Raw genomic sequence first — 55,280 nt, forward strand, 5'->3', positions numbered from 1 at the left:
GTGGCGGGCATCCGGCAGCGCTGGGCAAGGTACGTAAGCGTCCGGGGGCTGCACGTGATGTCAGGCATTGACAGGATTTGCCGCTTTCCAGGCCCACGGCAGGAGGTCGTCGAGGCTGTTGACGGGATGTCCGTCAAGCATGCGCTGAAGTACGTCGGCGAGATAGGCGTAGGGCTCGACGCCGTTGAGCTTGGCGGTCTCGACCAGCGAACAGACGATCGCCCAGCGGCCGCCTCCCCCGTCGCTGCCGGCGAACAGATGGTTCTTGCGGCCAAGAGCCACCGGACGGATCGCTCGCTCGACCGGATTGGTGTCGAGTTCGACGCGGCCGTCATACAGGAAGCGCATCAGCCCCTCCCGGCGCGAGAGCGTGTAACGGATCGCCTCGGCCAGCGTGCTTCGACCGGGGATGCGCGGAAGCTGGGCCTCCAGCCAGGCGCGCAGATCGGTGACAATGGGTTTCGAGCGCTGTCGCCTGGCAATCAACCTATGGGCCGGCGACTGTCCGCGAACCTCCGCTTCAACGGCGTAGATTTCACTGATCCGGCGCAGCGCCTCGTCCGCCACGGGCGATCCGGTCGCTTCCGCGACCTCGTAAAATTTGCGCCGCGTATGCGCCCAGCAGGCGGCGAGAACAATGTCACCCTTGGCCGTGAGTTGTTCGAAGCCGGCATAGCCATCGACATGCAGCACACCTTTGAAGTGCTGAAGATGCGATACCGGGCGCTCGGCCTTTCGGTCGGGTGCGAACAGATAGACAGCCGCCGGCGGCTCGGGTCCGGCCCAGGGCCGCTGCTCGCGCGCATAGACCCACAGCCGCCCCGTCTTGGTGCGCCCGCGGCCCGGATCGAGCACCGGGACCGGTGTGTCGTCGGCGAACAGATGATCCGAAGCGAACACGTTTCTGGCCAGCCGCTCGTGCAGAGCTTCCAGCCACCAGCAGGCGCCGCCGATCCATCCGGCGAGCGTCGAGCGCGCCAGATCGACACCGTGTCGGGCGAAGATCTGCGACTGCCTGTAGAGCGGAGTGTGGTCGCAATATTTGGAGACCAGCACCTGCGCCAGAAGCGCTGGCGTCGCCAGGCCACCGGCGATCAACCGCTCCGGCGCGGGCGCCTGCGTTACCGTCTCGCAAGTCCGGCAGGCGTATTTCGGGCGCACGGTGCGAATGACACGCAGCTGCGCCGGAACCCAATCGAGCATCTCGCTCACGCTCTCGCCGATCACATGGAGTGCGCCACCACAGCACGCGCAAACCGCGTCGCCGATGTCGAGCCGAATATCCTCGCGCGGCAGATGATTGGGCAGCGGCTTGCGGTGGGAGGGTCGCTCGGGCGACAGGTTGCGGACAACTGGCCGGCTCGCCCGGATGCGGGCGATGTCGGCATCAAGGTCTTCCAGTGCGAGCGCCAACTGATCGGGATCGAGGCGTTCGGAACGTCGGCCGAACTGCGCCCGCTGGAGCTTCTTGATGATCGATTGGAGGCGCTCGATCTCACCGTCGCGGCTCTCGACGGCAGCCGCCATATCGCGCAGCAGACGCTGCAAAAATGCTGGATCGGACGGCAGATTGTCGAGGTCGATCAACATGACCGATTCTACTTCAAAACACCTTTTTTCCCAAGCAATAGTGCATTGAATTTCTTGATGTTTGGCGCTTTTTTAACCGGCCAGCGCCGGTCTCCAGACACGCACCGGCGCGCGCCAGTCGATGCCCTCGATCAACATCGCAAGCTGCGCCGGCGTCAGCGTGATCGAGCCGTCATAACCTGCCATACGCGGCCACACGAAGCTGCCCTGGTCGAGCCTTTTGGTGAACAAGCACAGCCCGTTTCCGTCCCAGAACAGGATCTTGAGCAGCGACGCCTTCTTTCCCCGGAAGGCAAACAGATGACCCGAGAACGGGTCCTGCTTCAGCGTTGCCTGGACCAGCATGGCGAGCCCATCCAGCCCCTTCCTCATGTCGGTGGAGCCCAACGCCAGATGCACCTTCACGCCCGCCGGAACGATCATCATGGCACGATCTCCCCGCGCGCGACATGTGCTCGGACAGCGTTGGGATCGCAGTCTGCGGGAGCGAAGACCCGCCGGCCGTCCGGCAGCTCGACTGCCGACATTCCGTCAGGCGGCGGCAAAAGATCATGCAGAACCACGGGGACCGACGAAGCTCCTGCGCCGCTTGCCGGCATCGCGACCGTCGCCAGTTTTACACGTTTCTTCTGCGCGAAGCCGAACCGGACGCGCCAGCGGAACAGCATGCTCGTCACAATGCCATGGCGGCGGCAAACCTCCGCCACCGCGATGCCGGGCTGTTCCGTTTCCAGCACGATGGCGAGCTTCTCCCCGTCGGTGAAGCTGCGCCGGTTGGTGCGTGCGTCGCGCGGCGGATCGGTATTCGGTGTGTCTGTCAATCCGCTTTTCACCGAGCCTTCCTTAGCAGCGCTGCTAGCACCGGTGCTTATTCGCGGGCGGGCGCTCGGATGAAGATGCTCCCGCCAGTCGATTTCCACCTCGCCGTCCTCGAAACGGTCGCGCCATCTGCGCAGCGAATAGGGCGAGAGTTGCAGCGCTGCCGCATACTCACGCACCCCCATGCCGCTCCAATTCATCGCCTCGACATGCATCGCCCAGAACGCCTGGACGGCCTTGCTGCGCACATCGGTGCTCACCGCAAAGTGCCGTCTCTGACGTTTCCTGATCCCCTTCTCGCGCTCCTCCCGGTGCCGCTGGCGGCGCAATTCCGCCTGGTATTCCGCATGCTTACGAGCATCTTCCTTGCTGACGAGATGCTTCATCCAGCGACCGAACGTGGCCTTCGTCAGACAGTGCTGACGACAATATTCCGTCCGGCTCAGACCACTTTGCCGCCACGCCTCGACGTGCAGCGACCAATACGGACTGTGTGCCTTTTCCCAGGAACGACGCGACGCCATCGGAGACCCTCCAATGTACCAAGGAACCGCACATGCCGCGAAAATGCACTACCCCAAGGACGTGTCAGGACCGGACGCTTACNGAACGACGCGACGCCATCGGAGACCCTCCAATGTACCAAGGAACCGCACATGCCGCGAAAATGCACTACCCCAAGGACGTGTCAGGACCGGACGCTTACCAAGGTACGGCGTTAGTGCTGGAGAAACGACAGAGGACGGCGAGATAAAAGCGCCTGCCCGAAACGCGTTAAGCCATTGGCATGGCTTGCGTTTTCCCGGGCATGCGGGTCGGTCGCGGGCATACTGCCCGAATTTTTCCAATGTTTTCAATGCTTCGACATGCACGACCAGCCTCCGGTCACAGTCATGAGCGAGGTTGACCGCGACCTACTCATCAAGCCAGGCCGCATCCGTTCGACGAAGACGCCGAAGGCCAAGAGCTTCGTAAATCAGGTCCTCGCCGCGGCCAAGCGCGCCGGCCACATCTCTGGCAGCGCTCCATCGGGCAAGCCGGGCCGCCGGCCCGGCCACTCCACCTTCGGACGCGGGCGCAATGTCTTCGGACGATCCCGCATCTTCTCCTCGCACCGCCGCGTCGTCATCAAGGCGCGTGTCGCTCGCCATCAGGGGCGGGCATTTCGTTCAGCACCGCTCACCGCCCACGTCTCCTATCTCAAGCGCGAAGGCGTCAGCCGAGATGGCGAGAAGGGCGTGATGTTCGACGCCAACACCGACCGCGCCGACGATCTCGCCTTCGCCGATCGCTGCAAGGACGACCGGCATCATTTCCGCTTCATCATCTCACCGGAGGACGCAGCACAGATGACCGACCTTAAAGGCTTTACCCGAGATCTTGCGCGCCAGATGGAAGCCGATCTTAATACCCGCCTCGACTGGATCGCTGTCGACCACTGGAACACAGACAATCCGCATGTGCATCTGCTCGTGCGCGGCGTCGACGACGTCGGCGCCGACCTCGTCGTCTCTCGCGACTATATCAGCCGCGGTCTACGCTCCCGCGCCGACGATCTCGTTGGCATCGAACTCGGCCCGAAGCCCGAGCACGAAATCCGAAGCGCACTTGAAAAGGAAATCACTGCCGAACGTTGGACGCGGATCGACCAAGAGATCCAGCGCGCCGCCGATGAGACCGGCTATATCGATCTCAGGCCAGACCGATCCGCCCCTGATCCGGCACTTCGCCGCCTCATGGTCGGCCGGCTCCAGCATGTCGAAAAATTGGGGCTCGCCATCCAGGGTAAATCAGGACAATGGGTCGTTGGTCTCGAAGCCGAACCCGCATTGCGCGATCTCGGCATGCGCGGCGATATCATCAAGACAATGCACCGCGCCTTCACGGAGCGCGGCCACGATCGCGGCGTTGGCGATTATGTGGTCGACGGCGGAACCTGTGGCTCGCCGATCATTGGGCGCCTTGTCGATCGCGGCCTTCACAACGAGCTGACCGGCGAGGCCTACGCCGTCATCGACGGGGTCGACGGTCGCGCCCACCATGTCCGCCTCCGGGGCGTCGAAGCCTTCGACCAGGCGCCTGCAAATGGCGGTATCGTCGAAGTCCGTCGCTTTGGAGGTACGGACGACCGCCGCCCGACATTGGTGCTTGCGATGCGATCTGATCACGATCTTCAAGCGCAGGTCACAGCACCTGGTGCTACCTGGATCGATCATCGCCTTGTTGAGCGCGACGCCATGCCGCTGTCGCAGGCCGGGTTTGGTCGAGAGGTGCGCGACGCCATGCAGGCGCGTGGCGAACATCTCGCCGATCAGGGCCTCGCCCGGCGCGACGGCCAGCGCATCATCATGCAACGCGATCTGCTCGCCACCCTTCGACGCCGCGAGCTCGAGGCGGTGGGCGAGAAGCTCTCGGCCGAGACCGGCTTGTCGCATGTGAAGACGCAAGCCGGGCAGCGCGTCGCGGGCGTCGTGCGCCAGCGCCTCGCCCTCTCCTCCGGCCGCTTCGCCATGATTGAAGACGGTCTCGGCTTCCAGCTCGTGCCCTGGTCGCGCGATCTCGACCGCAAGCTCGGCCAGCATGTCGCCGGCGTCGCGAATGTGGCCGGCGGCATCGAACTGTCGGTCGGACGCAAGCGCGACCTCGGCCTCTGACAACGACGGAAAAGGATCACGCATGTCTGCGACCAAAATCCTCTGGGGCCAAATCACGGTGGTCTTCCTGATCGTGATCGTCACCACCTGGGCCGCGACCCAATATGTTGCCTGGCAGCTTGGGTATCAGGCGCAACTCGGCACGCCCTGGTTCAGTCTCGGTGGTGTACCGATCTACTATCCGCCCGCCTTTTTCTGGTGGTGGTACTTCTTCGACGCCTACGCACCCGAGATATTCAACAAGGCCGCTTTCATTGCGGCCTCGGGCGGCTTCATTGCGATCGCTGTTGCCATCGGCATGTCGGTCTGGCGCGCTCGCGAGGCCAAGAACGTCCAGACCTACGGCTCCGCACGATGGGCCGAAAAGAAGGAGGTGGAGGCCGCCGGGCTTCTCGGCTCAGACGGGGTCGTGCTTGGGCGCCTCGATCACGACTATCTGCGCCATGACGGGCCCGAGCATGTACTGTGCTTTGCGCCGACACGTTCGGGCAAAGGCGTCGGCCTTGTGGTGCCTACGCTGCTGACCTGGCCGGGTTCGGCAATCGTTCACGACATCAAGGGCGAAAACTGGCAACTTACGGCCGGCTTCCGCGACAAGCATGGTCGCGTGTTGCTCTTCGATCCGACCAATCCGAAATCAGCCGCCTATAATCCCCTGCTCGAGGTTCGTCGCGGTGATTGGGAGGTGCGCGACGTGCAGAACGTTGCCGATATCCTCGTCGACCCGGAAGGTTCGCTGGACAAGCGCAACCACTGGGAAAAGACCAGCCACTCCCTTCTCGTCGGCGCGATCTTGCATGTCCTCTATGCCGAGGAGGAAAAAACGCTCGCCGGCGTCGCAGCCTTTCTCTCCGATCCGCGCCGGCCGATCGAGGCGACACTCGCCGCGATGATGACGACGAGGCATCTCGGAGACGCCGGCCCGCATCCGGTTGTCGCATCGACGGCACGCGAGCTCCTCAATAAATCCGACAACGAACGATCCGGCGTGCTGTCGACCGCCATGTCGTTCCTCGGCCTTTATCGCGATCCGGTCATCGCGGAAGTGACTGGGCGTTGCGACTGGCGCATCGCCGATCTCACCTCGGACGCAAGGCCGACCACGCTCTATCTGGTCGTACCACCCTCGGACATCTCCCGAACCAAGCCGCTGATCCGTCTCGTCCTCAACCAGATAGGCCGACGGCTCACCGAGGACCTGCACGCAATGGAACTCCGGCACCGCGTCCTCATGATGCTCGACGAGTTCCCGGCTCTCGGCCGCCTCGATTTCTTCGAGTCCGCGCTTGCCTTCATGGCCGGTTACGGCATTAAGAGCTTTCTCATCGCTCAGTCGCTCAACCAGATCGAAAAGGCCTACGGCGCCAACAACTCGATCCTCGACAATTGCCATGTGCGCGTGAGTTTCGCGACCAATGACGAGCGCACCGCCAAACGCGTGTCCGATGCGCTCGGAACGGCCACCGAAATGAAGGCGATGAAGAACTATGCCGGCCACCGGCTCTCGCCATGGCTTGGGCACCTGATGGTCTCGCGTTCAGAAACGGCGCGCGCCCTCCTCACCCCCGGCGAGATCATGCAACTTCCACCGACCGACGAAATCGTGATGATCGCAGGCACTCCGCCGATCCGGGCAAAAAAGGCTCGCTACTACGAGGATGCGCGCTTCCGCGAGCGTGTCATGCAACCGCCGGATCCGGCCAGATTGGGCAGGACCCGTCGCAGCGACAGCTGGTCGACAGTCCTGCCGCGGAAGGCCGATCCAGTACTTTCAGCCGCTGAAGTGCCTGACAGCGCCAATGCCGGCCTGCGTCGCGAACCGGAGCTTCCCGAACATATCGCTATCGCAAAGGAAACCGCTGACCAGAAGCCGGCCGAGGAGTTCGCGCATATCCTCGACGATGAGCCGGAGGACACCGCTCGACAGCGCCAGTCGCTACGCCGCCAGATGAGCGGCATCGCTCGCCAGGTCGCACTCGACCCGAGCGACGGAATGGAGCTCTAAGGCCATGCGCGACCGCCTCAATCTAACCCTGCCGGTGGAACTTATCGGGCGCATCAATGAGCTTGCCGACCGCAAGAAGTTACCCAGGTCGGCCATCGTGGAGGCGGCCGTCAGTTCGTTCCTGTCGCCCGATCACGCCGATGCGCGCGAAGCAGCCTTTGCTCGCCGGCTCGACCGACTGTCCAGGCAAATCCAGCGGATGGAGCGCGATCTTGGCGTCACCGCGGAAACACTCGCCCTTTTTGTGCGCTTCTGGTTGTCGATCACCCCGCCTCTGCCGCCCGAGGCGCAAGCTTCAGCTCAGGCCAAGGGGCGGGAACGTTTCGACGGCTTCGTTGAAACGCTCGGCAAGCGGCTTCAGAAAGGCCAGAGTTTTCTGCGAGAGATCCCCGATGATGTTGAACAGCGTCACACGACGGAATGAATGGCGCGAAGCGCCCCTGAAAGCTGCGTGTACATCCAGACTGCCTTCTTATCCTGTGTCATGAGATCGTCGAAATATGTCGCGTGCACGGCAAAGCTCAGATCGACGATATCGTTCCGTGCACGATCATGTCGTGTCGGCAGTTGGCTTCCCGCGCGTATCCACCAGACCATGTACATCATGATCGCGAGGGAAAACCTGTACAGATAGGTGTCCGACCGCTGCCGAATATCAACGGGAGGTTCGCGTCCATGTAATGCAAACAGCGTCTCGCAAACCTGGTCAGCTGAGCCAAAGATTTTCGCGATCATTTCCTGACTGAATCTGTTTGTAGTCCGAAAGCGGCGCAACTCTTCCGCCGTGTAGGTCTCCTCCATCTCCGGGAGGGATTGAAGAATGTCTACCGCGCCTTCCAGCATTCCCCCCATAAGATCGGCGGCCCTTGACCACTGCATCGTGAATTGTTCGAGGACAGTTGCCTCGCCCCTTCGGGCAAGGTCCAGTGCTTTCATCATCTCACGCAGATCGTTCCCTGTGCCCATCGTAGCAGCCGTCATGCCGAATGCTGGATCAAGCACAGCGATCTCGCCAGATGACTTCAGGACGATGACTTGATCAGGAAAATCGCCAACGACAGAAAGCGTTTCGGCAATCGCCCGGAGCGTTCCAGATTTGTATGTCTCGACCCAGATGACATCCGGCAACACGGCAATGTTCGCGCCTGTTTCCGACAGAAAATCCCGCAAGACTTGAGATCGCATCATGTTGCTGTCGATCACCAAACGCCTGGTCATGGAACATAGCCCTCGCCCTTCTCCTGCAATTGCACGCTACTCTACTACGCCCCCTGAAACCTGTTGAATCTGACTGATTTCTGTCTCTCTTAATCGTCCCCTATCGAGGTCGCGCGGCGCGCCACCCGAACGCGAATGGGGGCGATGTGGCGATTTCTCAACGACATTCCGAAGCATCCTTGCGGGGTGTGCGCATGCTGCGCACCGCATTGGGGCCAGCGATCGCGGGGTTCCTGGAAGATCCGTCCATCGTCGAGGTGATGCTCAATCCCGACGGGCGTCTGTGGATCGACCGCCTCACTGGCGGGCTTGAAGATACCGGTTTCGCAGTCTCTGTCGCCGACGGCGAACGCATCATTCGCCTTGTCGCCCACCATGTCGGCGCCGAAGTACACCCCGGCAATCCACGTGTTTCGGCCGAGCTGCCCGAAACGGGCGAGAGGTTCGAAGGGCTGCTGCCGCCCGTCGTCACAGCACCCGCCTTTGCGATCCGAAAGCCGGCTGTCGCCGTCTTCACTCTCGACGATTACGTCGCTACTGGCGTCATGACGGCGCAGCAGGCAATCACTCTGCGCCAGGCAGTCGCCAAGCGCGCCAACATTCTCGTCGCTGGCGGCACATCGACCGGCAAGACCACGCTCACAAATGCCCTTCTTGCCGAAGTTGCCAAGACTTCGGATCGCGTCGTCCTGATCGAGGACACACGCGAGCTGCAATGCGCCTCGCCCAATCTCGTAGCCCTTCGTACCAAGGAAGGCGTCGTCTCCCTTTCCGATCTCGTTCGCTCGTCGCTTCGCCTGCGCCCCGACCGCATTCCGGTCGGCGAAGTGCGCGGGTCCGAAGCGCTTGACCTCCTCAAAGCCTGGGGCACCGGCCATCCCGGCGGCATCGGCACCATCCATGCCGGCACCGGCATCGGCGCCCTGCGACGCCTCGAACAACTCATCCAGGAAGCCGTCGTCACCGTGCCGCGCGCACTGATCGCAGAGACCATCAATCTCGTCGCCGTGCTTTCGGGACGCGGGTCCGCCCGACGACTGGTTGAACTCGCGCATGTCGAAGGGCTCGGTCCCGGCGGCGACTACCGCATCACACCCAACAACGAAGGGACAACCGCATGACCTCGCCCTTTTTCCGAGCCGGACGCCGCGTCGCGGCATTCTGCCCGGTCACCGTCCTCGCACTGGCGGTAACTCCCGCCGCGCACGCCGCAGGGTCGTCCATGCCGTGGGAACAGCCGCTGCAACAAATCCTGCTGTCGATCGAAGGCCCGGTCGCCAAGATCATCGCCGTGATCATCATCATCGTGACCGGCCTGACGCTTGCTTTCGGCGATACCTCGGGCGGCTTCCGGCGACTGATCCAGATCGTCTTCGGCCTCTCGATCGCCTTCGCCGCATCAAGCTTCTTCCTCAGCTTCTTCAGCTTCGGCGGCGGAGCGCTCATCTGATGGAGGAACCAGTCCCAGGGTTCAGCGCACCTGTTCATCGGGCGCTTACAGAACACATCATGCTCGGCGGCGCCCCCCGCTCGATCGCCATCCTGAACGGCACACTGGCTGCGGCGTTAGGGCTCGGCCTGCGGCTCTGGATCGTCGGCATCGCGCTAGGGCTGATCGGGCACTTGGCCGCCGTCTGGGCGGCCAAGCGCGATCCGATGTTCGCCGACGTTGTGCGCAGGCATCTGCGCATCCCCGGCCATCTCAGAGCGTGAGGCTACCGCCATGATGAACCTTGCCGAATATCGAAACCGAAATGCCCGCCTCTCGGACTTCCTGCCTTGGGCAGCGCTGGTGCGCGAGAGCGTTGTCCTCAACAAGGATGGCAGTCTCCAGCGCAGCGCCCGATTCCGCGGCCCGGATCTCGACAGCTCTGTTGCAGCCGAATTGGTCGCTATCTCCAGCCGTCTCAACAACGCTTTCCGGCGTCTCGGCTCGGGCTGGGCGATCTTCGTCGAAGCCCAGCGTCATGCAGCCGGTGCCTATCCGGAAAGCACATTCGCGGACCCCGCTTCCGCCCTGGTCGATGCCGAACGCAAGGCCGGTTTTGAAGAGACCGGGGCCCACTACGAGTCCAGCTATTTCCTGACCTTCATTTATCTGCCGCCGGCCGAGGACGCCGCCCGGGCGGAAAGCTGGCTCTACGAAGGCAAAGTCGAAAGCGGCGTCGATCCGCACGAGATCGTCACAGGCTTCGTCGACCGGACCGACCGCGTGCTCCAGCTCGTCGAAGGCTTCATGCCCGATTGCGAATGGCTCGACGATGTCGAGACGCTGTCTTACCTCCATGCCTGCGTTTCGACCGAACACCATCGCGTGCGCGTTCCCGAGACGCCGATGTATCTTGATGCGTTGCTCGCGGACCGGCCCCTTGCTGGCGGGCTCGAGCCGCGTCTTGGTGACCAACATCTTCGCGTTCTCACCATTGTCGGCTTTCCGACCGCGACCACGCCTGGAATCCTCGACGAGCTCAATCGCCTCGCATTCCCCTATCGCTGGTCGACCCGCGCCATCCTCCTCGACAAGACTGACGCCACAAGGCTGCTGACCAGGATCAGGCGGCAATGGTTCGCCAAGCGCAAGTCGATCGCTGCGGTCCTGAAGGAGGTGATGACCAACGAGGCAGCCGCTCTTGTCGACACGGATGCAGCCAACAAGGCGGCCGACGCCGATCTCGCGCTTCAGGAACTGGGTGCCGATTATGCCGGACAGGCTTACGTCACCGCGACACTCACCGTCTGGGACGCCGATCCGCGTGTCGCCGACGAGAAGCTGAAGCTAGCCGAAAAGGTCATCCAGGGCCGCGACTTCACATGCATGCCCGAGACCATAAATGCCGTAGACGCCTGGCTCGGTTCTCTACCTGGTCACGTCTACGCCAATGTCCGGCAACCGCCGATCTCCACCGTCAATCTCGCCCACATGATCCCGCTTTCGGCCCTGTGGGCAGGGCCAAAAGAAGATGAGCATTTCGCAGCGCCTCCGCTGCTCTTCGGCAAGACCGAAGGCTCGACCCCGTTCCGCTTTTCGCTTCATGTCGGCGACGTCGGTCACACGCTGATCGTAGGCCCAACAGGTGCGGGCAAATCAGTGCTGCTCGCTCTGATGGCACTGCAGTTCCGCCGCTATCGCCACTCGCAGGTCTTCGCCTTCGATTTCGGCGGCTCGATCCGCGCCGCCACACTCGCCATGGGCGGCGACTGGCATGATCTTGGTGGTGGCCTGAGTGGCGACATTGGCGAGCCGGTCCAGCTCCAGCCACTCGCGCGCATCCATCACGTGCCGGAGCGCGCCTGGGCGGCCGACTGGATCGTCTCGATCCTGGTCCGTGAGAGCGTCCCGATCACTCCGGAGATCAAGGAGCATCTGTGGTCAGCGCTGACCTCTCTCGCCAGTGCTCCGGTCCATGAGCGCACGATCACCGGCCTCAACGTCCTGCTCCAGTCAAATGACCTGAAACAGGCGCTACGCCCCTACTGTGTCGGAGGTCCTTATGGCCGGCTACTCGACGCCGAGTTCGAGCGGATCGGTGAGACATCGGTCCAGGCCTTCGAAACCGAGGGACTGATCGGCACGGCTGCCGCGCCGGCGGTGCTTTCTTATCTCTTTCACCGCATCGAGGACCGGCTGGACGGCTCGCCTACGCTGGTCATCATCGACGAAGGTTGGCTCGCACTCGACGATGACGGCTTCTCCGGCCAGATCCGGGAGTGGCTGAAGACGTTGCGCAAAAAGAACGCCAGCGTCATCTTCGCCACGCAATCGCTGTCGGACATCGACAACTCGACGATCGCGCCCGCCATCATCGAGAGCTGCCAAACCCGGCTCCTGCTGCCGAACGAACGCGCAATCGAGCCACAGATCACCGCAATCTACCGTCGCTTCGGCCTCAACGATCGTCAGATCGAGATTCTAGCGCGCGCTACACCAAAGCGCGACTACTATTGCCAGTCCAGGCGCGGCAACCGGCTCTTTGAACTCGGCCTTTCCGAAGTCGCGCTGGCGCTTTGCGCCGCATCTTCAAAAACCGACCAGACCTTGATCGCGCAGATCCTCAGTGAACATGGCCGCGACGGCTTCCTCGCCGCCTGGCTGCACGCCCGCGGCGTCGATTGGGCGGTCGACCTCATCTCCAATCTCACCAATCTCGTCCCCGAGCCTGAAAAGGAGCCCACGCCATGACCGTCCAACGCTCGCCCCTCCGTGCTGCCTTGATCGCGGCAACGGTTCTTTCCGTGACCGGTGCGGTTTTGCCCGTGCTGACCAGTCAAGCGCATGCCTTCTTCGGCCGCATTGTCTACGATCCGACCAACTACGCGCAAAACGTGCTCACCGCCGCTCGCACACTGGAACAGATCAACAACCAGATCAAAAGCCTCCAGAACGAAGCACAGATGCTCATCAATCAGGCGAGGAACCTGGCGAGCCTGCCATACTCATCGCTCCAGCAGCTTCAGCAGTCGATCCAGAAGACACAGCAGCTTCTCAGGCAGGCGCAAAACATCGCCTTCGACGTGGAGCAGATCGACCAGATGTTCCAGCAGAAATATGGCAGCGCGTCTTTGTCGGCCCCTGATCAGCAACTCATCGCCAACGCGCGCTCACGTTGGCAAAACACAGTAGGCGGCTTGCAAGACGCGATGCGCGTCCAGGCCGGCGTCGTCGAAAACATCGAGACCAATCGTGCCCAGATGTCGGCGCTGATCGGCCAGAGCCAGAATGCTGCCGGCGCTCTTCAGGCAACACAAGCCGGCAACCAGCTACTTGCGCTCCAGGCTCAGCAACTCGCCGACCTCACCGCCGTCATCGCCGCCAATGGCCGGGCGCAGGCGCTGACCGAGGCCGAACGATCCGCCGCTGCCGAACAGGGCCGCGAGCAGCGCCGCCGCTTCCTGATCCCGGGTTCGGGCTATCAGCCCGGCAATGCCCGCATGTTCAACAATGGCAACTGACGGCCACAGGAGAACATCATGGATGGCAAGATGCTGGCGCGCCTCGGCGCAGTCACGTTCGTCGCTGTCGCCATCACGGCGACGGTGATCGAATTGACCCGAAAGGAAGCCGCGCCACCAGCGACGCCGGTGCTGGTTCTGCGTCCCGAGGCCGATCCGTTGCATGAGAGTCAGCGCCGGTGCCAACGGCTTGGGTTGAAGGCGGCTGAAGACGCCGAATGCCTGCGGGTCTGGGCGGAAACCCGCGACCGCTTCCTTGGCCGCACGCCGGCGCCCGCCGCTACACGAATTCAGGAAGGCCGGTGAGCCATGGGCGGTGCCGGCGTAATCGACAACTTCCTCGAAGTCTTCGCCCGTTACATCGACAGCGGATTTGGCCTGCTCGGCGGGGAAGTCGCCTTCATCGCCACAACGCTGATCGTCATTGACGTGACGCTGGCGGCTTTGTTCTGGAGCTGGGGCGCTGACGACGACATCATCGCGCGGCTGGTCAAAAAGACGCTGTTTGTCGGCGTCTTCGCCTATCTCATCTCCAATTGGAACAATCTCGCAAACATCGTCTTCGACAGTTTCGCAGGCCTCGGCCTCAAGGGCTCCGGCACGGGATTTTCGACGGCCGATCTGATGCGCCCCGGCAAGGTGGCACAAACCGGTCTGGATGCCGCCCGGCCGCTGCTCGAGTCCATTTCCGACCTGATGGGATGGGTCGCCTTCTTTGAGAACTTCATCCAGATCGCCTGCCTGCTCTTCGCATGGGCGCTGGTCATCCTTGCCTTCTTCATTCTCGCAATCCAGCTGTTCGTCACGCTGATCGAGTTCAAGCTGACCACACTGGCCGGCTTCGTGCTGATCCCCTTCGGCCTGTTCGGCAAGACCGCCTTCATGGCGGAACGTGTGCTCGGAAACGTTGTCTCCTCCGGCATCAAAGTGCTGGTGCTCGCCGTGATCATCGGCATCGGCTCAACATTGTTCAGCCAGTTCACCCAAGGCTTCGGCGGCCAGACCCCGAGCATCGACGAAGCCATGGCTGTCGTGCTTGCTGCCCTGTCGCTGCTGGGTCTCGGCATCTTCGGTCCCGGCATTGCGTCGGGGCTTGTCAGCGGTGGGCCCCAGCTTGGCGCCGGAGCGGCGGTGGGCACGGGTCTTGCCGCAGGTGGCATGACGCTGGCCGCTGCTGGTGCTGCTGGTCTTGCGGCGAAGGGCGGCGCTGCCGCTTTCTCGACTGGCGCTGCAGCCGTCCGTGGCGGTGCAACCGCTGCCGGAGCGGCGTCTTCTGCCTATTCGCTGGCCTCCCTCGGTCAGTCCGGCGCGGCCGGCAGCGCATCCGGACTCGGGGGCGTCGCACATGCCGCCGGCAGCGCGGTGACATCGCCGCTCCGCATGGCTGCCGCCGGTGTTAAGTCAAGCTTCTCCGACGGCGTCAAGGCTGGCTTCAGCGCGACTGGCGGCTCCTCGACCTCGGTCGGAGGCGCGGCTGAAACTGCGGCCGGTTCCGCCATCCATGCGCCCAGCCCACCGCCCGGCTGGGCGCAGCGTATGAGCCGGTCCGGCCACATGGGCCATGCCGTCCAGACAACCGCGCACGCCGTCCGCTCCGGGGACAGCCATGCATCCGCCTCTTCCGTCAACCTTCAAACAAGTGATCGTTCATGAATCTCTTCTCGCGACCCGCCGCGCATTACGGCAAGACACCTCAACCCGAGACTCCCTATCAAAAGGCCGCGCAGGTCTGGGACGAACGTATCGGCTCAGCCCGCGTCCAGGCCAAGAACTGGCGCTACATGGCATTTGGATCGCTGATCCTTTCAGGCGTGTTCGCTGCAGCACTCGTCTGGCAGTCGGCTCGCGGGACGGTCGTGCCCTGGATCGTGCAAGTCGACAATCTTGGTCAGGCGCAGGCTGTCGTACCAGCAAGCGCCGACTATCGTCCGACCGATCCGCAGATCGCATGGCATCTCGCCCGCTTCATCGAACAGGTCCGCTCGATCCCGGCTGACCCGATCATCGTCCGGCAGAACTGGCTGCGCGCCTATGAATGGACCACGGATCGTGGTGCTGCAGCGCTCAACGACTTCGCTCGCACCAATGACCCATTCACCAAGGTCGGCAAGCAACAGATCGCCGTCGAGGTCTCCTCGGTCATCCGCGCCTCGCCGGACTCGTTCCGCGTCGCCTGGACCGAGCGCCACTACGAGAGCGGGAAGCTCTCCACGACCCAGCGCTGGACTGCGATCCTGACCAATGTAATCCAGCCGCCACGCGATACCGAAAAGCTCCGCGCCAATCCGCTCGGCATCTACGTCAACGCCATCAACTGGTCGCAGGAGATGAGCCAATGAACCGGCCGACGATCCGCAGAGGCGGCAACCTGATCTTCCGGAGATCCGTAGGTCCAGTCCTTTTGCTTTCCGCCACGCTCGCGGGCTGCGCCACCAACAAACCGCCTGTGATCAGCTACGACTCCGACGTGCCACCTCTCCCGGCGATCCCCATGGCTGCGGCAGATAACAGACCGAAGCCTCTCCATGTCCCGCCTGCCTGGCCCCCGGCACGTGGAGGTACCGCCGCGTCGACACCGACGGCGCGTGTCGAGAATGCCAATGCCGCCGCGCGCGTCCAGCCGCGCCGCGAAGGCTATTACAATGCCATCCAGATCTATCCCTGGAGCGAAGGTGCTCTCTATCAGGTCTATGCCGCTCCAGGGCAGATCACCAATATCGCGCTCGAGCTAGGCGAGAACCTGACCGGCGCAGGCCCGATCGCCGCCGGCGACACCGCTCGCTGGATCATCGGAGACACCGAGAGTGGTAGCGGGATCACCCGGCGTATCCATGTGTTAGTAAAACCTACGCGCGCTGACATCTCGACCAACCTCGTCATCACCACCGACCGGCGCACCTACATGATCGAGCTGCGTTCCGGCGAAAAGCCATATATGCCGGCAGTGGCCTGGGCCTATCCAAAGCAGCCAGCCGGACAGCGCCAGGCCATCCCGACAACACCCCTCATTCCGGCTGTCGCGGTGCGTAACTATCGCTACGGTCTCACAGGCGACAGTCCGCCATGGAAGCCGGTCGCTGTCTATGATGACGGCAGGCGCGTCTTTGTCGAGTTTCCACGCGGCATCGTGCAGGGCGAGATGCCGCCACTCCTGGTCATCGGCCCGGACGGCGAAGCCCAGATCGCCAACAGCCGCATTAATCAACACATCCTGATTGTCGATCGCCTGTTCGGCGCAGCCGAGCTGCGTCTTGGCAGCGGCGATCGACAGCAGACCGTCAGGATTGTGCGCACGGATGGAAGGCGATCATCATGAGCGAAAAGGATAGTGCGGCTCCGATGCGCCTTCGCGCCGAACCGCCGCGTATCACCCGTCTGTCGCCCAAGGTCATCGTCGGCGTCGGCATCGTCGCCTCGCTCGGCATCGGCGGGGCACTGATTTATGCGCTTCAGACGCGCGTGCCCGGTGCCAACGACCAAGAGCTTTACTCGATCGCCAATCGGCAACCCGCAGACGGTCTCGCCGGCCTGCCGCGCGACTATACAGGCCCGATCCTCGGGCCGGCGCTGCCCGGCGATCTCGGCCGGCCTATCCTCAATGCACAAAACAGGGTGCAACCGGTCGTGCCGCCCGCGATCACGGCCCCGGCTGTCGACGAGGCGGAACAACGCCGGCGCGCTGAAGAAGATGCCGCACGGACCAGCACCGTCTTTTTCCAGTCACGGGGAGGATCAACCACAACAGTCGGGACGGGAGGAGAACCGGCGTCGGGCTCTGCGGGTCTTGATCTGAGCGGTCACCCTGGCCAGCAAACCGCACAGGATAGGCAACTGTCTTTCCTCAACGCCGCCGCCGACAGGCGCATAGTGGCGCGCGACCGCGTCATGCCGCCGGCATCGCCCTTCGTGCTCCAGGCTGGCGCCGTCATCCCGGCCGCGCTCATCACAGGCATCAGGTCCGATCTGCCCGGACAGATCACCGCGCAGGTAACGGAGAACATTTACGACAGCCCCACCGGACGCGCCCTGCTCGTGCCGCAGGGCACACGGATCATCGGGCAGTACGACAACAACGTCCAATTCGGCCAGCGCCGTCTCCTTCTTGTCTGGAACCGGCTCATTTTTCCGACTGGCCATTCCATAATTCTCGAACGTCAGCCGGGCGCCGATACGCAAGGTTATGCCGGCCTTGAGGATGGGGTCGACTATCACTGGTGGGATCTGGCCAAAGCCGCCGGTCTTTCCACATTGCTTGCGGCCGGTGCGGAGTTGGCGATCGACGACGAGAACCGGCTATTGCGCGCAATCCGCGATGGAGCGCAGGACACGATCAACGATGCCGGCCAGCAGATCATCCGCAGACAGCTTACCGTAGCACCAACGCTGACTATCCGGCCGGGCTTCCCGGTACGGGTCATCGTCACGCGCGACCTCGTGCTCGAGCCTTATGGAGCAATGCAATGACCAAGCTGAAGTTGGGGCCCATCGCCGACGACAAACCCGTCAAGGTGACGGTGGAGCTTCCAGCGTCGCTGCATCGCAATCTCCAAACTTATGCTGACATCCTCAGCCGGGAAAGCGGCCAGCCGGCAACCGATCCAGTCCGGCTGATCGTACCGATGCTCCAGCGCTTTATCGAGACCGATCGAGGATTTGCAAAGGCTCGCCGGAACGCCCATCCAGATCCGTAGGGCGGCGCAGTGCTGACAGCTGTCGAAGAGGGTTCGGGCAATTCGCCACTTTTGTCGGCCAGCACACGATAGGCACCATTGGCCGTCGACCTGCAGGCAGTCAGCCAACAATTCCACGACACAAATCATGATACGGTGGGGATATTGGTCCTTGATTTTTTGAATCTCTAAGCTTCCGATAGGTCCTGCACGAGGCCGCGTCATGCCCACCGATAGTCAGTACATTCTCGAAAGCATCAAGCAGGGATGCGCGACGCTTAGCGATGACGAGTTCGTCATCGATAGGCTGGTAAAGTATTACGGTAACGGGAGAATCCGGTGGCACGTCGAATTCCGCGAGCATAGCATTGAACTGACGACGGGCCAGATCAAGAAGCAGCCTACCTTTCGAAGGAAGATACTCGAACAGGCTGGTGTGCTGCCGCCCCAGCGTGCCGGGGCCAACTACCGGCGATGGGCTATCGACCTGAGGAAGAATGCCATCGAGCTTCCTTGGCGGGACAGGCCGGTCGATGCCGGTTTCGCCATTGATAGGCTCGCCAGCCATGGGGATGGGCGCTGGATGGTTGAATACCAAGGCAAGGCGATCAAGTTCACGACGACCAAACTTCGCAGGCAAGTCAGTTTCCGCAAACGCATGCTGGCCAAGGCCAAGGTGTTGCCGCCCCAACTGAACCCGGCTGCCTATCGGAAGTGGGTGGACTGGCTCATTCAAAACGCCACCGAGGCTGCACCGCGCACCGAGGATGCCTCGATGACAGAGAAAAGCTGGCTTGATGACCTACCAGAGCTAGCCGGCTGGCAAAATGAAGCACCGCCCCAAGCAACCAGCTAGGGCGGCAGTTTCCAAAACAGAAGCCATCGAGCCAAAGGGGCAGCGGACGGTATCTGCTCGATGCAAGTACGATCCGCTCAGATCGATATGTCCTGGGTTTCGCCGCTGCTTAGTTTCATTGTTCCTTCGAAACTTCGCCGGGAGATGCGCCGTAGCACAACAGTGCCGGCCCATTCATTCGAGCATCTGACCGGAAATTCTGTCTCCGTTGATCCTGGCTCGAATCCAGGTTCCCTAGGCAAACTGGACGCCGCGGCAGATAAATAGGAACGGATATCACGGCGAACATCCGCGTTGGAGCGGTGACAGCCTTCGGCTGCAGTGCGCCCGAAAAGGGCTATCGGCGGGCCCCTCGTGGGAACGAAAAAAGAAGAGAAGCAGAACTTTCGTGCGCGGTTTTTGCACACGAACACTGGTAACATATTGATATTACTTATCTATCTTCCCCATCCATCATGGGTGCAACGGCGACGATCTTCGCGCCGTCGGCATAGAGTTTCGTCATGGCTTCTTCGATGTGCGTGAGGCAACGGTCGCCTTCAGATAAGGCCGCTCCCTATCACAACAAGGAGGCGGAGGCCAAATCGCCTTGCCTGCGCCAGGGCCGCTCTCGTCCGCCCAGCCGTCGGAAAGCCTCCGACTGAACTTCAGCGCTCATCCCCGCGAAGCGTCGCATCTCCAGGCCTGGGCTTCGGATCCGGCCGTGTCGCCACATAGAGGGCGCCGGCGGCGACAAAAACCGCGACGGCCGCGGCAACCAGTATATCGGGCTTGCCAAGCAGGAACACTCCATAGCCGAGAGCCATGCCCGTCCAGGCCATGATCTTGCCCCGGCGCGGAATGGCGCCTTCCTCGCGCCAGGCGCGCAAGGGCGGACCGAATCTCGGGTGGTCAAGCAACCATGCTTCGAACCGGGGCGACGAGCGGCCGAAACACCAGGCAGCGGCAATGAGGAAGATCGTCGTCGGCATGACCGGCAGGAATGCGCCGATGATGCCGAGGGCGAGCATCAGCATGCCCAGCGCAGTCAGGCCCGCCCGTCTCGCATTGAAGGCCGCGCCGTTGGCGGCGCGGCGAAACAGCGACGTCATCCTGCCTGACATGCCCTTGCGATGGCCTTCATCCAAAAGTCTCCCTTACCAGCCCATGCACGCGGCGGAATGCCGCCTCCGCCCCGGCGACGACGCGGTCTTCCTCTTCCTTGCTCAGTTCCAGAGCATCGAGTGCGGCCGTGAACGTGCGCCAGTGCAGACCGCGCCCTTCAGGCGCCGGCGCAAGATGCCTTGCGCCGAACGCTTCGGAAAGCCCAAGCTTGGCCGCCTCCTTCAAAAGGAAGGCCGCGCCGAGATTCGACCCTTCTGCAACATAGAGCCAGCCGAGCGCCGTCGGAAGATCGGCGTCGCCGTCAAAGACGGGAGCTTCGGCGACATCGGGCACTGCGATGCCCAGGTCGACAATGTCCTGGCCAATCAGGTCCAGGCGTCGCCGGCCGTCGAGATCCGGCAACAGCCCCTCCAGCACGGCACTCGAATACAGCGCATCGATATCGCGATGGAAGCTGTGCTGGACGGTCAGGAAGAGACCGTACCGCCGCCGATCCTCGAACGGTCGCCCGGCCATGATCGACGCGTCGAGACGCTCGTGAGTGGTGTTGGTCCGCGCCTTCAGGCGCTTGGCGCGGCTGGCCTCGACCGGCTTTTCGATGTCGATGGTCGTCATGGTCTTCTCTCACGAAACGAGCGGGAATACGCCGAAATCAGAACTTGGCCGTCAGGCCGGCGCGGAACGTCCGCCCCGGCGACGGCACGATGCTCGTCGACATCGGATCCAGGTAGTACCGATCGCCGACATTTTCGACGCTGAAATCGAGCGCCATGTCCTTGGTGAACTTGTAGCTGCCGAAGAGATCGACGATGACATTGCTGTAGTAAAACACCGGAGGATTGACGGACCCTGGCACCAGACCATAGCCGCCATAGCGCTGACCGAAGAAATAAGCGCGCGCACCGACAGTCAACTTTTCTTCGAACAGGCGCATGCCTGCGGTGACATTGCCGGAATATTTCGGCGGAATTCCCATCGCGCCATAGTCGGTGCCGATCTGGCCGATGCCGCAGCGCTGCACAGAACCACCCGGTGGTGTGTTGCAGAACTGCATGTCGTCATAGACGGTCAATCCACCTTCGACGAAGACTGTCCCCGTGTCGTAGGCAGCCGAGAATTCGTAGCCCGAGAACCGTGCGTCATCGATGTTGAGCCACGTGTAGAGACCCGCCGGACGCGCCCGAACCACATAGTCCTCATAGCTGTTGTCGAAGCGCGCGACCTTGAACCTGAGCGAGTCGCCAGAGACCAGCACATCGTCACGCATGAGGTTGATGCCGAACTCGAAGTTCTTCGACAGCTCCGGCTTCAGATCGGGATTGGGTACCAGATAATCTTGCTGGAATGCCGATGTCTCGCGCAGGCTCGGCGGCCGCCAGCCTTCGGTGTAGGTGCCGAACAGTTGCAGCCCGGTCAGGGGCGTGATCGTCACGCCCAGCGCCGGATTGAGCCGGCCATCCGACTTCTTCGCGAAACGGCTGGGGCCGACACCTTCGCTTTCGTAGTGGTCGTAGCGCAGGCTTCCCGACAGGGCGAGCCAATCGGTGACGTCCAGCTTGCTCTGGCTGAACACGCTTGCCAGCATCCGGTTCCCGTTCGGATTTGCACCGGCATAGCCCCAGTTGAAGGTGGCGCCCTGCTCGCGGGCCTGTTCGTAGACGAACTCCGCTCCGGTTTTCAGGCTTAGCTCGCCGATGGCCGTATCCAGCTTGGACATGTTGGAAACATCGCCGCCGACGGTCCTGGCATGCGCCAGACCTTTGCCGCCACTCGACAGGCTGTTGACCCAGCTCTCGGTGTTGACGTCGGTGAACCAGAGGTTCGACTGGAAGTCGACGGTGTCGCTGCCTTCCGGCTGGTAGGCATAGCCCGCTTTGACCGTATGGGTCTTGGTGGTCGCCAGTTCCGCCTGCTCGAGCGGGAGATTGATGACGGACCCTGGCAGCGAGAAAGCCAAGGACGACTCATCGATATCGCCATAGTGGTTCTGGTAGTAGGTATAGCCAAGCGACAACGAGTGGCCATCTCCCCATCTGGCCTTGCCTTTGCTCAGGAACGACGTCACGTCCTGGGAAGTATTGAACACTTCCTGTCCTGGCCGATACGACGACAGTAGCGCTTCGCGCGGTGGAAGCCATGGCACCCTGGTGTCGCGATAGGTCGACTTGCCCTCGGAACCCGAGAAATAGTTGCCGGCGCGACGGCGCGAAACACCGACCACGAACTCATAATTGTCTTCCAGCATCGCTGCGGCGACGCTTCCCGACCATGCGTCGCCGTTGAAGAATTCGGAATCCGCCCGGCGCATCTGCCTGGCGCCCACGGCGGGCGGGTCGATGGTATTGCTGCCAAGGCTGCCCTTGACCCTGACACCGCGGTTCTCGCCTTCCTTGACGATGTCGCGCGCCTCGATGGTGCGCATGTTGACCACGCCACCCATCGCTCCGACGCCGCCGGCACCGGCAAATGGTCCCTTGGAAATGTCGATGCCGCCTAGGAAATCAGGATCGACGTAGGTTTCGTTACGGCTTCCGCGATAGCCGCGGTAGGAATTGTTCGTCTGCCGCGTACCGTCGACCATGACGTTGACGCGGTTTTGCCCCTGCAGTCCGCGAATGTTGACGTCGACGGAGGCGCCGACGCGGTTGCCGGAAGCGACCACGCCGGGCGTCGAGCGGAACATGTCGCCAACCGAGGTCGGCGGCGTCCGCGAAATCTGCTCGGCGGAAATGTGGTTTACCGAACCCGCCGTCTCGAATGGTGCATCGGCGGCGCCGCGCCCGCCCGTCACATCGATCACATCGAGCACCAGCGAGCCATCGGCAGCCGGCACAGCGTGCGCATTGGACACACGGTCGGAGATGACCACGGTTCGGCCCTCGATACGGTAGGACAGCCCGCTGCCGGCAAGCAGTCGCGCCGCTGCATCCGAAATCGTCAGCGACCCCGACACGCCCGGCGAGGTGAGCCCCCGCACCGCCGCCGCGTCGACCGAGACCTGCATGCCGGACTGCTGGCCAAGCTGGGTCAACGCGCTCGCGAGCGGCTGCGCCGCAATCTGGAAGGTCCTTTGCTGAGCCGCGCTTGCCTGCTGCGCCGAAGCGAGATTGGTCCCACCCATGCCCGTCAATGCCGTTCCCACCATCAACGCAGCAAAAAATGCCCCGCCAAATCGTTCACTCGTCGTCTTGCACATATCCTGCCGCACCCTGTTGTCCCAAGCGCGAGGGCCCGGCACACGACCGGACTCCCCTCTCCTCTCAAGGACGAAGCAGCCTTACGGATTTTCAGACAAAATCACTCATGTTTTCTCAAAAGAGGTTCGAGCGGCGGCTACCAGCTCGACACGACCGCCAGCCAGGGACTTATCTGGTGCACGTAGGCGCCGTGTGCGGCGGCGACGGCCGTGAGTGCGCCTATCGGTTCGTTGAGGTTGTAGACACCGGTTACCCTTTGGCCGGCAATGGCGGCATCGGCCAGGACAATCCTGCCCCGGTAATACCTGCCCAAGGCCTCCGCCACCTCTCCGACCGAGCGGTCTTTCACAACAAGCATGCCGCTGCGCCATCCACCGGCGAGATCGGGCACGTCCCTGCCGCGCTCGACCTTGCCGGCGTGGCTGACGCGAACCCAGTCGCCGGCTTCGAGCGGCGCACCCGACACTTCCGCCGCGGTGGAAGAAGCAACAGCCACGCGCCCTCGATTGACGGCTATGGCGGTGCCTTCGGCCATCATCCGCACATCGAAAGCCGTGCCCAGCACCGTCGTGTCGACGTCGCCCGCGTCGACACGAAACGGCCGCGCAGCGTCCGGCTCGACTTCGAAATAGGCCTCTCCCGTCAACAGCCGGATGTTGCGGGATGCCTGGTCGAAAGCCACCTCGATGGCACTGTCCGCCCCGAGATGGACCGTGCTGCCGTCTTCAAGCCGGATCTCGCGCGTCTGGGCAACGCCGGTCGAGTAATCGGCCTGCAGCCAGATGCGGATATCCTGTAGAAACACGGCTGCGACGCAGATCGTGGCGACAGCCAGAATCGACGCGGTGAAGTAGCCTCTGCGGCGAGTGCCGCGCGCCATGGGGGTTTTCGATGAAGACCGGCGCATGTGATCGCGGCGGCCAGCCATTTCGCGCGCTTCATGTGCCGCGCCCAGCACTTTCCACACATGGCGCGCCTCGGCCCAGGCCTTCACATGGTCGTCGCTGCTCGCAAGCCATGCCTCGAAGGCCGTTGCCACTTCTGCATCATCGGGCTTGTCTTCAAGCGCGATCATCCAGTGAAGCGCCGCTTCGGCCGACTGCGCTGTGTCCTGTCGCGGTTTAATCAGACTGTCCCCCAAGGAATTTCCGCCGATGATTGGCCTTCAACGAGGCCTCTAGGAATGGACGTTTGACGGGGCCGGATTTTCAACAGGCGGCAACGATCAGGCTTCATCGGCTAGTCGCTTCCGGCAATGCTCGAGCCCCTGATAGACAAGCGCATGCGCAAGCCCGACCGAAATGCCGAGATGCGCTGCGATGTCCTTCAGCTTGAAACCCTCGAACCGGTGCATTTCGAGTGCAATGCGCGTGCGCTCCGGCAGCTCCGCCATGGCTTCCATGACGACACGCAGTTCGTCGCGGTAGGCAAGCACGTCCTCCTGCGATGGCCGATCCTCCGCGACTGCCTCGACATCCGCACTATCGGCGACATGCCTGCCCTCGACGGATCGGCGTCGTATCCAGTCGATCGCGAGATTGCGGATGATGCGGCGGAGATAGCCGACCGGCTCGTCCAGCGTGCGGCCGGCGCTAGCGGCATCAAGACGGAGAAACGCCTCCTGGACGACGTCTTCGCCGCGTGCGCGATCGCCGACGATCGCCGTTGCATAATCGACGAGTTCGACGCGGTGGGCGCGGTAGATGCTCAAGCTGTTGTCCGAATAGCCCACTCGAATGACCCTGCCGGCAGCACATCGGGTGCCGGTTTGGAATTTTCAGATTCATGCGTGAGATGGCTTCGGGCTACTCAGCCGAGATCCATATTGGAATTGTCGGCGCGGCTCAAGTGCAGGCCTCGAGCCTCCGTTCTGCAAGCGAAATGGTGCCTCGTGCTCCGCGCTCAGCGCCGCGCGATGATGCGGCCGTCGACGTCCTTGATGTCGCGCAGGCCGCAGAAGGCCATGGTGATGTCGAGCTCCTTGCGGATGATGTCGAGACAGGTGGTCACCCCCGCCTCGCCGCCGGCGCCAAGGCCGTACAGGAACGAACGGCCGATGAACACGCCCTTGGCGCCCAGGGCCACGGCCTTGATCACGTCCTGGCCGGAGCGGATGCCGCCATCCATCAGCACCTCTATGCGGTCGCCGACGGCGTCGACGATCGCCGACAGCGCCGAGATCGAGGATATCGCGCCGTCGAGCTGGCGGCCACCATGGTTGGACACGATCAGCGCGTCCGCTCCGCTCGCCGCTGCCTTCTCCGCGTCTTCGGGATCGAGAATGCCCTTGAGGATGAGCTTGCCGCCCCACTGGTCCTTGATCCACTTGACGTCGTCCCAGCTCAGCGCCGGGTCGAACTGTTCGGCCGTCCACGACGACAGCGAGCGCAGGTCGGTGACACCCTTGGCATGGCCGGCAATGTTTCGGAACGTGCGGCGGTTGGTGCGCAGCATGTTCAAGCACCAGCGCGGCTTGGTCGCCAGGTTGATGATGTTCGGGATCGTCATGCGCGGCGGCGTCGACAGGCCGTTGACGACATCCTTGTGGCGCTGCCCGAGGATCTGCAGATCGAGCGTCAGCACCAGCGCCGAGCATTTGGCTGCCTTGGCGCGGCGAATGAGGTTCATGACGAACTCGCGATCCCGCATCACATAGAGCTGGAACCAGAACGGCTTGCTTGTGTTCTCGGCGACGTCCTCGATCGAGCAGATGCTCATCGTCGACAGCGTGAACGGAATGCCCGCCTTCTCGGCAGCCCGCGCGGCATGGATCTCGCCGTCGGCGTGCTGCATGCCGGTGAGCCCGGTCGGCGCGATGGCCACCGGCATCGATACCGTCTCGCCGACCATCGTCGTTTCGAGCGTGCGGTTGCGCATGTCGACGGCGACGCGCTGGCGCAGCTTGATCGGCACGAAGTCGCTCTCGTTCTCGCGATAGGTGCTTTCGGTCCAGGCGCCGGAATCGCAATAGTCGTAGAACATGCGGGGCACGCGGCGCTTGGCGATTGCGCGAAGGTCGGCGATCGAGGTTATCGGACGCGCCATTCCACTATGCTCCAGGATGCTGATGAGTTGCGACAGGCTGCGGCATGTAAGCCGCCTTCGCGACCGATGCCAAGGGCCGACCGGCAAGATGTTCGTCCGGATGTCGCAGACTTTCGCTCTATGCCGCATGATCGAGGATATTGATGATGTTGCCGAGCGGGTCGCGGACGAAAAATCGCCTCACGCCCCAGGGCTCGTCGGCAAGATCGTAGACGATCTCATGCCCCGCAGCCTTCACCCGTCGATAGAGCTCGTCGACATCATCGACCTCGATCGAAAGCACCGGCACCGGCGCGCCCTGCCCGCCCTCGCTGGCAACGCCGAGTTGCGGCATCATCGTACCACCGGCACCGAAGGTCAGGATCCAGCCGTGATCCATAAGGACATCGAGCCCGAGCAATTCGCCGTAGAACGTCTGTGCCGCCCTCGGGTCGGCTGCGTGGAGATTGGCGACGATGCGACGAACGGTCATGGCATGAGCCCTTTCTGAAATCAAAAGGGGCCCGATGGCCCCTTCTGGCACTTCGTGATTGTTCGCAATCAGGCGTTGGCCGCCATGACCGCGCGCTTGGCCATCACCACCACCAGGTTGGCGCGGTATTCGGGCGAAGCGTGCATATCGGCCATCAGGTTCTTCGACGGCACCGAAACGCCCTCGAGTGCCGACGCCTCGAACTTCTTGGCCAGCGCCGCCTCGATCTCCCTGGAGCGGAACACGCCGTCGTCGCCTGCCCCGGTCACTGCGGCCCGCACGCCTTCCTTGCCCTTGGTCACGAAGACGCCGGTCATGGCGTAGCGCGACGCGGGGTTGGGGAATTTTGCGTAGCCGGCCTTGGCCGGTGCGGTGAAGGTGACGGCGGTGACGACCTCGTCGTCCTTGAGCGCGGTTTCGAACAGGCCCTTGAAGAACTTGTCGGCCGCGATCTGCCGCTTGTTGGTGACCACCGTCGCCCCCAGCGCCAGCAGCGCCGAGGGATAATCGGCGGCCGGATCGTTGTTGGCGACGGAGCCGCCGATCGTGCCGCGGTGCCTGACCGCCGGGTCGCCGATATGGCTGGCAAGCGCGCAAAGCGCCGGGCAGACCTTCATCAGCTTCTCGTCGTTGGCGACGTCGAAATGCGTCGTCGCGGCACCTATGGTGACGTTCTTGCCCGAGACCTTGATGCCCTTGAGGTCGGCAATGTGGTTCAGGTCGACCAGGTCCGACGGTGCCGCGAGCCGGGTCTTCATCGCCGGGATCAGCGTCATGCCGCCAGAAAGGTACTTGGCGTCACCGGTCTTGATCTTCTTGACGGCATCCGCGACCGAGGTGGCGCGATGATAGTTGACGGAATACATGTGTCTTTCTCCCTTGGGGGAAAGAGCGAACAGGGCATAGCGAATAGCGAGCAGTTCGCATCCGCTTTCTACTTCCCTATTCGCTACTCCCTATTCCCTATTCGCTTCTCTCAGTGCTTCGTGCCGGCGCGCAGTGCCGCCCAGACCTTACTCGGGGTCGCCGGCATGGTCAGGTTTTCGTGGCCGAGCGCGTCGGTGATGGCGTTGATGACCGCCGGCGGCGAACCGATGGCGCCGGCCTCGCCACAACCCTTGATGCCGAGCGGATTGCCAGGACAAGGCGTGTTCGACGTCGAAATCTGGAACGACGGCAGGTCGTCGGCGCGCGGCATGGTGTAGTCCATATAGCTTGCCGTCAGAAGCTGCCCGCTGCCGTCATAGACAGCCCCTTCCAGCAGCGCCTGGCCGACGCCCTGCGCGATACCGCCATGTACCTGCCCTTCGACGATCATCGGATTGATGATGTTGCCGAAATCGTCGGCGGCGACGAACTGCACGATGTCGGTCTTGCCCGTTTCGGGATCGATCTCGACCTCGCAGATGTAGCAGCCCGCCGGGAAGGTGAAGTTCGACGGGTCGTAGAACGCCGTCTCCTTCAGTCCGGGCTCCATGCCTGCCGGCAGATTGTGCGCGGTGTAGGCGGCAAGCGCCATCTGGAACCACGGCACGTTCTTGTCGGTGCCGGCAACCTTCAGCGCACCGTTCTCGATGACGATGTCGCCCTCGTCGGCCTCGAGCAGGTGTGCCGCGATCTTCTTGGCCTTGGCCTCGACCTTGTCGAGCGCCTTGACGATCGCCGACATGCCGACGGCGCCAGAACGCGAGCCATAGGTGCCCATGCCCATCTGCACCTTGTCGGTGTCGCCGTGAACGATCGACACCGAGTCGAGCGGCACGCCGAAACGCGAATTGACGAGCTGGGCGAACGTCGTCTCGTGGCCCTGGCCATGGCTGTGCGAGCCGGTCAGGACCTCGATGGTGCCGACTGCGTTGACGCGCACCTCGGCGGACTCCCACAAGCCCACACCCGCTCCAAGACTGCCCACCGCAGCCGACGGCGCAATGCCGCAGGCCTCGATGTAGCAGCTCATGCCGATGCCACGCACCTTGCCCTTCTTGGCTGCCGCCGACTTGCGCTTGGCAAAGCCGGCATAGTCGGCCTGCTTCATCGCCGCATCGAGCGAGGCGCCGTAGTCGCCGGCGTCATAGCACATGATGACTGGCGTCTGGTGGGGGAACTGCGTGACGAAGTTGCTGCGCCTGAGCTCGGCCGGCGACACGCCCAGCTCGCGCGCGGCGATCTCCATCGTGCGCTCGACCACGTAGGTTGCCTCGGGTCGCCCTGCCCCGCGATAGGCATCCACTGGTGCGGTATTGGTGTAGACCGTGCGCACATTGCCGTAGATCGCAGGGATGTTGTACTGGCCCGACAGCAGCGTCGCGTAGAGATAGGTCGGCGTCGCCGAGGAAAACAGCGACATGTAGGCGCCGAGATTGGCGATCGTGTCGACCTTCAGTCCGACGATCTTGTTGTTCTTGTCGAAGCCCATCTCGACGGTGGTGTGGTGGTCGCGGCCATGCGCGTCGGTCAGGAAGCTCTCGGTCCGATCGGCCACCCATTTGACCGGCACGCCGGTCCGCTTCGAGGCCCACAGGCAGACGATCTCTTCGGGATAGATATAGATCTTGGAGCCGAAGCCGCCGCCGACGTCCGGCGCGATGACGCGCAGCTTGTTCTCCGGCGCAACATTGTAGAACGCGCTCATCACCAGGCGGGCAACATGCGGATTCTGCGACGTCGTCCAGCAGGTGTAGTGATCCTCGGCCTTGTCGTAGTGTCCGAGGGCAGCCCGCGGTTCCATCGCATTGGGAACCAGGCGGTTGTTGACGATCTCGACGCGCGTGACATGGGCGGCGGACTTGAGCGCCGCATCGGCCGCTGCGGCATCGCCGATGCCCCAGTCGAAGATCAGGTTGCCATCCGCCTCGGGATGGAGCTGCGGCGCGCCCTTGCCCATCGCCTCGACGGCATCCGACACCGACTTGCGCTCCTTGTAGGTGATCTCGACGGCTTCCGCGGCATCGCGCGCCTGGCCCTTGGTTTCGGCCACCACGATGACGACGGCGTCGCCGACATAGCGCACCCGGTCGACCGCCAGCGGCGACCATGCGCCCATCTTCATCGGCGAGCCGTCCTTGGAATGGATCATCCAGCCGCAGATCAGGTTGCCGATGCCGTCAGCCTTGAGCTGCTTGCCGGTGAGCACGCCGATCACGCCCGGCATGGCTTCCGCCGCCTTGACGTCGATCTTCTTGATGTCGGCATGGGCGTGCGGGCTGCGCACGAAGGCCGCGTGCTTCATGCCGGGCACGACCATGTCGTCGACATAGCGCCCTGCGCCGGTGATGAACCTTTTGTCTTCCTTGCGCGCCACCCGCGCGCCGATACCTTCGATTCCCATTTCAATTCCTCCCGAACCTGAAAAAGCGAATAGCGAATAGTGAGTAGCGAATGGTGGGAAAGTGGTGACGGCAGCGGTGGGGCAAAACCCCTACTCGCTACTCGCTATTCCCTATTCGCTCATCTTCTCACGCCGCCTTCTTCGCCTTGCTCCTGGACGCCTTCGACATCGTCTTCGAAGCGGCGAGGATCGCCTTGACGATGTTGTGGTAGCCGGTGCAGCGGCAGATGTTGCCTTCGAGTTCCGCGCGTACGGTGGCTTCGTCGAGCCCTTCGGGATGCCGGCGGATCATGTCGGTCGCGGTCATGATCATGCCCGGCGTACAGAAACCGCATTGCAGGCCATGATGCTCCTTGAACGCGGCCTGGACCGGATGCAGGTCGGCGCCGTTGGCGAGCCCCTCGATGGTGGTGATGGTCGACCCGGAGGCCTGCGCTGCAAGCATGGTGCAGGATTTCATCGCCTTGCCGTCGACATGGACGACGCAGGCGCCGCATTGTGACGTGTCGCACCCGACATGGGTGCCGGTCAGGCCCAGATGCTCGCGCAGGAAATGGACTAGAAGCGTGCGGTCCTCCACCGCGCCGCTGACCTTTCGGCCATTGACGACCAAAGATACCTCCGACATGAAACCTCCCACTGTTGCCGCGACCGGCCAGGCAGACCCCGCACCCGTCAGGTGGCCAAATCCTATCCCCGCAAATTAAGGCTGCAAGCGGCTTTTTGGGTCCAGACACGCATTGCGTGCATGCCAGCGAAGAAAATGCAGCTGGTTTTGCTGCCGGCACCACTTGCGACGACTTGGCCAGGCCAGCAACGGCAGACACCACGGATGTCGATTGGAAGTGGAATGCGCGGTCGGATCATGCCAAAAGCCTGCATCACATCGATGGGAGGCTGACCTTGGCCGCTTTCGCATTCGCCCCGTCCGAACCGGCTTCTGTCGCCGTCTCGGGATCAGCCGAACGCTTTCCGGTCCGGCGCATCTTCTGCGTCGGCCGCAACTATGCTGCGCATGCGCGCGAAATGGGCAGCGACCCGGATCGCGAGCCGCCCTTCTTCTTCGGCAAGCCGGCCGACGCCGTGGTCGATGGCGGCGCCACGATCCCCTATCCGCCGCTCACCAACGACCTGCATCATGAGATCGAACTGGTGGTCGCCGTCGGCCGCGGCGGTTCCGACATCGACACCAAGGATGCGCTGGATCACGTCTGGGGCTATGCCACGGGCATCGACTTGACCCGTCGCGACCTGCAGGACACGGCCAAGAAGCTTGGCCGCCCTTGGGACTGGGCCAAGGGCTTCGACCGCTCAGCGCCATGCGAGCCGCTCGTCCGCGCATCCGAGATCGGCCACCCGACGAAAGGCCGCATCTGGCTTGCCGTCAATGGCGAGACCAGGCAGCAGGGCGACCTCGCCGACATGATCTGGTCTGTACCGGAGATCATCGCCATCTGCAGCCAATCGATCGAACTGAAGGCCGGCGACCTGATCTTCACCGGCACGCCGGCCGGCGTCGGCGCGGTCGGCACCGGCGACCGCATCACCGGCGGCGTCGATGGTGTCGGCGAAATCGCGATTTCGATCGCAGCACGGTAGGCAGCAGTTCAGGCCGTCGGCTTCTTGCGCCCCTCATAGAGCATGATCAGCGTCTCGGCGACGAGCGCCGGCTTGGCCTCGCCCTCGATCTCGATGGTGTTTTCACCCTTGACCAGATATTGCCCCGGCCCCTTGTCTTCCATCGATATCAGCACCGAGCGCATGCGCACCCGCGAGCCGACCTTTACCGGTGCCACGAAGCGCACCTTGTCGAGGCCATAGTTGAAGGCAGCCTGGGTATGGACGGGAATGACGCCCATGTCCTGGATGAACGCCCCGATCATCGACAGCGTCAGGAAGCCATGGGCGATTGTCGTGCGAAACGGGCTCTGGCGGCGCGCGCGCTCGGGGTCGACATGGATCCACTGGCGGTCGCCGGTGGATTCGGCAAAGCCGTCGATGCGGCCCTGGTCGACGACCAGCCAGTCGGAAACGCCGAGTTCCTGCCCGATCTTCGCGCGCAGTTCCTCATAGGTTTCGATGGGTTTCGACACGCTTCCTCCCCCGTGTCCGGCAACACCTTGCCTGTGGGGGACCATGAACGGAGAGCTCTTGTCAACCTTTGGCAGGCCCCGCCGAGGCTATTCGGCCGCCTCGCGTTCGGCGACGTCGTCAGTCCTCTCAGGGTCGCCCAGGGCAGTTTCGCAGCCGAGTTCGGGAAAAGCCACCGAGCGCTTGCCGTGGAAGTCGGTGCGCACGACAACCAGCCCCTGCTCCTCGAAATAGGTGAGCAGACGCCGCGCCCGGCGGGCCGAATGGCTGCCATAGGCGTGCGCGATGGCTGCGTCCGACGGGCAAGGCGCACCCTTCACCGCCGCCTGGGCTACGATAAGGAAAACCGCTTGCAGGTCTTCGGGCAAAGCGGCGGACATGCCAAGCGCCTGCTGCCAGGTGTCGCTCGATGCCGTCTCCTCGTCGATGCCAGACCGTGCCACCGCGTAGCGGCGGCGGAAGACCGACAATGCAGGCGCTTCGCCCTGCACGCGCTTGATGCGGCAGCGGACCAGAAAGTCCTGGTAGAGCACGGCGTCGGTACGGAACGCAGCATCCGGGTCCTCGACCATCTCGCGCACGATGGTGTCGATCAGCGCCTCGCGCTCGGCTTCGTCGAACAGGGGGAAAATCGGCTCGGCGACAGGCGCCGATGCCTCGGCGCGCACCTGCGAAAGCTGGGCGATGATGTCGGCCGTCGGCGTCGGTGTTGGCGGCGGCGGACGCCGCACCGGGTGACGCGCTTCCAGTGGAGCGGGTGCGAAAATCAGCTCGCGCGTGTCGTCGCTGGCATCGGGCAGCGGCATCAGCTTGGGGCTGACCGAACGTGCCGACGTTTCGACGGGACCGATGGCGACAGGAAGGGGCCGGCGCGACATCGCCGGTCCGAGCGCCACGAAATTGCCGCGCGCCAGGTCGCGGAACATCTCCGCCTGCCGACGCTCCATGCCGAGCAGGTCGGCGGCGCGGGCCATGTCGATGTCGAGGAAGGTGCGGCCCATCAGGAAATTGGACGCTTCGGCGGCAACGTTCTTGGCGAGTTTTGCCAGGCGCTGCGTGGCGATGACACCGGCCAGTCCGCGCTTGCGGCCGCGGCACATCAGGTTGGTCATGGCACCCAGCGAGATCTTGCGCGCCTCGTCGGACACCTCGCCGGCCACCGCCGGCGCGAACAGCTGCGCCTCGTCGACGACCACGAGCACGGGATACCAGAAGTCACGCTCGGCATCGAACATGCCGTTGAGAAACGCGGCCGCGCCGCGCATCTGCTGCTCGACATCGAGGCCTTCGAGGTTGAGCACGACGGAAACGCGATGCTGGCGGATACGGCCGGCGATGCGGGTGAGTTCTGCCTCGGTGCGCTGGGCGTCGACGACAACATGGCCGAAGCGATCGGCAAGGGTGACGAAATCGCCTTCGGGATCGATGATGCACTGCTGCACCCAGGGCGCGCTCTGTTCGAGCAGGCGGCGCAGGAGATGCGACTTCCCCGAGCCCGAATTGCCTTGGACCAGCAATCGGGTCGCCAGCAACTCTTCGAGATCAAGCTGAGCCTTCGTCCCGCCGGACGCCGCCCCCATCTCGATGCCTACCTTCATCCTTTTCCCCGGTCGAATCCTGCCGCGCGAGCCGCGAATCAAACCTGATTCCCGGCAGGCACAACAGGCAGATTCAATGCGTTAAGACGCATTTGTGCATCCGGACGGACGCACTGCGTTCCAATGGTGATCTGCCTTCCTTAGCATCCGAGGGCCGGCAATGCGCGGCCCGTCTTGCGAAACCCACAACAGAGGTGGGCCGTCGGCGCGCCAGGATCCAGCCTGGAAAAGCTACTTCTTCTTGTCGTAGCTGTCGCGGATCTCCTGCATCGACTCGTGAATGCGCTCGCGCAGGATCTCGACCGATTCCGAGCCCGACTTGCGCACGATGTCGGCAACCTCGCCGGCATTCTTGAGCGCGGCCTCGAATGATCGCCTGGCGAAATCGGCCTGCTTGCCGAGCATTTCCTGCGGATTGCCCGGCGCCCGCAATCCTTGGGCGGCCTCGGTCACCTCCTGCAATGCGCTCTGGATCATCTCGCGCTGCTTGGCGATCAGCGACGAAGCCCCCGAAGCACCTGCCTTCACCGATTTTTCCAGCGCCTCAAGATTCTTGCGGTGATGGCTGACGATGTCGTCGACATCGACCGCGGGCATTTTCAGATCGCGGCCGAACTTCGAAAACATGTCCATGAAGGATTCAGGTTCCGGCTTCTTGGCCATGGCTCGCTCCCATTTGGCTCCGGACCGTCCCGGAGGTCGCAAGGCCAGAATAGACAAGCCGCGGGCTTGGTCAATTCGCCAGCAAGAGCAGTTCGGCGGAATAGAGCGCAAGGCCCGCAAGGCCGCCGATCAGCATGCCGTTGAAACGGATATACTGCAGGTCGCGGCCGATGTTGATCTCCATCAGCCGGGTCAGTTGGCCAAGGTCCCAGCGCCTGACCTGTTCGGCAATGAAGCCCGAGACGCCGCTTTTCTGGCTCTCGACGAAAGACGCAAGCGCGACCACGAAACCGGTGTTCATGTCGGCGCGAATCTGCGGATCACGCGCCAGGTTCTGGCCGACCTCGACGAACAGGTTGGTCAAGTGCTTTCGCGTCATCGAGTCCGGCGATGCCACATCCTGCTCGATGAAACCGCGCATGCTCCTCCACACGTCGAGGGCCAGTCCGCGCAGTTCGGGACGGGCGAGGAAATTGCGCTTCAGCTGTTCGGCGCGCTTGGCATAATCGGGCGAATGGCGAAGCTGATCGATGAAGCCATGGACAAAGCGGTCGAACTCGCCGCGCAGCGGATGATCGGGATCGGCCCGGACCTCCTCCAGCAAGGTGGCTGCGGACGCGACGATGCGCTTGAGCAGATAGGCGTCGGCACGGAACAGGTTGAAGACGGAAGGCAGCTCCTCCCTGATCTTTTCGCGCAGCACGGCCAGCGCCTGCTCGTCGCTCAGGAAATTGCCGATGATCTTGGTGAACTCGTCCAGCATGCGCTGGTGCCGGCGATCATCCGTGAAAGCCGACAGCAGCTCCGCCGCCAACGGCGCCACATCAATCTTGCCGAGGCGATCGAGCATGCGGCGCGTGGCGAATTCGCGCAGCCCGGAGCCTTCGATCGCCTGGAGCATCTGCGGGACCAGCCGGCCGACGAAACGCGACAGCCCCTCCGCCCGGCTGCGATCCGACAGCCAGTCGGCGACGAGGGCTGCGAAATCCACCTCCTTCAGCTTCTGCCGCACCGGCTCGGGCGCCAGAAAGTTGGCCTCGATGAAGCGGCCGAGATTTTCGGCGATCCGGTTCTGGTTGGAGGGGATGATGGCCGTATGCGGTATCGGCAACCCAAGCGGCCGCTTGAACAGGGCAACGACGGCGTACCAATCCGCCAGCCCGCCTATGGTGGCCGCCTCGGCGAAGGCGGCGACAAAGCCAAGCCAGGGCCAGCGTCCCTGCAGCGACTTTGCGATCGCGAACACGCACACGCACACGACCAGGGCGGCAGTCGCCAGAAACTTGGTCCTGCGCAGCGCTGCCAGCTTTTCGGCATCGACGGCTTTGGCGGAAGGTGTCATGCCGGCCGGAAGGGCCTGGCTTTGCGGTGAGGACATCGGTCGCCTTCCCTGTTCGTCACAGGGACTATATCGGCACAGCCTCTCACCGCTTCAATTCGAAAAGCGAACCTAGGCGGCGATGGCCTTGCCGACCTTGCGGCGTCCGAAGTCTGCCGGCGCGAGAAAGCCCATATCGGGATCGGCCGCTCCGTCCGCGTCGAGTTCGATGATGCCGTTGGTCTCGCCCTGCGCGAAACTCAGCTTGGCATTGAAGCGACGGGCCAAGGCCCTCATCGCGGAATTGTTGGCGTGTGTCGTCACCTGCAACCGGGTGTAGCCCAGCCCCTTCGCCTGGGCGATGATCCGCCGGAACAGGCGCCCGCCGATCCCCCTGTGCTGCAACTGGCTCTCGACGCTGAACGCGATCTCGGCCGTGGGCTCGCGCTCCTCCGGGCGTTCATGCAGTTCGGCCGCGCCCAAAACCTTGTCACCCTCGACATAGGCGATGACAATCACCCCCTGGTGGAAGCTGCGATCGGCATAGGAGCGGAGAAAGCCGTCGTCGGTCAGGCCGTTGAAGCGGTCGCGGCGGCTCTGCGCGTCAAGTCTCAGCAGATGTTCGGCAAAGCGGGGCAGATCGGATGGCCTGAGCTGGCGGATGATCCCCGTCAGCGGCCGTTGAGCTTGCTTGATCTGTTCCATGTCGTAGTCCTCATGGGTTCCTCCCCAGAGTCTTCGACTCCCGACATCGGCAATATTGTGCCATGCAGCAATAACTTCAACCCGTGAGCCCGGTCAGGAATGCAAGGCTGGCCTGCGTCCGGTGCGGGGCCGCAATTGCAGTTACCTGATGTTTCCTGTCCAGATTTGTTGACATCGCTTGTCTGGAATTGTTCTAAGGTGTAGGCCATATAAGAAGCCTGTCCGCGCCACAGCGAGGAATCACCAATGCGTCTTACCCGCCAGACCAACTACGCCATGCGCATCCTGATGTATTGCGCGGCCAATGAGGGCCGGCTGAGCCGTGTCCCAGAGATCGCAGCCGCCTACACGGTGTCGGAGCTGTTTCTGTTCAAGATCCTCCAGCCTCTGGTCGAGGCCAAGCTGGTGGAAACCGTCCGCGGCCGCAATGGCGGCGTGCGGCTGGCCAAGCCAGCCGACCAGATATCGCTTTTCGATGTGGTGCGCGTCACCGAAGAGAGCTTCGCCATGGCGGAGTGCTTTGAAAGTGACGCAGCCGAATGCCCGCTGGTCGACAGTTGCGGGCTCAATTCGGCGCTTCGCGAAGCGCTGAATGCGTTTTTCGAAGTCCTTGGCCGCTACACGATCGCGGATCTGGTCGCTGCGCGTCCCAACATGCGCGATCTGTTGGGCATCGATTTCACTCCGCCCCGCGCCCTGGCCGGCTAGCTCGACACCGATATCGCAAGCCCCGGCCACACGAAGGCGCTTCGTGGTGGTTGCGCCGGGGCAGCCGCGTCGCTACATGCGCGGCATGAAAGTCAAGGACGCCGACATCATCATCGTCCCCGGATACACCAGTTCCGGGCCCACCCACTGGCAAAGCCGTTGGGAGGAAAAGCTGTCGACTGCGCGCCGTGTCGAGCAGGACGAATGGTCCAAGCCGGTGCGCGAGGACTGGACGGCCAAGGTCATCGATGCCGTGAACGCCGCCGAGCGGCCGGTCGTGCTCGTTGCCCATTCGCTGGGCATACCGACGGTGATCCATGCCATTCCAGGCTTCAAGAAGCGCGTCGCGGGCGGATTTTTCGTTGCCCCGCCGGATGTTTCCAACCCGGCTATGAAGCCAAAGCACCTGATAACGTTCGGCCCCTATCCGCGCGACCCTTTGCCGTTTCCGTCCGTGGTGATCGCCAGCCGCAACGATCCCTATTGCGCCCACGACGTTGCGGAAGACATCGCCGCCGCCTGGGGTTCGCTGTTCGTCGATGCGGGCGAATCCGGTCACATCAATTCGGATTCCGGCCACGGGCCGTGGCCGGAGGGATCGATGGTGTTTGCGCAGTTCCTGTCGCGCCTGGAAGGCTGACGGGCGCTCGTCAGCCGAGCGATTTCCTGAGATCGGCCAGCAGGCCTGCGGCGCCGGCTGAGATCAACTGGTGTTCCGAGCCTGTGGCAAGCAGTTGGAAGCCCATCTCGACGAAGCGTCCAGCGATCTTCGGATCGGTGACATAGATAGCGGCATGCTTGCCGGCGGCGCGCGTCCGCTTGGCGATTGCAGCCACCGTCTCCATCATGCCTTCGAGCGTGCCGTTGATCGTCTCGCCCTTGGACCAGGCGATGGAAAAGTCGCCAGGGCCGACAAAGATGCCATCGATGCCAGGGGTCGACAGGATGCCGTCAAGCGCCGCGACCGCGGCATGGGTCTCGACCATTGCAAATGATACGGTGCGAGCGTTGCTCTCCCTGAGCCACTTGACCGGGTCCTTGCTGCCTGCGCGGGGCGCAGCGAAGGTCGGCCCCCAGGAGCGCTCGCCCAATGGCGGATACTTCATCGCCGCCGCGAAGCGCTGTGCGTCTTCCACCGAATTGACCATCGGCGCGATGACAGCCTCGGCGCCGAAGTCGAGCGCACGGCTTGCCATGTCGAAGCGGCCAACCGGAACCCGGACGATTGCATGCTTGTTGGCGCGCAGGACTGGCGCAAGCGAGCGCAGCACACTGTCTTCGTTGTGGCCGCCGTGCTGCATGTCGAGGGTGACCGCATCGAACCCCTGCCCGGCAAGTATCTCGACCGTCAGCGCATCCGGCACGCCCGACCAGGCGGTGATGATGGTCTCGTTGGCGTGCAGTCTCTCGGCAAGCGACATTATTCTCTCTCCGTGTCGGGCGTCATTTCACCCGGAAGCGACCGGAGTCGCAAACAAAAACCGCCCGGAATCCGGGCGGTTCGTTGGTCCAGTCCGGCAAGGCCTGGAAAATCAGGTGTTCTTGACCTGCTCGATCGCCTGAGCCATCAGTTCGTCCATGGTGCGGCGGATCTGATGGTCGGACTGGTCGACGCCGGCGGCGTCGAAGTCGGCGCGGATCTTGCGGAACACGTCATGGTCGCCGGCTTCCTCGATGTCGGAAACGACCACTTCCTTCGCATAAGCGTCTGCATCGGCACCCGACTTGCCAAGCTTTTCGGCAGCCCAGAGGCCGAGCGCCTTGTTGCGCCGCGCATTCGCCTTGAAACGCAGCTCCTCGTCGAAGACGAACTTGCGCTCAAAACCTTCTTCGCGGTCCTTCATGTTGCTCATGGCAGTCCTCCAGGGAGTGGGAAATCGATTCGACTTCCGGTGCATATGATATCGTCTTCCTCAAACCAAAAGGCCGAGGCGCGGTCAATATCCCTCTTTTGCTCCGTTTAGCGCCATGGTGCGGCATTTCCGCAGCAAAAGGCGTTAATTGGCCGGAAATGATGATTGAGCAATGGCACCGATTGAGGTAGAGACCGCCCTGAAACCCACAGCCGCCGCGGCTTTGCGGCGTGAGAAAGGGACCGGTAGCTTGCCGTCCACCCTTCCAACCAGAGAAACAATCAAATGAAGAGTCGCCGCCGCATCTACGAAGGCAAGGCCAAGATCCTTTATGAAGGCCCCGAGCCGGGTACCCTGATCCAGTTTTTCAAGGACGATGCCACCGCCTTCAACAAGAAGAAGCATGAGGTCGTCGACGGCAAGGGCGTGCTCAACAACCGCATTTCCGAGCACATCTTCAACCACCTGAACCGCATGGGCATTCCGACCCACTTCATCCGCCGGCTCAACATGCGCGAGCAGCTGATCAAGGAAGTCGAGATCATCCCGCTCGAAGTTGTGGTGCGCAACGTCGCCGCCGGCTCGCTGGCCAAGCGCCTGGGGATCGAGGAAGGCACCGTGCTGCCGCGCTCGATCATCGAGTTCTACTACAAGGCCGATGCACTGGACGATCCGATGGTCTCGGAAGAGCACATCACCGCCTTCGGTTGGGCAAGCCCGCAGGAAATCGACGACATCATGGCGCTCGCCATCCGCGTCAACGACTTCCTCTCCGGCCTGTTCATGGGCGTCGGCATCCAGCTCGTCGATTTCAAGATCGAATGCGGCCGCCTGTTCGAAGGCGACATGATGCGCATCGTGGTTGCCGACGAGATTTCGCCGGACAGCTGCCGCCTGTGGGACGTCGCCACCCAAGACAAGCTCGACAAGGACCGTTTCCGCCGTGACATGGGCGGACTGGTCGAGGCTTACCAGGAAGTGGCACGTCGCCTCGGCATCATGAACGAGAACGAGACGCCCCGCCCTACCGGGCCGGTTCTCGTCAAGCACTGACCAGATCCAAGCACGGGCGCGAGTAACTTCGCGCCCGACTGTTTTCCAATTCGACCCCGGAGTGAAATGCCCGTGATCAAGGCCCGCGTCACCGTCACCCTCAAGAACGGCGTGCTCGACCCGCAAGGCAAGGCGATCGAACATGCGCTCGACGGCCTCGGCTTTGGCGGCGTCGGCTCGGTACGCCAGGGCAAGGTCTTCGACGTCGAAATCGACGGCGCCGACAAGGCGAAGGCGGAAGCCGACCTCAACGCCATGTGCGAGAAGCTTCTGGCGAACACGGTGATTGAGAATTATAGTGTGACGCTTATCTGAGGTTGCACCGGAGGGCCACGTGCCTGAAGTCACCAACGAGCTGATGTACGAGCTTTTGAAGCGCGTTCACGGCGATCTCTCGGAAATGAAGTTCGACCTCCAGGAGATCAAACGACGCATGACAGGTGCGGAAGAAGCGCTGGCTGGCGTGAACCGCAGACTGGATCGTCACGACGAACGGCTCGAACGCATCGAGCGGCGCTTAGAATTGCGTGAACTCGCCGAACCCCAGAGGCCTTACGAACCGAAATGAAATCAGCTGTCGTCCTCCTCCCCGGCCTCAACCGCGACCGCGACATGATTGCGGCGCTGACCAAGATTTCCGGCAAGGCTCCCGTCACCGTCTGGCAGACGGACACCGAGATTCCCGATGTCGACCTGATCGCCATTCCGGGCGGCTTCTCCTTCGGCGACTATCTGCGCTGCGGCGCGATCGCGGCCCGCATGCCGGTGCTGCGTGCGGTGGCCGAAAAGGCCGCCAAGGGCGTGCAGGTGGTGGGTGTCTGCAACGGCTTCCAGATCCTGGTCGAAGCCGGACTTTTGCCCGGCGCGCTGATGCGCAACACCTCGCTCAAATTCGTCTGCCGCGAAGTGAAGCTCGAGGTCGCCAACGCAAACACCGCCTTCACCCGCAACTACGCGGCCGGCCAGATCATCCGCTGCCCTGTGGCGCATCACGATGGCAATTATTTCGCCGATCCCGAGACGCTGAAGCGCATCGAGGGCAGCGGCCAGGTGGTGTTCCGCTACGCCGAGGGCACCAACCCGAACGGCTCGATCAACGACATTGCCGGCATCGTCAACGACAAGGGCAACGTGCTCGGCCTGATGCCGCACCCCGAAAACCTGATCGAGGCGGCGCATGGCGGCGAAGATGGCCGTGCCTTGTTCGAAAGCGCGCTCGGCCTTTCCAAGGCGGCCTGAGCGGCAAGCGTCCGGCATTCTCTCCAGTCATCCACTGCAAAGGCGGGCATCGGCGAATGAAGTCACTCCGGATTCTGGCGGCAACAGCCGCTGTCATCGGCCTGGCCGCCTGTAATTCGGGCCCGAAGACGCCAGCCCCCTCGGGCTCGGGCAAGAGCGCGTCGCTTCGCTCGATGGAACAGGTGGCGATCGCCGCCCATAAATGCTGGTTCGCCAGCAAGGACCCGGCCTTCAAGAAGTACCAGATGGCCAATGAGCTCAACAATTTCGGCGGCACGCCGCGCTTCCTGCTGGTGCCGGCCAAGCAGTATGGCGCCCGCCCGCTGCTGGTCGTGCAGGCGCGCGGCGCCTCCAGCCAGGTCGAGGTGTTCGGCCCGCTGATGGACGAAGCGCTCGGCGCCCGCATCGGCTCCGACATCAATCGCTGGCGCACCGGCGACGCCTCCTGCGGCGGAACCGCCTGAGGCATGGCACGGCCGCTGCAACTTGCGGGTCTGGCGATCGGTCTGGTCGGCCTGGCGCTGCAGTTTGCCATCACCATGCCCGCGTCGATTGCCGCCGGCCGCACCGTGCTCGGATCGGTCCTGTTCTATTTCAGCTTCTTCACCATCCTGACCAATATCGGCGTCGTCTTGGTGTATCTGGCCGCATCGCGCGATGCGAAATCCGGGCTGCTCGGCCTGTTTTCCAGTGCGCGGGCCCGCGGCGGCGTGGCCGTCGCCATTGCGCTGGTGATGATCGTCTATGCCACGATCCTCGCGCCACTCTGGCAGCCCGAGGGCCTGTTCCTGCTCTGCGACGTGCTGCTGCACTACGTCGCGCCGACCCTCTATCTCGCATGGTGGCTGGCCGCCGGTGCGGATGGCTCGACCAGGTGGAGCGACATCCCCTATTGGGTTGCCTATCCGCTGCTCTATCTTATCTATGCCCTGGCACGGGCGCCTATTGCGGGCGAGGTTCCCTACCCGTTCCTCGACATCGCCACCAAGGGTGCAACGAGCGTCGCGCTGTCGGCGCTGACGATGACCCTGCTGTTTCTTGTGCTGTGCGTCATCGCGGTTATTGCGGACCACGGCATTTCAAGCTTTAGGAAGGCCGCAAGGCCGAACTGACGGGAAAACCGATGACCATTCAGAACGACGTGAAGATCACCGGCGAACTCATCGCCTCGCATGGGCTCAAGCCGGACGAATACCAGCGCATCCTCGACCTTGTCGGGCGCGAGCCGAGCTTCACCGAGCTCGGCATCTTCTCGGCGATGTGGAACGAGCACTGCTCCTACAAATCGTCGAAGAAGTGGCTGCGCACGCTCCCGACCAAGGGCGACGTCGTCATCCAGGGCCCCGGCGAAAACGCCGGCGTGGTCGACATCGGCGACGGTGACTGCGTCGTCTTCAAGATGGAGAGCCACAACCACCCCTCCTTCATTGAGCCATACCAGGGTGCTGCGACCGGTGTCGGCGGCATCCTGCGCGACGTCTTCACCATGGGCGCCCGCCCCGTCGCCTCGATGAACGCCCTGCGCTTCGGCGCGCCCGACCACCCCAAGACCCGCCACCTGGTGTCGGGCGTGGTTGCCGGCGTCGGCGGCTACGGCAATGCCTTCGGTGTGCCGACCGTCGGCGGCGAAGTCAATTTCGATGCGCGCTACAACGGCAACATCCTGGTCAACGCCTTTGCCGCTGGCCTCGCCAAGACCGATGGCATCTTCCTCTCGCAGGCCAAGGGCGTTGGCCTGCCCGTCGTCTATCTCGGCGCCAAGACCGGCCGTGACGGTGTCGGCGGCGCGACCATGGCGTCGGCCGAGTTCGACGACAAGATCGACGAGAAGCGTCCGACCGTGCAGGTCGGCGATCCGTTCACCGAAAAGTGCCTGCTCGAAGCCTGCCTCGAACTGATGGCCTCGGGCGCCGTCATCGCCATCCAGGACATGGGCGCCGCCGGCCTGACCTGCTCTGCCGTCGAGATGGGCGCCAAGGGCGACCTCGGCATCGAGCTCGACCTCGACAAGGTGCCAGTGCGCGAAGAGCGTATGAGCGCCTACGAGATGATGCTGTCGGAAAGCCAGGAGCGCATGCTCATGGTGCTGCGGCCCGAGAAGGAACAGGAAGCCGAGGCGATCTTCGTCAAGTGGGGCCTCGACTTCGCCATCGTCGGCAAGACCACCGACGACCTGCGCTTCCGCGTCCTGCACCAGGGTGTCGAAGTCGCCAACCTGCCCATCAAGGAACTCGGCGACGAGGCGCCTGAATACGACCGCCCCTGGGTCGAGCCGGCCAAGCGCGGGCCGCTGGCGGTGGACGACGTTCCGCAGGCCGACGTGGCCGACGCTCTGCTCAAGATGCTCGGCGGCCCCGACCTGTCGTCGCGGCGCTGGGTCTACGAGCAGTACGACACCATGATCCAGGGCAACTCGCTGCAGCGGCCGGGCGGCGACGCCGGCGTGGTTCGTGTCGAGGGCCATGCCACCAAGGCGCTGGCGTTTTCGTCGGACGTGACGCCGCGCTATTGCGAGGCCGATCCTTATGAAGGCGGCAAGCAGGCGGTCGCCGAATGCTGGCGCAACCTGACCGCGACCGGCGCGCTGCCGCTTGCCGCCACCGACAACCTCAATTTCGGCAATCCCGAGCGCCCCGAGATCATGGGCCAGTTCGTCAAGGCCGTCACCGGAATCGGCGACGCCTGCCGCGCCCTCGGCTTCCCGATCGTCTCGGGCAACGTCTCGCTCTACAACGAGACCAATGGCCAGGGCATCCTGCCCACCCCGACCATCGGCGGCGTCGGCCTGATCGACGACTGGTCGAAGATGGCGAAGGCCTGCTTCGCCAGCGAGGGCGAAGTGATCCTTCTGGTTGGTGGCCCCGCCCAGTGGGGCAGCCACCTCGCGCAGTCGATCTACATGCGCGACATTCACGGCCGCACCGACGGCCCCGCGCCCGCCGTCGACCTCGAGCACGAGAAGAAGGTCGGTGACTTCGTGCGCAAGCTGATCCGCAACGGCACGGCAACGGCCGTGCACGACCTCTCCGACGGCGGCCTGGCCGTGGCACTTGCCGAGATGGCGATGTCCTCCGGCATCGGCGCCACGGTTCCCGGCCTCAGCGGCACCAACCCGATCCCGGTGTTCTTCGGCGAGGACCAGGGCCGCTACCTGGTCACCGTCAAGCTTGACCCGAAGTCGGCCGGCATGCAGGAGTTGTGGAATGAAGCCAAGGCGCTCGGCATCCACGCTCCGTGGATCGGAACGACCGGCGGCAAGGACCTGAAGCTGGGCGAAGCACGGGCCGTGAGCGTGGACGAGTTGACCTCGGCTCACGAATCCTGGTTCCCTCGGTTCATGAATAACTGAGTAGGAATACCGACATGGCAATGGATGCCCACGACATCGAAAAACTGATCAAGGAAGGCATTCCGGACGCCAAGGTAACCATCCGCGACCTCGCCGGCGATGGCGACCACTATGCCGCCGAGGTGGTGTCCGAAAGTTTCCGCGGCAAGAGCCGCGTGCAGCAGCACCAGATGGTCTACGACGCGCTGAAGGGCAACATGGGCGGCGTGCTGCACGCGCTCGCCCTGCAGACCAGCATTCCGGAGTAAGGCCCCCGGGCCTTGCCGACATGTCGCGCCGCCCAAGCTCTCCCGATAGCGAGATCGCGCGGCGCGCCTATGCCTCCTTCGCGGAGCGATATGACGCTGCCGCGCCGACCAAGCCGCACAACGCGCTCTACGAGCGCCCGGCGTCGCTTTCGCTTCTGGGCGACGTTGCCGGGCGCGATGTGATCGACGCCGGCTGTGGCTCCGGCATCTGCTCCGAGAAACTGGCACGCGGTGGCGCCCGCGTCCGCGCCTTCGACATCACGCCCGAAATGCTCGGTTTGGCCCGGAAGCGTTGCGCCGGCCTCGACGTCGATATCCGTGAGGGCGACTTGAGTAAGCCGCTCGATTGGCTCGCCAGCAACAGCGCCGACGCGATCCTGTGTTCGCTGGCGCTGGACTATGTGCGCGACCTCGCACCGGTTTTCTCCGAGTTTCATCGCGTCGCACGCCAGGGCGCGCACCTCGTCTTTTCAATGGGCCACCCGATGCGCGATTGGACCGATCCGCGCAGCCGCGGCGACGCCAACTACTTCGCGACCAATCTGTGGGGCCTGCATTGGGGCGGTTTCGGCGCCCCCAACCCATATGTCGAATCCTACCGGCGCCCGTTGCAGGACATTCTGAATGGACTGGCCGACGCCGGGTGGCGGCTCGATCGCTTTGTCGAGCCGCTGCCTTTGGCTGAAATGGAAGCGGTAGATCCCGAGCATTTCCGAGAATTGAGCTTCTCGCCTGCCTTCATCTGCGTGCGGGCGATCAAATAGCCATCTCGACATCGGCCGAATGGTCTCCTATTCATCGGCCACAGCGATCCGAAAACCTGCGAGCCAGCCCATGTCCTTCATTTCCGATCTTGTCGAAGGCGTCGTCGACGGTGCGCTGAAGGACATACTGAAGAAGACCACAGGCACGTCCAAGCGTACCCGCAGGCGCAAGCGCACGACGTCGACCAGTTCGGCGACACTGCGCCAGATCGAGAAGCTTTTGAGGCCAGCCAAGAAGCAGACGAGCCGCAAGCGCACCGTACGGTCGAGATCGAAGGTTCGGCGCCGCACCTAGGCGCCAGAACTGTCCGCAACGCCGCAGTCCGGTTTTCGGGTCGACAAACCGCTTGGAAAGCCCGACAGTTGCAACCACATAGTGGCAAGTGCTAGCAGTCTAGCGAACATGCCGGTACGTCACTCCGGCCAGATTGAGGTTTAGGGCGCCATGAGCGGAATGAACGAATACATCGATAGCGAAGTGAAGAGCCAGGATGTCGTGGTCTTCATGAAGGGCACGCCCGGCTTTCCGCAATGCGGCTTTTCCGGCCAGGTCGTCCAGATCCTCGATTATCTCGGTGTCGACTACAAGGGCGTCAACGTCCTGACCTCGAACGAGCTTCGCCAGGGCATCAAGGACTATTCCAACTGGCCGACGATCCCGCAGCTTTACGTCAAGGGCGAGTTCGTAGGCGGCTGCGACATCATCCGCGAGATGTTCCAGGCCGGCGAATTGCAGTCGTTCCTTCAGGAGAAGGGCGTCAGCGTCAAGGGCGCCGCCTGACCTAAAAAGTACCGGCTCCGGCCTGTTCCGGGGTCCCATTTGTGGCAAATGCGCCGGCTTGCCGGCGCATTTCCGTTTGAATCGGATTCCAGAATGGAACAGAAAGTCTCCCCGAGCGCCCAGCAGGGCGCATTCGCGATTCCGCGTTGGGAATTCATCGCCCTCGCCGCAGCCCTGATGGCCGTGAACGCGCTGGCCATCGACATCATGCTGCCCGGCCTGCAGGAAATCGGCGCCAGCCTCGGCGTCGAAAACGAAAACCACCGGCAATATGTGGTCACCGCCTATTTCGCCGGCCTGGCGCTGGCGCTGCTCGGCTATGGCCCGATCTCGGACCGCTTCGGCCGCCGTGCGCCGCTGATGTTCGGCCTCGGCATCTACGTGCTCGCTGCCTTCGCCGCAGCCTTCGCCCCGACCTTCGAGACCTTGCTCGCCCTGCGCTTCATCCAGGGCGTCGGTGCGGCATCGACCCGCGTGATCGCGGTTTCCGTCATCCGCGACCGCTTCGGCGGGCGCCAGATGGCCGAGATCATGTCGCTTGTCTTCATGGTGTTCATGATCGTTCCGGTCATTGCGCCGGGGATCGGCCAGGTGATCATGCTGTTTGCCGAATGGCACATGATCTTCATCGTCATGGCGCTTTCGGCAATGGCCATCATGTTGTGGGCGGCGATCCGCCTGCCGGAAACCATGCATCCCGAAGACCGGCGGCCACTGTCCTTGCTGTCGGTGGCACAGGGCTTCCGCACCGTGCTGACCACGCGCATGTCGCTTTGGTACACGCTCGCCTCGATGATCGTCTTCGGGGCGCTGTTCGGCTTCATCAATTCGGCACAGCAGGTCTATGTCGGCATTTACGGCCTTGGCGTCTGGTTCCCGGTCGTCTTCGCCGCCATTGCCGGCATGATGTCGCTGTCGTCGTTCCTCAATTCGCGGCTGGTGGTTCGGCTCGGCATGCGGCGGCTGTCGCATGGCGCCTTGATCGGCTTCCTGTTGGTCAGCGCTGTCTGGTTCGCCTGGTCGCTGACGGGACCGGTGCCGTTCCCGGTCTTCATCGTGCTGTTTGCGCTGGCGATGTTCCAGTTCGGCTGGATCGGCTCGAACTTCAATTCGATCGCCATGGAGCCGCTCGGCCATATCGCCGGCACGGCCTCATCGGTCCAGGGCTTCATGCAGACGATGGGTGGCGGCCTGATCGGCGCCGCGATCGGCCAGTCGTTCGATGGCACGACCATGCCCCTGGCAGCCGGGTTCTGCGGCGTCGCCGCACTTGGGCTGGTGATGGTGCTCATCGCCGAACGCGGCAAGCTGTTCCGCGGCCAGCACGACGTCAAGCCGGTAGTGACCGAGGTTCACTGAGCCGGCGACAGGCCCGCAAAGTTGAACAGCTTGCGGTCGAGCAGATGCGACGGGCGCGTATTGGCAAGCGCCCGCAGCATCGTGTCCTTGCGGCCCGGCATGCGCTTTTCGATGTCGTCGAGCATCGCCTTCATGGCATTGCGCTGCAGCCCTTCCTGGCTGCCGCACAGGTCGCACGGGATGATCGGGAACTTCATGCCATCGGCGAATTTCGCCATGTCGGCCTCGGCGCAGAAGGCGAGCGGCCGCAGCACCGTGACATCGCCCTCGTCGTTGAGCAGCTTGGGCGGCATGGCGGCAAGGCGGCCGCCATGGAACATGTTCATGAAGAAGGTCTCGAGGATGTCCTCGCGGTGGTGGCCGAGCACCAGCGACGAACAGCCCTCCTCCCGCGCGATGCGGTAGAGATGGCCGCGCCGGAGCCGCGAGCACAGCGAGCAATAGGTGCTGCCCTCCGAGAGCTTGTCGGTGACAATGGAATAGGTGTCGCGATACTCGATGCGGTGGGCGATGCCATTGGCGTTGAGATAGTCCGGCAGCACGTTCTTGGGGAAGTTCGGCTGGCCCTGGTCGAGGTTGCAGGCGAGCAGGTCAACCGGTAGCAGGCCACGCCATTTGAGATCAAGCAGGACCGCCAGCAGCCCGTAGGAGTCCTTGCCACCCGACAATGCCACCAGCCAGCGCTCGCCGGGCCGTGCCATGGCATAGTCCTCGATCGCCTGGCGGGTCAGTCGCAACAGGCGCTTGCGCAGCTTGTTGAACTCCACCGAGGACGGCGCGTCACGGTAGAGCGGAAAGGAAGGCCCTTCCGGCTCGGCGAGCGCGTCCTGTTCGTGAATGCCCATCGGGGGTCGTCCTTCAATATCTGATGCGATGCCGTCATGGCGGCATACGCTATTGAAGGGGATATTTCGCAAAAACGCCTGCGGCGCAAGACGTGCCGCAGGCATGCAGCCCAGACGAACGGAGCGGCCGTCGCCGGCCGCCCTCGCTGTTCGTGGCTTTCTCGAGCCTGATCGTCGGATCAGCCTGGCAGCCCGGGAACGGTGCGTATGACGGTACCCCATGGATCCTCGCGGCTGGTATCCGCCTTGGCATCCGCCGAGCGCATCTCGACCCAGGCAAGCCCGGTACGGGACTGGTCGCGCTTGCCGGCGCGTGGGCTCTGCCAGGAATTGGCCCCGATATGGTGGTGATAGCCGCCGGACGACAGGAATACGGCGCTGCTGCCGTATTTTGCCACGGTGTCGAAGCCGAACTCCTTGCTCCACCACTCCGCTGCCGTGGCGGGATCGCCGACGCGCAGGTGGACGTGGCCAACGATGCTGTTCTCGGGCGCGCCCCGCCAAGCGACCTCGCCGGCATCGGCCACGATCGAGGCGATGTCCAGTTGCTCGGTGGCCATGTCGACATGCGAGCCGCTCCACTTCCAGCGCTCATGCGGCCGGTCGGAATAGATCTCGATGCCGTTGCCCTCGGGATCGGTCAGATACAGCGCCTCGCTGACCAGATGGTCGGACGCGCCGTCGACCGGGATGCGCTTGTCGATGGCATGCTTGATCCAGCGCCCCAGGTCGGCGCGGGTCGGCAGCAGGAACGCGGTGTGGAAAAGGCCCGCGCTGCGCGGGTCGTCCGGCTGCGCCGCCTTGTCGGCTTCGATGTCGAGCAAGGCCCTGGTTCCGGCACCCAGCGTGATCGTCTCGCCGTCGCGGCCGAGTTCCTGCAAACCGACGACGTCGCGATAGAAATTGGCCAACGCCTCGGCGTCGCGCGCCTTCAGGCCGACGCGGGAAACGCTGATCGGGGTCGTCGCGGCGAAGGGAATATTGCTCATCTTGGGCTCCGTGCGGCCAACGGCTGTGCCTGCTCCCAATGCGAGGAGTGCAGCGCTGCCCACCAGTTTGCGACGTGTCAGTTCCAAAATCCACTCTCCGGCCAACACGGCTGTTTCGGTTTTGGATAGATCGGCCGGAACCAGTGTTCACACAAGACAGTAAAGACCGAACACGGCGTTCACCGTTTCGACATCAACATCTGAGGAATAGTTAGATGGCTGCGCGCGGCCGCCGATTGCCCAACCGGCATCGACGGTCTCAGGCGGCGGCAGACTGCGGCAGAACGAACGGCACGTTGGCTGCAGGCACGGCCCCCACGCGCAAGCGGCAGCCGAAAACCCGCTCGATCAGATCGTCGCTCAGCACCTCTCGAGGAGACCCTGTCGCGGCCAGCCGGCCACGGTGCATGACGCAGATCTGGTCGGCGAACATCGCCGTCAGATTGAGATCGTGCAGGATGGCGACCACGCCGCCGCCACGGCGGGCAAAATCGCGGGCGATGTTCATGATGATCAGCTGGTGCTTGATGTCGAGGCTGGATACCGGCTCGTCGAGGAACAGATAGCGCGCCTGCCCGTCGAGCACCGGCGCCCAAACCTGGCACAGCACGCGAGCGAGTTGCACGCGCTGCTGCTCGCCGCCGGAAAGTTCCTGGTAATAGCGGCCGGCAAACCCTTCAAGGTCGACACGCGCCAGTGCGCGCTCCGGCAGCCGGTCATCCTCGCCGCGCAACACGCCCGACCTGCCACCCGTCACGCCAAGCTTGACGATCTCGCGGACGGTGAACGGGAAGGAAAGTGCGGTCGACTGCGGCAGCACCGCGCGGATGCCGGCCGCCTCCCACGGCTTGAGCGATGCAGCGTTGCAGCCATTGAGCGAGACGCTGCCAGCATAGGCGAGTTCGCCGGTCAGCGCTTTGAGGAAGGTCGTCTTGCCGGACCCATTGGGTCCGACGATCGCCGCCAGTTCACCCGGGCGGACGGTGAAATCGACATCGCTGACGATGCGCTTGCTGCCGATGGACACTGAAACCTGGCGCGCTTCGATCATCTTTTTACCCTCAACAATACCTGGCGGCGACGCCGTTAAAGATCGACGACGCCGCGCTTGCGCAGCAGAATCCACAAGAAGAACGGGCCGCCGACTGCCGCCGTGACGATGCCGATCGGCAGTTCCGCCGGGGCAACGATGGTGCGGCTGACGGCATCCGCGAGCAGCAGCAGGCAGGCGCCCAGAAGTGCTGAAGCCGGCAGCAGGTAACGGTTGTCCGGCCCGATCGCCAGGCGCAGCAAGTGCGGCACGACGATGCCGATGAAACCGATGCCGCCGCTGACGGCCACGGATGCGCCGATGGCCGCCGAGACGGCGACGATCGCGACGTATTTCAGACGTTGCACAGGGACACCGAGATGGCTTGCCGTCGCCTCGCCCAGCGCCAGGGCATTGAGCCCCTTGGCCATGAACGGCGTGGCTGCAAGCGCGAGAGCGATGATCGGCCCTGCGGCGGCGATCTTCATCCATGTCGCTCCGGCAAGCGAGCCCAGCTGCCAGAAGGTCAGGTCGCGCAACTGCCTGTCGTCGGCCATGTAGACGAGGATGCCGGTCAGCGCGATTGCCATGGCCCCCAGCGCGATACCGGCCAGCAGCATGGTGGCGATCGACGTGCGCCCTTGCCGCGTCGCCACATTGTAGAGGATGATCGTCGTGACCAGGCCGCCGGCAAAGGCGGCGAGCGGCAGCGCATAGCTGCCCAGCAGCGCCGTGAACGGCGCGAGGAACGTCGAGCCCAGCACGATCACCGACACTGCGCCGAGGCCAGCACCGGCTGACACGCCGACCAGGCCGGGATCGGCGAGCGGGTTGCGGAACAGGCCCTGCATCACCGCCCCCGAAACTGCGAGCGCAGCCCCCACCAGTATTCCCAGGATTACCCGTGGCAGGCGAATGTCGTAGACGATGATGCTGTCGCGCACCGACAGGGCCTCCTGCCCGGGCACGGCGCCGAACAGCCAGTTGCCGACGAGCCCCAGAGCCGAAGCATCCGAAGCGCCCCAGGTCAGGCTGACCAGCGCCGTGACCACCAGGGCCACGGCCAAAGCGCCAATGACAAGCAACGCCCGGCCCGAGCGGTCGCCACTGATGTAGCGGCCGCCCTGGTTCACGCCGGCCACGCCGGCGATCGTTTCATCCACCACAATGTCGACCTTACTTCTTGACCGCGTCGCCATAGAACGCAACGGCCAGGTCCTTCACGGCCCCGGCAGTGCGCGGGCCGAAGCCGAGCAGGTAGGCGCCGTCCATGCGGATGACCTGCTTGTTCTGGCCGGCTGGCGTCGATGCAATCGCCGGATGGGCATAGAGGTCGGCATTATCGATGGCCAGTTCGCCTTCGCGGTCCATCATCAGGATGATGTCGGGCCTTGCGGTGATCGCCGCTTCGTCGGTCAATTGCTTGTAGCCGGAGAAGCCTTCGACTGCGTTGACCCCGCCGGCCATGGCGATGATGCCGTCGGCCGCGGTGCTGTTGCCCGATGCGAGGATCTTGCCGCCCTGCAGGCTCAGGATGAACAGCACGCGCTTGCGCTCGTCCTGCGGAATGGCCTTGGTCAGCGCTTCGGCGTCGCTCAGCTGCTTGTCGACATCGGCGGCCAGCGTATCAGCCTTGGCATCGGCGCCCAGCGCTTTGCCGACGACGCGGATTTTGTCGATGATACCTTGGTGCGTAAAGCCTTCGGGAACGGAAATGAAGGGAACGCTCGCCTTCTTCAGGACGTCGAGCGCCTCCTTGGGTCCACTCCCTTCAAGCGCCAGGATGCCCGATGGATTGACCGACAGGACACCTTCCGGCGACAGCTGGCGCATGTAGCCGACATCGGGAAGCTTCAACGCCGCTTCGGGATAGACGCTGGTCGAGTCGCGGGCGACCAGCGCCCCCTGCTCGCCGAGCGCATAGACGATCTCGGTGATCGAGCCGCCGACGGCTGCGACCCTCGAGCGATCCGGCAGCACGTCTGCCCCTTCGGCGGTCATGCCTGCGACACTCGTCGCAAGCAGGACCGAGATGGAGAGCGCTGCCGCACGCGCCAGCGAATGGGTGATCGACATCGTCATTCTCCTTACGCCGCGTCCTGCTGCGGAGCGCCAGGCAGCTGTTCGACCAGGCTGCGCCATTCCTCGTGCTCGCCCTGGCCTTCCTTCCGCTTGCCGAAGAACTGGATGATCATGTCGCCATTGGCGTCATAGGCCTCGATCGAGGTGACGTGGCCGTCGGTGTTGGGCTTGCGCACCGCCCAGAGTTCCTGGACGTGATCGAGCCTGAGATGCAGGTGGAACGTCTCGTCGAGCACGTTGATCCACGGTCCCATCGGCTTGATGTTCTTCACCGGCCCGGAGTGGATCTGGATGCAGCCATGGTTGCCGACGAAGCACATGATCGGCTGCCCGCTTTCCACGGCCTTGTCGAACATGGTCGGCAGTGCCTCCCGGTCGAGCATCCAGGCATAGTCGCGGCCGACCATGCGCATGGCCTGCTGGCGGCCGAGCTTGAGTGAGCGCAGGATGCCGAAGAACTGGTGCACGTCGGTCATCGTGCTCCAGCGCTGCCGCAATTCGTCGACGTTCGCCGTGACTTCATTGACCGGCTTTTCGGCGACCGCGGGAACGATGGCGATTGCCGGATCCTGATTGTCGGCGCGCAGCACCTCTACCAGCTTCCGGTAGGCGTCGAGATTGGAAGCCGGACGCAGATGCACCTTGTGGACGGCGGTTCCGGCCGCGTCGAAGAACTGAAGGCTGCGGCGGATGTCGTCGCCGTCACGCTTCTCGACGGCGAAGCCATGGGCCCACGCGTTCGGGAAGATGCGCAGGTCGATGTTTTCGCCCAGCACCATGGCAGCCTGCTTGCCCTGCACGACCTTGTCGTAGACGCCGATTTTCTCGTGCACGGCACTTTCGTTGCGGGTCAGTGCCATGACCTCGCCGAGGGCCTCGATGTTGGCGAGAAAATCGTCGACGCGCGGTTCGATGCGAACGACACCCTCGCCGCAATGCGCGGCCACCAGCTCGGCTTCGGAAACGCCGAGCTGGCTGGCGAGGTCGCGCTCGCGCATCTTCGGGTTGTCGGTTCGCGCCCGCCTGATTTCGCTTGGGTTGGGCCTTACGCGCTGGTCCATTGAAACACCTACTTGTTGAGAATGAGTTTGCCCTGTCGGGTAATCTTCAGGCGGTAGAGCGAACCGCCATGGTCGATGCCGATCTCGAAATCGCCGAGAAACAGCGAATCGCTGGTCAGCGTCCTGACCGCCAGCGAACCGGCGATGGGACGCGCCGCAACCTGGCCTTCCGGCCGGCGGTATCCGTGGCGAAATTGCCCGGAACGGAAATGGTTCGGATTGTGCGAATTCATCTCATTGCACTCCTTTGTCCGTTCGCCGCGCCGGACCAGCCCGTCGAGGCCACGATGTGCAAATCTATTAGTTGACTCGCACATTCATGTTTACTAGTCAGTGCAATACCGGAGTGACTTAGTCAAGTTTTAAGACGCGTCGGGCAGGCGAAAAATGCAAGCGAGCGCGACGCGAGCCAGCAGGGACATTTTTGGAGTTGGGACATGGGGCTGGTTGCTCGGAACAAGGCTGCTCTTTTGGGCGGAGCGGCGATGGCGTTGCTGGTGGGAATGCACGCCGCCAATGCGCAGGAAGCGCAAACGAATGAACAGGACAAGAAAGGTCGCGTAACGATATTGCAGCGGCTGATCTTCGGCGCGGGCGCCGAAAAAGTGGCAATCGACACGCCCCAGTCGGTTTCCGTCATCGACCAGGACGACATCGACCAGAAGCAGGCCGAAACCATCGGCGAACTGGTCAAGACCATCCCTGGCGTCAATGTGTCCGGATCGGACCGCACGCTTGGCCAGACCTTCAACATCCGCGGCATCGGTGGCCCCGAAAGCGGTGGCGAAGAAGGCCGCATCATCGTCAACGTCGATGGCGCGACCAAATTCTACGAGCAGTACCGCATGGGCGGCCTGTTTACCGACACCGAACTCTACAAGCGCGTCGAAGTGCTGCGCGGGCCGGCGTCCTCGACGCTTTATGGCTCCGGCGCGCTGGGTGGCGTGATCAATTTCACCACCAAGGACGCATCCGACTTCCTGGCCGATGGCCAGAAGGGCGCCTTGCGGCTCAAGACCGCATTCGATTCGAATTCCGAAGGTGCGCTGGGCTCGGCCATCCTGGCGACCCGGCTGAACGACAATTTCGAGGTCCTGGCCGCGGGCAACTACCGCTATGCCAATTCGTATACCTCGGGCGACGGCACCGAAGTCCCCGGTTCGGAGATCGGCGCGCCGTCAGGCCTGCTCAAGGGAACCTACCGCTTCGGCGACAACAACGAGCAGGCGCTGCGCGCGTCCTACATGCACTGGCAGACCGACGAGAACGACCAGTACTACAACCAGACCGGCATCGACGTTCCGCCCGGATTCGGCACCGTCGACCGCAAGGTCACCGACAAGACGGCGATCATTTCCTACGAGAACCCGGCCTCGGACAATCCCTGGCTCGACCTCAAGGTGCAGGCGTCCTTCTCCGACACGGTCAACGACCAGTCGGACGCGACCCTGGCCTCGCTCAATCGCACGTTCGGCTACAAGACCTACCAGTTCAACATCCAGAACACCTTCGACTATGAAGGCGCCAACTTCGTCAATCACCTGACTGTCGGCTCACAGAGCAACTACCAAGAACGGACGACGTTGAAGTCGCTGTCGGGTACGCACCCGCAGGGCGAGCGCACCGCCACCGGCGC

Annotated in this window: 59 protein-coding genes (1 of these 59 running past the window's edge); 31 read left to right on the top strand and 28 right to left on the bottom strand. The window is 63.3% G+C overall.

Annotation, left to right across the window (positions count from 1 at the left end; translation table 11 throughout):
• Nucleotides 1-60 precede the first annotated feature (60 nt).
• From ASC75_RS00005 to ASC75_RS00015, 3 genes are all read right to left on the bottom strand, one after another.
• The gene (locus ASC75_RS00005; protein ID WP_055968879.1) at nt 61-1,590 is read right to left on the bottom strand and encodes an IS66 family transposase; all 1,530 of its coding nucleotides are present in this window, start codon (nt 1,588-1,590) and stop codon (nt 61-63) included.
• A gap of 72 nt (nt 1,591-1,662) precedes the next feature.
• A complete protein-coding gene (gene tnpB, locus ASC75_RS00010) occupies nt 1,663-2,016 on the bottom strand; it encodes an IS66 family insertion sequence element accessory protein TnpB (RefSeq protein WP_055968884.1) in 354 nt (117 codons plus the stop codon).
• Entirely contained in the window at nt 2,013-2,933 is a 921-nt protein-coding gene (locus ASC75_RS00015) for a transposase (protein ID WP_055968887.1), read from the bottom strand. Before ASC75_RS00015 ends, tnpB begins: the two co-directional genes overlap by 4 nt.
• Nucleotides 2,934-3,302: 369 nt before the next feature.
• Here ASC75_RS00015 and ASC75_RS00020 point away from each other — a divergent pair, with 369 nt between their 5' ends.
• From ASC75_RS00020 to ASC75_RS00030, 3 genes are read left to right on the top strand one after another with little or no spacing between them, the layout of a single operon-like run.
• On the top strand, nt 3,303-5,063 hold the full coding sequence (locus ASC75_RS00020) for a DUF3363 domain-containing protein (protein WP_055970564.1): 1,761 nt from the start codon (nt 3,303-3,305) through the stop codon (nt 5,061-5,063).
• Nucleotides 5,064-5,085: 22 nt separating this feature from the next.
• Nucleotides 5,086-7,068 (top strand): conjugal transfer protein TraG, encoded by a 1,983-nt coding sequence (locus ASC75_RS00025; protein ID WP_055968890.1) that lies wholly within the window; start codon nt 5,086-5,088, stop codon nt 7,066-7,068.
• Between the two features lie 4 nt (nt 7,069-7,072).
• Nucleotides 7,073-7,492, top strand: coding sequence for a ribbon-helix-helix protein, CopG family (locus ASC75_RS00030; protein ID WP_055968893.1), 420 nt, complete (start codon nt 7,073-7,075; stop codon nt 7,490-7,492).
• Here the strand turns inward: ASC75_RS00030 and ASC75_RS00035 are convergent.
• Nucleotides 7,477-8,286, bottom strand: a complete 810-nt coding sequence (locus tag ASC75_RS00035; protein WP_055968895.1) for a hypothetical protein — start codon at nt 8,284-8,286, stop codon at nt 7,477-7,479. The two genes, ASC75_RS00030 and ASC75_RS00035, sit on opposite strands and share 16 nt — an antisense overlap.
• A 146-nt stretch (nt 8,287-8,432) precedes the next feature.
• Between ASC75_RS00035 and trbB the strand changes: the two genes are divergently transcribed.
• The 12 genes from trbB to ASC75_RS00095 all read left to right on the top strand — a co-directional run bounded on the left by trbB (nt 8,433) and on the right by ASC75_RS00095 (nt 18,762).
• Complete coding sequence (trbB, locus tag ASC75_RS00040) at nt 8,433-9,407, top strand: P-type conjugative transfer ATPase TrbB (RefSeq protein ID WP_055968898.1); 975 nt, start codon at nt 8,433-8,435, stop codon at nt 9,405-9,407.
• Nucleotides 9,404-9,736 (top strand): TrbC/VirB2 family protein, encoded by a 333-nt coding sequence (locus ASC75_RS00045; protein ID WP_055968900.1) that lies wholly within the window; start codon nt 9,404-9,406, stop codon nt 9,734-9,736. Before trbB ends, ASC75_RS00045 begins: the two co-directional genes overlap by 4 nt.
• Nucleotides 9,736-9,999 carry a VirB3 family type IV secretion system protein gene (locus tag ASC75_RS00050; protein WP_055968903.1) on the top strand — a complete coding sequence of 88 codons (264 nt, stop codon included), beginning with the start codon at nt 9,736-9,738 and terminating at the stop codon, nt 9,997-9,999. The genes ASC75_RS00045 and ASC75_RS00050 overlap by 1 nt, the downstream gene beginning before the upstream one ends.
• A gap of 10 nt (nt 10,000-10,009) precedes the next feature.
• The gene (gene trbE / locus ASC75_RS00055; RefSeq protein ID WP_055968906.1) at nt 10,010-12,466 is read left to right on the top strand and encodes a conjugal transfer protein TrbE; all 2,457 of its coding nucleotides are present in this window, start codon (nt 10,010-10,012) and stop codon (nt 12,464-12,466) included.
• The gene (trbJ, locus tag ASC75_RS00060; RefSeq protein ID WP_055968910.1) at nt 12,463-13,236 is read left to right on the top strand and encodes a P-type conjugative transfer protein TrbJ; all 774 of its coding nucleotides are present in this window, start codon (nt 12,463-12,465) and stop codon (nt 13,234-13,236) included. The genes trbE and trbJ overlap by 4 nt, the downstream gene beginning before the upstream one ends.
• An 18-nt stretch (nt 13,237-13,254) precedes the next feature.
• Nucleotides 13,255-13,542, top strand: coding sequence for a putative entry exclusion protein TrbK-alt (trbK-alt, locus tag ASC75_RS00065; protein WP_055968913.1), 288 nt, complete (start codon nt 13,255-13,257; stop codon nt 13,540-13,542).
• A 3-nt stretch (nt 13,543-13,545) separates the two neighbouring features.
• The gene (gene trbL / locus ASC75_RS00070) at nt 13,546-14,889 is read left to right on the top strand and encodes a P-type conjugative transfer protein TrbL (RefSeq protein WP_055968915.1); all 1,344 of its coding nucleotides are present in this window, start codon (nt 13,546-13,548) and stop codon (nt 14,887-14,889) included.
• On the top strand, nt 14,886-15,575 hold the full coding sequence (gene trbF, locus ASC75_RS00075; protein WP_055968918.1) for a conjugal transfer protein TrbF: 690 nt from the start codon (nt 14,886-14,888) through the stop codon (nt 15,573-15,575). Before trbL ends, trbF begins: the two co-directional genes overlap by 4 nt.
• Nucleotides 15,572-16,552, top strand: a complete 981-nt coding sequence (trbG, locus tag ASC75_RS00080) for a P-type conjugative transfer protein TrbG (RefSeq protein ID WP_055968921.1) — start codon at nt 15,572-15,574, stop codon at nt 16,550-16,552. The genes trbF and trbG overlap by 4 nt, the downstream gene beginning before the upstream one ends.
• Nucleotides 16,549-17,700 carry a TrbI/VirB10 family protein gene (locus ASC75_RS00085; protein WP_055968924.1) on the top strand — a complete coding sequence of 384 codons (1,152 nt, stop codon included), beginning with the start codon at nt 16,549-16,551 and terminating at the stop codon, nt 17,698-17,700. Before trbG ends, ASC75_RS00085 begins: the two co-directional genes overlap by 4 nt.
• Nucleotides 17,697-17,927 (top strand): DUF2274 domain-containing protein, encoded by a 231-nt coding sequence (locus tag ASC75_RS00090; protein WP_055968928.1) that lies wholly within the window; start codon nt 17,697-17,699, stop codon nt 17,925-17,927. Before ASC75_RS00085 ends, ASC75_RS00090 begins: the two co-directional genes overlap by 4 nt.
• A gap of 202 nt (nt 17,928-18,129) precedes the next feature.
• Nucleotides 18,130-18,762: a hypothetical protein gene (locus ASC75_RS00095; protein ID WP_055968931.1), complete on the top strand. Its 633-nt coding sequence runs from the start codon at nt 18,130-18,132 to the stop codon at nt 18,760-18,762.
• A 647-nt stretch (nt 18,763-19,409) separates the two neighbouring features.
• On the opposite strand, the gene ASC75_RS00100 is transcribed toward ASC75_RS00095, so the two are convergent.
• The 10 genes from ASC75_RS00100 to ASC75_RS00145 form a co-directional block, all read right to left on the bottom strand.
• Nucleotides 19,410-19,889, bottom strand: a complete 480-nt coding sequence (locus tag ASC75_RS00100; protein WP_348271274.1) for a YbaN family protein — start codon at nt 19,887-19,889, stop codon at nt 19,410-19,412.
• Nucleotides 19,882-20,481, bottom strand: a complete 600-nt coding sequence (locus tag ASC75_RS00105) for a biliverdin-producing heme oxygenase (RefSeq protein WP_055968934.1) — start codon at nt 20,479-20,481, stop codon at nt 19,882-19,884. Before ASC75_RS00105 ends, ASC75_RS00100 begins: the two co-directional genes overlap by 8 nt.
• Nucleotides 20,482-20,518: 37 nt before the next feature.
• A complete protein-coding gene (locus ASC75_RS00110) occupies nt 20,519-22,987 on the bottom strand; it encodes a TonB-dependent receptor (protein WP_055968937.1) in 2,469 nt (822 codons plus the stop codon).
• Nucleotides 22,988-23,199: 212 nt separating this feature from the next.
• Nucleotides 23,200-24,204 carry a FecR family protein gene (locus tag ASC75_RS00115; RefSeq protein ID WP_162244878.1) on the bottom strand — a complete coding sequence of 335 codons (1,005 nt, stop codon included), beginning with the start codon at nt 24,202-24,204 and terminating at the stop codon, nt 23,200-23,202.
• A gap of 84 nt (nt 24,205-24,288) precedes the next feature.
• Complete coding sequence (locus tag ASC75_RS00120) at nt 24,289-24,774, bottom strand: sigma-70 family RNA polymerase sigma factor (RefSeq protein WP_210309402.1); 486 nt, start codon at nt 24,772-24,774, stop codon at nt 24,289-24,291.
• Between the two features lie 191 nt (nt 24,775-24,965).
• Nucleotides 24,966-26,108 (bottom strand): alpha-hydroxy acid oxidase, encoded by a 1,143-nt coding sequence (locus ASC75_RS00125; RefSeq protein WP_055968946.1) that lies wholly within the window; start codon nt 26,106-26,108, stop codon nt 24,966-24,968.
• Between the two features lie 118 nt (nt 26,109-26,226).
• The gene (locus ASC75_RS00130) at nt 26,227-26,580 is read right to left on the bottom strand and encodes a VOC family protein (RefSeq protein ID WP_055968948.1); all 354 of its coding nucleotides are present in this window, start codon (nt 26,578-26,580) and stop codon (nt 26,227-26,229) included.
• Nucleotides 26,581-26,648: 68 nt separating this feature from the next.
• On the bottom strand, nt 26,649-27,446 hold the full coding sequence (locus tag ASC75_RS00135) for a xanthine dehydrogenase family protein subunit M (RefSeq protein WP_055968949.1): 798 nt from the start codon (nt 27,444-27,446) through the stop codon (nt 26,649-26,651).
• 110 nt (nt 27,447-27,556) lie between these two features.
• Nucleotides 27,557-29,908, bottom strand: coding sequence for a xanthine dehydrogenase family protein molybdopterin-binding subunit (locus ASC75_RS00140; RefSeq protein WP_055968954.1), 2,352 nt, complete (start codon nt 29,906-29,908; stop codon nt 27,557-27,559).
• A 127-nt stretch (nt 29,909-30,035) separates the two neighbouring features.
• Entirely contained in the window at nt 30,036-30,536 is a 501-nt protein-coding gene (locus tag ASC75_RS00145) for a (2Fe-2S)-binding protein (RefSeq protein ID WP_055968957.1), read from the bottom strand.
• Between the two features lie 275 nt (nt 30,537-30,811).
• On the opposite strand from ASC75_RS00145, the gene ASC75_RS00150 reads away from it, so the two are divergent.
• Nucleotides 30,812-31,507, top strand: a complete 696-nt coding sequence (locus ASC75_RS00150; RefSeq protein WP_055970568.1) for a fumarylacetoacetate hydrolase family protein — start codon at nt 30,812-30,814, stop codon at nt 31,505-31,507.
• 8 nt (nt 31,508-31,515) lie between these two features.
• On the opposite strand, the gene ASC75_RS00155 is transcribed toward ASC75_RS00150, so the two are convergent.
• The 5 genes from ASC75_RS00155 to ASC75_RS00175 form a co-directional block, all read right to left on the bottom strand.
• Nucleotides 31,516-32,001 (bottom strand): MaoC family dehydratase, encoded by a 486-nt coding sequence (locus tag ASC75_RS00155; protein WP_055968959.1) that lies wholly within the window; start codon nt 31,999-32,001, stop codon nt 31,516-31,518.
• An 87-nt stretch (nt 32,002-32,088) separates the two neighbouring features.
• A complete protein-coding gene (locus ASC75_RS00160) occupies nt 32,089-33,597 on the bottom strand; it encodes an ATP-binding protein (protein ID WP_055968962.1) in 1,509 nt (502 codons plus the stop codon).
• Between the two features lie 231 nt (nt 33,598-33,828).
• Entirely contained in the window at nt 33,829-34,260 is a 432-nt protein-coding gene (gene phaP, locus ASC75_RS00165; protein ID WP_055968963.1) for a TIGR01841 family phasin, read from the bottom strand.
• Between the two features lie 70 nt (nt 34,261-34,330).
• Nucleotides 34,331-35,638 carry a DUF445 domain-containing protein gene (locus tag ASC75_RS00170; RefSeq protein ID WP_082496332.1) on the bottom strand — a complete coding sequence of 436 codons (1,308 nt, stop codon included), beginning with the start codon at nt 35,636-35,638 and terminating at the stop codon, nt 34,331-34,333.
• Between the two features lie 72 nt (nt 35,639-35,710).
• Nucleotides 35,711-36,283 (bottom strand): GNAT family N-acetyltransferase, encoded by a 573-nt coding sequence (locus tag ASC75_RS00175; protein WP_055968970.1) that lies wholly within the window; start codon nt 36,281-36,283, stop codon nt 35,711-35,713.
• A 246-nt stretch (nt 36,284-36,529) separates the two neighbouring features.
• On the opposite strand from ASC75_RS00175, the gene rirA reads away from it, so the two are divergent.
• Together rirA and ASC75_RS00185 are read left to right on the top strand one after the other, a co-directional pair.
• Nucleotides 36,530-36,991: an iron-responsive transcriptional regulator RirA gene (gene rirA / locus ASC75_RS00180; RefSeq protein ID WP_055968972.1), complete on the top strand. Its 462-nt coding sequence runs from the start codon at nt 36,530-36,532 to the stop codon at nt 36,989-36,991.
• An 85-nt stretch (nt 36,992-37,076) separates the two neighbouring features.
• On the top strand, nt 37,077-37,631 hold the full coding sequence (locus ASC75_RS00185; protein ID WP_055970570.1) for an alpha/beta hydrolase: 555 nt from the start codon (nt 37,077-37,079) through the stop codon (nt 37,629-37,631).
• A gap of 10 nt (nt 37,632-37,641) precedes the next feature.
• Here the strand turns inward: ASC75_RS00185 and ASC75_RS00190 are convergent, their stop codons facing one another.
• Together ASC75_RS00190 and ASC75_RS00195 are read right to left on the bottom strand one after the other, a co-directional pair.
• Entirely contained in the window at nt 37,642-38,412 is a 771-nt protein-coding gene (locus ASC75_RS00190; protein ID WP_055968975.1) for an HpcH/HpaI aldolase/citrate lyase family protein, read from the bottom strand.
• Between the two features lie 111 nt (nt 38,413-38,523).
• The gene (locus ASC75_RS00195) at nt 38,524-38,844 is read right to left on the bottom strand and encodes a DUF1476 domain-containing protein (RefSeq protein ID WP_055968978.1); all 321 of its coding nucleotides are present in this window, start codon (nt 38,842-38,844) and stop codon (nt 38,524-38,526) included.
• A 285-nt stretch (nt 38,845-39,129) separates the two neighbouring features.
• Between ASC75_RS00195 and purC the strand changes: the two genes are divergently transcribed.
• The 12 genes from purC (at nt 39,130) to ASC75_RS00255 (ending at nt 47,637) form a co-directional block, all read left to right on the top strand.
• The gene (gene purC, locus ASC75_RS00200) at nt 39,130-39,897 is read left to right on the top strand and encodes a phosphoribosylaminoimidazolesuccinocarboxamide synthase (RefSeq protein WP_018427486.1); all 768 of its coding nucleotides are present in this window, start codon (nt 39,130-39,132) and stop codon (nt 39,895-39,897) included.
• Between the two features lie 72 nt (nt 39,898-39,969).
• Nucleotides 39,970-40,212 (top strand): phosphoribosylformylglycinamidine synthase subunit PurS, encoded by a 243-nt coding sequence (gene purS, locus ASC75_RS00205; RefSeq protein ID WP_055970572.1) that lies wholly within the window; start codon nt 39,970-39,972, stop codon nt 40,210-40,212.
• Nucleotides 40,213-40,231: 19 nt separating this feature from the next.
• Complete coding sequence (locus ASC75_RS00210; protein WP_055968981.1) at nt 40,232-40,465, top strand: hypothetical protein; 234 nt, start codon at nt 40,232-40,234, stop codon at nt 40,463-40,465.
• On the top strand, nt 40,462-41,136 hold the full coding sequence (purQ, locus tag ASC75_RS00215; protein WP_055968984.1) for a phosphoribosylformylglycinamidine synthase subunit PurQ: 675 nt from the start codon (nt 40,462-40,464) through the stop codon (nt 41,134-41,136). The genes ASC75_RS00210 and purQ overlap by 4 nt, the downstream gene beginning before the upstream one ends.
• Nucleotides 41,137-41,192: 56 nt before the next feature.
• Nucleotides 41,193-41,600, top strand: a complete 408-nt coding sequence (locus tag ASC75_RS00220; protein WP_055968987.1) for a hypothetical protein — start codon at nt 41,193-41,195, stop codon at nt 41,598-41,600.
• A gap of 3 nt (nt 41,601-41,603) precedes the next feature.
• A complete protein-coding gene (locus tag ASC75_RS00225) occupies nt 41,604-42,248 on the top strand; it encodes a Pr6Pr family membrane protein (protein ID WP_055968990.1) in 645 nt (214 codons plus the stop codon).
• An 11-nt stretch (nt 42,249-42,259) separates the two neighbouring features.
• Nucleotides 42,260-44,485, top strand: coding sequence for a phosphoribosylformylglycinamidine synthase subunit PurL (gene purL / locus ASC75_RS00230; RefSeq protein WP_055968993.1), 2,226 nt, complete (start codon nt 42,260-42,262; stop codon nt 44,483-44,485).
• 14 nt (nt 44,486-44,499) lie between these two features.
• Entirely contained in the window at nt 44,500-44,733 is a 234-nt protein-coding gene (locus ASC75_RS00235) for a BolA family transcriptional regulator (RefSeq protein WP_055968997.1), read from the top strand.
• 20 nt (nt 44,734-44,753) lie between these two features.
• Nucleotides 44,754-45,497, top strand: a complete 744-nt coding sequence (locus tag ASC75_RS00240) for a class I SAM-dependent methyltransferase (protein WP_055969000.1) — start codon at nt 44,754-44,756, stop codon at nt 45,495-45,497.
• Between the two features lie 70 nt (nt 45,498-45,567).
• On the top strand, nt 45,568-45,792 hold the full coding sequence (locus tag ASC75_RS00245) for a hypothetical protein (protein WP_055969003.1): 225 nt from the start codon (nt 45,568-45,570) through the stop codon (nt 45,790-45,792).
• A 150-nt stretch (nt 45,793-45,942) separates the two neighbouring features.
• On the top strand, nt 45,943-46,278 hold the full coding sequence (grxD, locus tag ASC75_RS00250; protein WP_055969006.1) for a Grx4 family monothiol glutaredoxin: 336 nt from the start codon (nt 45,943-45,945) through the stop codon (nt 46,276-46,278).
• 138 nt (nt 46,279-46,416) lie between these two features.
• Complete coding sequence (locus ASC75_RS00255; protein ID WP_055970574.1) at nt 46,417-47,637, top strand: multidrug effflux MFS transporter; 1,221 nt, start codon at nt 46,417-46,419, stop codon at nt 47,635-47,637.
• On the opposite strand, the gene ttcA is transcribed toward ASC75_RS00255, so the two are convergent.
• The 7 genes from ttcA to hemP form a co-directional block, all read right to left on the bottom strand.
• The gene (gene ttcA, locus ASC75_RS00260; RefSeq protein WP_055969008.1) at nt 47,631-48,482 is read right to left on the bottom strand and encodes a tRNA 2-thiocytidine(32) synthetase TtcA; all 852 of its coding nucleotides are present in this window, start codon (nt 48,480-48,482) and stop codon (nt 47,631-47,633) included. The two genes, ASC75_RS00255 and ttcA, sit on opposite strands and share 7 nt — an antisense overlap.
• A gap of 179 nt (nt 48,483-48,661) precedes the next feature.
• Nucleotides 48,662-49,471: a VOC family protein gene (locus ASC75_RS00265; protein WP_055970576.1), complete on the bottom strand. Its 810-nt coding sequence runs from the start codon at nt 49,469-49,471 to the stop codon at nt 48,662-48,664.
• A 259-nt stretch (nt 49,472-49,730) separates the two neighbouring features.
• A complete protein-coding gene (locus ASC75_RS00270; RefSeq protein ID WP_055969011.1) occupies nt 49,731-50,522 on the bottom strand; it encodes a heme ABC transporter ATP-binding protein in 792 nt (263 codons plus the stop codon).
• 35 nt (nt 50,523-50,557) lie between these two features.
• Nucleotides 50,558-51,667, bottom strand: a complete 1,110-nt coding sequence (locus tag ASC75_RS00275; protein WP_055969014.1) for an iron ABC transporter permease — start codon at nt 51,665-51,667, stop codon at nt 50,558-50,560.
• Nucleotides 51,668-51,677: 10 nt separating this feature from the next.
• On the bottom strand, nt 51,678-52,583 hold the full coding sequence (locus ASC75_RS00280; protein ID WP_055969017.1) for an ABC transporter substrate-binding protein: 906 nt from the start codon (nt 52,581-52,583) through the stop codon (nt 51,678-51,680).
• Nucleotides 52,584-52,588: 5 nt separating this feature from the next.
• Nucleotides 52,589-53,644, bottom strand: coding sequence for a hemin-degrading factor (locus ASC75_RS00285; RefSeq protein WP_055969020.1), 1,056 nt, complete (start codon nt 53,642-53,644; stop codon nt 52,589-52,591).
• Between the two features lie 8 nt (nt 53,645-53,652).
• Nucleotides 53,653-53,877: a hemin uptake protein HemP gene (hemP, locus tag ASC75_RS00290; protein WP_055969023.1), complete on the bottom strand. Its 225-nt coding sequence runs from the start codon at nt 53,875-53,877 to the stop codon at nt 53,653-53,655.
• Nucleotides 53,878-54,081: 204 nt separating this feature from the next.
• Between hemP and ASC75_RS00295 the strand changes: the two genes are divergently transcribed.
• A protein-coding gene (locus ASC75_RS00295) for a TonB-dependent receptor (RefSeq protein ID WP_200943429.1) crosses the window boundary here: on the top strand, nt 54,082-55,280 show its 5' portion. It continues 856 nt past the right edge of the window; only the first 1,199 of its 2,055 coding nucleotides appear in the window; its start codon is at nt 54,082-54,084; its stop codon lies beyond the right edge, outside the window.

Origin of the sequence: Aminobacter sp. DSM 101952 (genome assembly GCF_001424795.1) — a bacterium.
In the GTDB taxonomy this organism is placed as follows: Bacteria; Pseudomonadota; Alphaproteobacteria; order Rhizobiales; family Rhizobiaceae; genus Aminobacter; species Aminobacter aganoensis.

What these genes read in the sequence shown, in the direction of transcription:
- ASC75_RS00005 (WP_055968879.1), bottom strand. Translation starts at nt 1,590, where the DNA reads ATGTTGATCGACCTCGACAATCTGCCGTCCGATCCAGCATTTTTGCAG.
- tnpB (WP_055968884.1), bottom strand. Translation starts at nt 2,016, where the DNA reads ATGATGATCGTTCCGGCGGGCGTGAAGGTGCATCTGGCGTTGGGCTCC.
- ASC75_RS00015 (WP_055968887.1), bottom strand. Translation starts at nt 2,933, where the DNA reads ATGGCGTCGCGTCGTTCCTGGGAAAAGGCACACAGTCCGTATTGGTCG.
- ASC75_RS00020 (WP_055970564.1), top strand. Translation starts at nt 3,303, where the DNA reads ATGAGCGAGGTTGACCGCGACCTACTCATCAAGCCAGGCCGCATCCGT.
- ASC75_RS00025 (WP_055968890.1), top strand. Translation starts at nt 5,086, where the DNA reads ATGTCTGCGACCAAAATCCTCTGGGGCCAAATCACGGTGGTCTTCCTG.
- ASC75_RS00030 (WP_055968893.1), top strand. Translation starts at nt 7,073, where the DNA reads ATGCGCGACCGCCTCAATCTAACCCTGCCGGTGGAACTTATCGGGCGC.
- ASC75_RS00035 (WP_055968895.1), bottom strand. Translation starts at nt 8,286, where the DNA reads ATGACCAGGCGTTTGGTGATCGACAGCAACATGATGCGATCTCAAGTC.
- ASC75_RS00045 (WP_055968900.1), top strand. Translation starts at nt 9,404, where the DNA reads ATGACCTCGCCCTTTTTCCGAGCCGGACGCCGCGTCGCGGCATTCTGC.
- ASC75_RS00050 (WP_055968903.1), top strand. Translation starts at nt 9,736, where the DNA reads ATGGAGGAACCAGTCCCAGGGTTCAGCGCACCTGTTCATCGGGCGCTT.
- trbE (WP_055968906.1), top strand. Translation starts at nt 10,010, where the DNA reads ATGATGAACCTTGCCGAATATCGAAACCGAAATGCCCGCCTCTCGGAC.
- trbJ (WP_055968910.1), top strand. Translation starts at nt 12,463, where the DNA reads ATGACCGTCCAACGCTCGCCCCTCCGTGCTGCCTTGATCGCGGCAACG.
- trbK-alt (WP_055968913.1), top strand. Translation starts at nt 13,255, where the DNA reads ATGGATGGCAAGATGCTGGCGCGCCTCGGCGCAGTCACGTTCGTCGCT.
- trbL (WP_055968915.1), top strand. Translation starts at nt 13,546, where the DNA reads ATGGGCGGTGCCGGCGTAATCGACAACTTCCTCGAAGTCTTCGCCCGT.
- trbF (WP_055968918.1), top strand. Translation starts at nt 14,886, where the DNA reads ATGAATCTCTTCTCGCGACCCGCCGCGCATTACGGCAAGACACCTCAA.
- trbG (WP_055968921.1), top strand. Translation starts at nt 15,572, where the DNA reads ATGAACCGGCCGACGATCCGCAGAGGCGGCAACCTGATCTTCCGGAGA.
- ASC75_RS00085 (WP_055968924.1), top strand. Translation starts at nt 16,549, where the DNA reads ATGAGCGAAAAGGATAGTGCGGCTCCGATGCGCCTTCGCGCCGAACCG.
- ASC75_RS00090 (WP_055968928.1), top strand. Translation starts at nt 17,697, where the DNA reads ATGACCAAGCTGAAGTTGGGGCCCATCGCCGACGACAAACCCGTCAAG.
- ASC75_RS00095 (WP_055968931.1), top strand. Translation starts at nt 18,130, where the DNA reads ATGCCCACCGATAGTCAGTACATTCTCGAAAGCATCAAGCAGGGATGC.
- ASC75_RS00105 (WP_055968934.1), bottom strand. Translation starts at nt 20,481, where the DNA reads ATGACGACCATCGACATCGAAAAGCCGGTCGAGGCCAGCCGCGCCAAG.
- ASC75_RS00110 (WP_055968937.1), bottom strand. Translation starts at nt 22,987, where the DNA reads ATGGGTGGGACCAATCTCGCTTCGGCGCAGCAGGCAAGCGCGGCTCAG.
- ASC75_RS00125 (WP_055968946.1), bottom strand. Translation starts at nt 26,108, where the DNA reads ATGGCGCGTCCGATAACCTCGATCGCCGACCTTCGCGCAATCGCCAAG.
- ASC75_RS00130 (WP_055968948.1), bottom strand. Translation starts at nt 26,580, where the DNA reads ATGACCGTTCGTCGCATCGTCGCCAATCTCCACGCAGCCGACCCGAGG.
- ASC75_RS00135 (WP_055968949.1), bottom strand. Translation starts at nt 27,446, where the DNA reads ATGTATTCCGTCAACTATCATCGCGCCACCTCGGTCGCGGATGCCGTC.
- ASC75_RS00140 (WP_055968954.1), bottom strand. Translation starts at nt 29,908, where the DNA reads ATGGGAATCGAAGGTATCGGCGCGCGGGTGGCGCGCAAGGAAGACAAA.
- ASC75_RS00145 (WP_055968957.1), bottom strand. Translation starts at nt 30,536, where the DNA reads ATGTCGGAGGTATCTTTGGTCGTCAATGGCCGAAAGGTCAGCGGCGCG.
- ASC75_RS00160 (WP_055968962.1), bottom strand. Translation starts at nt 33,597, where the DNA reads ATGAAGGTAGGCATCGAGATGGGGGCGGCGTCCGGCGGGACGAAGGCT.
- phaP (WP_055968963.1), bottom strand. Translation starts at nt 34,260, where the DNA reads ATGGCCAAGAAGCCGGAACCTGAATCCTTCATGGACATGTTTTCGAAG.
- ASC75_RS00170 (WP_082496332.1), bottom strand. Translation starts at nt 35,638, where the DNA reads ATGTCCTCACCGCAAAGCCAGGCCCTTCCGGCCGGCATGACACCTTCC.
- ASC75_RS00175 (WP_055968970.1), bottom strand. Translation starts at nt 36,283, where the DNA reads ATGGAACAGATCAAGCAAGCTCAACGGCCGCTGACGGGGATCATCCGC.
- rirA (WP_055968972.1), top strand. Translation starts at nt 36,530, where the DNA reads ATGCGTCTTACCCGCCAGACCAACTACGCCATGCGCATCCTGATGTAT.
- ASC75_RS00185 (WP_055970570.1), top strand. Translation starts at nt 37,077, where the DNA reads ATGAAAGTCAAGGACGCCGACATCATCATCGTCCCCGGATACACCAGT.
- ASC75_RS00190 (WP_055968975.1), bottom strand. Translation starts at nt 38,412, where the DNA reads ATGTCGCTTGCCGAGAGACTGCACGCCAACGAGACCATCATCACCGCC.
- ASC75_RS00195 (WP_055968978.1), bottom strand. Translation starts at nt 38,844, where the DNA reads ATGAGCAACATGAAGGACCGCGAAGAAGGTTTTGAGCGCAAGTTCGTC.
- purC (WP_018427486.1), top strand. Translation starts at nt 39,130, where the DNA reads ATGAAGAGTCGCCGCCGCATCTACGAAGGCAAGGCCAAGATCCTTTAT.
- purQ (WP_055968984.1), top strand. Translation starts at nt 40,462, where the DNA reads ATGAAATCAGCTGTCGTCCTCCTCCCCGGCCTCAACCGCGACCGCGAC.
- ASC75_RS00220 (WP_055968987.1), top strand. Translation starts at nt 41,193, where the DNA reads ATGAAGTCACTCCGGATTCTGGCGGCAACAGCCGCTGTCATCGGCCTG.
- ASC75_RS00225 (WP_055968990.1), top strand. Translation starts at nt 41,604, where the DNA reads ATGGCACGGCCGCTGCAACTTGCGGGTCTGGCGATCGGTCTGGTCGGC.
- purL (WP_055968993.1), top strand. Translation starts at nt 42,260, where the DNA reads ATGACCATTCAGAACGACGTGAAGATCACCGGCGAACTCATCGCCTCG.
- ASC75_RS00235 (WP_055968997.1), top strand. Translation starts at nt 44,500, where the DNA reads ATGGCAATGGATGCCCACGACATCGAAAAACTGATCAAGGAAGGCATT.
- ASC75_RS00240 (WP_055969000.1), top strand. Translation starts at nt 44,754, where the DNA reads ATGTCGCGCCGCCCAAGCTCTCCCGATAGCGAGATCGCGCGGCGCGCC.
- ASC75_RS00245 (WP_055969003.1), top strand. Translation starts at nt 45,568, where the DNA reads ATGTCCTTCATTTCCGATCTTGTCGAAGGCGTCGTCGACGGTGCGCTG.
- grxD (WP_055969006.1), top strand. Translation starts at nt 45,943, where the DNA reads ATGAGCGGAATGAACGAATACATCGATAGCGAAGTGAAGAGCCAGGAT.
- ttcA (WP_055969008.1), bottom strand. Translation starts at nt 48,482, where the DNA reads ATGGGCATTCACGAACAGGACGCGCTCGCCGAGCCGGAAGGGCCTTCC.
- ASC75_RS00265 (WP_055970576.1), bottom strand. Translation starts at nt 49,471, where the DNA reads ATGAGCAATATTCCCTTCGCCGCGACGACCCCGATCAGCGTTTCCCGC.
- ASC75_RS00270 (WP_055969011.1), bottom strand. Translation starts at nt 50,522, where the DNA reads ATGATCGAAGCGCGCCAGGTTTCAGTGTCCATCGGCAGCAAGCGCATC.
- ASC75_RS00280 (WP_055969017.1), bottom strand. Translation starts at nt 52,583, where the DNA reads ATGACGATGTCGATCACCCATTCGCTGGCGCGTGCGGCAGCGCTCTCC.
- ASC75_RS00285 (WP_055969020.1), bottom strand. Translation starts at nt 53,644, where the DNA reads ATGGACCAGCGCGTAAGGCCCAACCCAAGCGAAATCAGGCGGGCGCGA.
- hemP (WP_055969023.1), bottom strand. Translation starts at nt 53,877, where the DNA reads ATGAATTCGCACAATCCGAACCATTTCCGTTCCGGGCAATTTCGCCAC.